General features: G+C 40.1%; 65 protein-coding genes (1 of these 65 only partly in view). 26 read left to right on the top strand and 39 right to left on the bottom strand.

Translation table 11 applies throughout. The features are described from left to right. Together metW and AC1M9I_RS06300 are read left to right on the top strand one after the other, a co-directional pair. On the top strand, nt 1-346 hold the 3' portion of the coding sequence (metW, locus tag AC1M9I_RS06305; RefSeq protein WP_092766759.1) for a methionine biosynthesis protein MetW. Its footprint begins 248 nt before the window's first position; the window shows 346 of its 594 coding nt (coding positions 249-594); its start codon lies beyond the left edge, outside the window; the stop codon is at nt 344-346. Further along, nucleotides 343-933 (top strand): tetratricopeptide repeat protein, encoded by a 591-nt coding sequence (locus tag AC1M9I_RS06300; RefSeq protein WP_180028340.1) that lies wholly within the window; start codon nt 343-345, stop codon nt 931-933. Before metW ends, AC1M9I_RS06300 begins: the two co-directional genes overlap by 4 nt. A gap of 42 nt (nt 934-975) precedes the next feature. Here the strand turns inward: AC1M9I_RS06300 and AC1M9I_RS06295 are convergent, their stop codons facing one another. Next, nucleotides 976-1,284 (bottom strand): GNAT family N-acetyltransferase, encoded by a 309-nt coding sequence (locus AC1M9I_RS06295; protein WP_180028369.1) that lies wholly within the window; start codon nt 1,282-1,284, stop codon nt 976-978. Nucleotides 1,285-1,525: 241 nt separating this feature from the next. Here AC1M9I_RS06295 and rdgB point away from each other — a divergent pair, with 241 nt between their 5' ends. Continuing rightward, nucleotides 1,526-2,155, top strand: coding sequence for an RdgB/HAM1 family non-canonical purine NTP pyrophosphatase (rdgB, locus tag AC1M9I_RS06290; protein ID WP_481593303.1), 630 nt, complete (start codon nt 1,526-1,528; stop codon nt 2,153-2,155). Here the strand turns inward: rdgB and AC1M9I_RS06285 are convergent. Further along, nucleotides 2,152-3,027: an AEC family transporter gene (locus AC1M9I_RS06285; protein ID WP_180028341.1), complete on the bottom strand. Its 876-nt coding sequence runs from the start codon at nt 3,025-3,027 to the stop codon at nt 2,152-2,154. The two genes, rdgB and AC1M9I_RS06285, sit on opposite strands and share 4 nt — an antisense overlap. 172 nt (nt 3,028-3,199) lie before the next feature. Here AC1M9I_RS06285 and tatA point away from each other — a divergent pair, with 172 nt between their 5' ends. From tatA to AC1M9I_RS06265, 4 genes are all read left to right on the top strand, one after another. Then, nucleotides 3,200-3,427, top strand: coding sequence for a Sec-independent protein translocase subunit TatA (gene tatA, locus AC1M9I_RS06280; protein ID WP_035266725.1), 228 nt, complete (start codon nt 3,200-3,202; stop codon nt 3,425-3,427). A 15-nt stretch (nt 3,428-3,442) separates the two neighbouring features. Then, a complete protein-coding gene (gene tatB, locus AC1M9I_RS06275) occupies nt 3,443-3,907 on the top strand; it encodes a Sec-independent protein translocase protein TatB (RefSeq protein ID WP_051586559.1) in 465 nt (154 codons plus the stop codon). Beyond that, on the top strand, nt 3,904-4,686 hold the full coding sequence (gene tatC, locus AC1M9I_RS06270) for a twin-arginine translocase subunit TatC (protein ID WP_092766754.1): 783 nt from the start codon (nt 3,904-3,906) through the stop codon (nt 4,684-4,686). The genes tatB and tatC overlap by 4 nt, the downstream gene beginning before the upstream one ends. A 165-nt stretch (nt 4,687-4,851) precedes the next feature. Further along, nucleotides 4,852-7,059: a PhoX family protein gene (locus AC1M9I_RS06265; RefSeq protein WP_481594947.1), complete on the top strand. Its 2,208-nt coding sequence runs from the start codon at nt 4,852-4,854 to the stop codon at nt 7,057-7,059. Between the two features lie 27 nt (nt 7,060-7,086). Here AC1M9I_RS06265 and AC1M9I_RS06260 read toward each other — a convergent pair whose 3' ends face one another. Next, a complete protein-coding gene (locus AC1M9I_RS06260) occupies nt 7,087-7,890 on the bottom strand; it encodes an NRDE family protein (protein ID WP_481594946.1) in 804 nt (267 codons plus the stop codon). Nucleotides 7,891-7,983: 93 nt separating this feature from the next. On the opposite strand from AC1M9I_RS06260, the gene lgt reads away from it, so the two are divergent. The 9 genes from lgt (at nt 7,984) to msrA (ending at nt 14,151) form a co-directional block, all read left to right on the top strand. Next, complete coding sequence (lgt, locus tag AC1M9I_RS06255) at nt 7,984-8,799, top strand: prolipoprotein diacylglyceryl transferase (RefSeq protein ID WP_481593299.1); 816 nt, start codon at nt 7,984-7,986, stop codon at nt 8,797-8,799. An 84-nt stretch (nt 8,800-8,883) separates the two neighbouring features. Beyond that, entirely contained in the window at nt 8,884-9,255 is a 372-nt protein-coding gene (locus tag AC1M9I_RS06250) for a hypothetical protein (protein ID WP_481594965.1), read from the top strand. An 81-nt stretch (nt 9,256-9,336) separates the two neighbouring features. After that, the gene (locus AC1M9I_RS06245) at nt 9,337-9,639 is read left to right on the top strand and encodes a hypothetical protein (RefSeq protein WP_481594945.1); all 303 of its coding nucleotides are present in this window, start codon (nt 9,337-9,339) and stop codon (nt 9,637-9,639) included. A 147-nt stretch (nt 9,640-9,786) separates the two neighbouring features. Beyond that, nucleotides 9,787-10,278, top strand: a complete 492-nt coding sequence (locus AC1M9I_RS06240) for a lipocalin family protein (protein WP_481610833.1) — start codon at nt 9,787-9,789, stop codon at nt 10,276-10,278. 192 nt (nt 10,279-10,470) lie between these two features. After that, nucleotides 10,471-11,313, top strand: coding sequence for a thymidylate synthase (thyA, locus tag AC1M9I_RS06235; RefSeq protein WP_481594943.1), 843 nt, complete (start codon nt 10,471-10,473; stop codon nt 11,311-11,313). 93 nt (nt 11,314-11,406) lie between these two features. Beyond that, a complete protein-coding gene (locus AC1M9I_RS06230) occupies nt 11,407-11,919 on the top strand; it encodes a dihydrofolate reductase (RefSeq protein WP_035266739.1) in 513 nt (170 codons plus the stop codon). A gap of 26 nt (nt 11,920-11,945) precedes the next feature. Next, nucleotides 11,946-13,016 carry an Lnb N-terminal periplasmic domain-containing protein gene (locus AC1M9I_RS06225; protein WP_481594942.1) on the top strand — a complete coding sequence of 357 codons (1,071 nt, stop codon included), beginning with the start codon at nt 11,946-11,948 and terminating at the stop codon, nt 13,014-13,016. A gap of 74 nt (nt 13,017-13,090) precedes the next feature. Next, entirely contained in the window at nt 13,091-13,546 is a 456-nt protein-coding gene (locus AC1M9I_RS06220; protein ID WP_035266743.1) for an META domain-containing protein, read from the top strand. An 83-nt stretch (nt 13,547-13,629) separates the two neighbouring features. After that, nucleotides 13,630-14,151, top strand: coding sequence for a peptide-methionine (S)-S-oxide reductase MsrA (gene msrA / locus AC1M9I_RS06215; RefSeq protein ID WP_481594941.1), 522 nt, complete (start codon nt 13,630-13,632; stop codon nt 14,149-14,151). Between the two features lie 50 nt (nt 14,152-14,201). Here the strand turns inward: msrA and AC1M9I_RS06210 are convergent, their stop codons facing one another. The 5 genes from AC1M9I_RS06210 to AC1M9I_RS06190 all read right to left on the bottom strand — a co-directional run bounded on the left by AC1M9I_RS06210 (nt 14,202) and on the right by AC1M9I_RS06190 (nt 17,929). Then, nucleotides 14,202-14,606 (bottom strand): ExbD/TolR family protein, encoded by a 405-nt coding sequence (locus tag AC1M9I_RS06210; RefSeq protein WP_035266746.1) that lies wholly within the window; start codon nt 14,604-14,606, stop codon nt 14,202-14,204. Further along, nucleotides 14,606-15,229 carry a MotA/TolQ/ExbB proton channel family protein gene (locus tag AC1M9I_RS06205; RefSeq protein WP_180028347.1) on the bottom strand — a complete coding sequence of 208 codons (624 nt, stop codon included), beginning with the start codon at nt 15,227-15,229 and terminating at the stop codon, nt 14,606-14,608. Before AC1M9I_RS06205 ends, AC1M9I_RS06210 begins: the two co-directional genes overlap by 1 nt. A 20-nt stretch (nt 15,230-15,249) precedes the next feature. After that, a complete protein-coding gene (locus AC1M9I_RS06200; RefSeq protein WP_035266750.1) occupies nt 15,250-16,068 on the bottom strand; it encodes an energy transducer TonB in 819 nt (272 codons plus the stop codon). Nucleotides 16,069-16,281: 213 nt separating this feature from the next. Next, nucleotides 16,282-17,148, bottom strand: a complete 867-nt coding sequence (gene purU / locus AC1M9I_RS06195; protein ID WP_092766746.1) for a formyltetrahydrofolate deformylase — start codon at nt 17,146-17,148, stop codon at nt 16,282-16,284. An 88-nt stretch (nt 17,149-17,236) separates the two neighbouring features. Beyond that, nucleotides 17,237-17,929, bottom strand: coding sequence for a TetR/AcrR family transcriptional regulator (locus AC1M9I_RS06190; protein ID WP_035266753.1), 693 nt, complete (start codon nt 17,927-17,929; stop codon nt 17,237-17,239). A gap of 124 nt (nt 17,930-18,053) precedes the next feature. On the opposite strand from AC1M9I_RS06190, the gene AC1M9I_RS06185 reads away from it, so the two are divergent. The 4 genes from AC1M9I_RS06185 to AC1M9I_RS06170 all read left to right on the top strand — a co-directional run bounded on the left by AC1M9I_RS06185 (nt 18,054) and on the right by AC1M9I_RS06170 (nt 21,942). Then, nucleotides 18,054-19,502, top strand: coding sequence for a coniferyl aldehyde dehydrogenase (locus AC1M9I_RS06185; protein ID WP_481593296.1), 1,449 nt, complete (start codon nt 18,054-18,056; stop codon nt 19,500-19,502). 165 nt (nt 19,503-19,667) lie between these two features. Continuing rightward, the gene (gene rpmB, locus AC1M9I_RS06180) at nt 19,668-19,904 is read left to right on the top strand and encodes a 50S ribosomal protein L28 (protein WP_000048256.1); all 237 of its coding nucleotides are present in this window, start codon (nt 19,668-19,670) and stop codon (nt 19,902-19,904) included. Nucleotides 19,905-19,916: 12 nt separating this feature from the next. Beyond that, complete coding sequence (rpmG, locus tag AC1M9I_RS06175) at nt 19,917-20,072, top strand: 50S ribosomal protein L33 (RefSeq protein ID WP_001205031.1); 156 nt, start codon at nt 19,917-19,919, stop codon at nt 20,070-20,072. Between the two features lie 151 nt (nt 20,073-20,223). After that, the gene (locus AC1M9I_RS06170; protein ID WP_481594940.1) at nt 20,224-21,942 is read left to right on the top strand and encodes a cation:proton antiporter; all 1,719 of its coding nucleotides are present in this window, start codon (nt 20,224-20,226) and stop codon (nt 21,940-21,942) included. Nucleotides 21,943-21,978: 36 nt separating this feature from the next. Here AC1M9I_RS06170 and AC1M9I_RS06165 read toward each other — a convergent pair whose 3' ends face one another. The 6 genes from AC1M9I_RS06165 to AC1M9I_RS06140 form a co-directional block, all read right to left on the bottom strand. Beyond that, entirely contained in the window at nt 21,979-22,257 is a 279-nt protein-coding gene (locus tag AC1M9I_RS06165; protein WP_035266758.1) for a hypothetical protein, read from the bottom strand. Nucleotides 22,258-22,379: 122 nt separating this feature from the next. Continuing rightward, on the bottom strand, nt 22,380-22,883 hold the full coding sequence (locus AC1M9I_RS06160) for a DUF6586 family protein (RefSeq protein ID WP_481594938.1): 504 nt from the start codon (nt 22,881-22,883) through the stop codon (nt 22,380-22,382). Nucleotides 22,884-23,077: 194 nt separating this feature from the next. Next, complete coding sequence (locus tag AC1M9I_RS06155) at nt 23,078-23,404, bottom strand: hypothetical protein (protein ID WP_481591569.1); 327 nt, start codon at nt 23,402-23,404, stop codon at nt 23,078-23,080. A gap of 297 nt (nt 23,405-23,701) precedes the next feature. Next, nucleotides 23,702-23,953, bottom strand: a complete 252-nt coding sequence (locus AC1M9I_RS06150) for an RNA recognition motif domain-containing protein (RefSeq protein WP_035266766.1) — start codon at nt 23,951-23,953, stop codon at nt 23,702-23,704. Between the two features lie 80 nt (nt 23,954-24,033). Next, a complete protein-coding gene (locus AC1M9I_RS06145; RefSeq protein WP_481594937.1) occupies nt 24,034-26,022 on the bottom strand; it encodes an ATP-dependent helicase in 1,989 nt (662 codons plus the stop codon). Nucleotides 26,023-26,124: 102 nt separating this feature from the next. Continuing rightward, complete coding sequence (locus AC1M9I_RS06140; protein ID WP_481594936.1) at nt 26,125-27,267, bottom strand: glycerate kinase family protein; 1,143 nt, start codon at nt 27,265-27,267, stop codon at nt 26,125-26,127. 134 nt (nt 27,268-27,401) lie between these two features. On the opposite strand from AC1M9I_RS06140, the gene AC1M9I_RS06135 reads away from it, so the two are divergent. Beyond that, nucleotides 27,402-27,917 carry a hypothetical protein gene (locus AC1M9I_RS06135; RefSeq protein ID WP_481588666.1) on the top strand — a complete coding sequence of 172 codons (516 nt, stop codon included), beginning with the start codon at nt 27,402-27,404 and terminating at the stop codon, nt 27,915-27,917. Between the two features lie 55 nt (nt 27,918-27,972). Here AC1M9I_RS06135 and topA read toward each other — a convergent pair whose 3' ends face one another. The 4 genes from topA to AC1M9I_RS06115 all read right to left on the bottom strand — a co-directional run bounded on the left by topA (nt 27,973) and on the right by AC1M9I_RS06115 (nt 32,665). After that, entirely contained in the window at nt 27,973-30,612 is a 2,640-nt protein-coding gene (topA, locus tag AC1M9I_RS06130; protein ID WP_481591572.1) for a type I DNA topoisomerase, read from the bottom strand. A gap of 31 nt (nt 30,613-30,643) precedes the next feature. Continuing rightward, nucleotides 30,644-31,093, bottom strand: a complete 450-nt coding sequence (locus AC1M9I_RS06125) for a hypothetical protein (protein WP_035266779.1) — start codon at nt 31,091-31,093, stop codon at nt 30,644-30,646. Nucleotides 31,094-31,296: 203 nt separating this feature from the next. After that, nucleotides 31,297-32,307, bottom strand: a complete 1,011-nt coding sequence (locus tag AC1M9I_RS06120; protein ID WP_035266782.1) for a hypothetical protein — start codon at nt 32,305-32,307, stop codon at nt 31,297-31,299. 112 nt (nt 32,308-32,419) lie between these two features. Then, on the bottom strand, nt 32,420-32,665 hold the full coding sequence (locus tag AC1M9I_RS06115) for a SlyX family protein (RefSeq protein ID WP_035266784.1): 246 nt from the start codon (nt 32,663-32,665) through the stop codon (nt 32,420-32,422). Between the two features lie 34 nt (nt 32,666-32,699). Here AC1M9I_RS06115 and AC1M9I_RS06110 point away from each other — a divergent pair, with 34 nt between their 5' ends. Further along, the gene (locus AC1M9I_RS06110; protein WP_481594935.1) at nt 32,700-34,610 is read left to right on the top strand and encodes an ATP-binding cassette domain-containing protein; all 1,911 of its coding nucleotides are present in this window, start codon (nt 32,700-32,702) and stop codon (nt 34,608-34,610) included. A 59-nt stretch (nt 34,611-34,669) separates the two neighbouring features. Here the strand turns inward: AC1M9I_RS06110 and AC1M9I_RS06105 are convergent, their stop codons facing one another. The 5 genes from AC1M9I_RS06105 to AC1M9I_RS06085 form a co-directional block, all read right to left on the bottom strand. Next, nucleotides 34,670-35,239, bottom strand: a complete 570-nt coding sequence (locus AC1M9I_RS06105; protein WP_481610832.1) for a HupE/UreJ family protein — start codon at nt 35,237-35,239, stop codon at nt 34,670-34,672. Between the two features lie 17 nt (nt 35,240-35,256). Next, nucleotides 35,257-35,871, bottom strand: coding sequence for an urease accessory protein UreG (gene ureG, locus AC1M9I_RS06100; protein WP_035266791.1), 615 nt, complete (start codon nt 35,869-35,871; stop codon nt 35,257-35,259). A gap of 21 nt (nt 35,872-35,892) precedes the next feature. Beyond that, nucleotides 35,893-36,558 carry an urease accessory protein UreF gene (locus AC1M9I_RS06095; RefSeq protein ID WP_481590387.1) on the bottom strand — a complete coding sequence of 222 codons (666 nt, stop codon included), beginning with the start codon at nt 36,556-36,558 and terminating at the stop codon, nt 35,893-35,895. Further along, nucleotides 36,545-37,030, bottom strand: a complete 486-nt coding sequence (ureE, locus tag AC1M9I_RS06090) for an urease accessory protein UreE (protein ID WP_180028353.1) — start codon at nt 37,028-37,030, stop codon at nt 36,545-36,547. The genes AC1M9I_RS06095 and ureE overlap by 14 nt, the downstream gene beginning before the upstream one ends. Before the next feature lie 170 nt (nt 37,031-37,200). Next, nucleotides 37,201-38,088 carry a DMT family transporter gene (locus AC1M9I_RS06085; protein WP_481594933.1) on the bottom strand — a complete coding sequence of 296 codons (888 nt, stop codon included), beginning with the start codon at nt 38,086-38,088 and terminating at the stop codon, nt 37,201-37,203. 392 nt (nt 38,089-38,480) lie between these two features. On the opposite strand from AC1M9I_RS06085, the gene AC1M9I_RS06080 reads away from it, so the two are divergent. Further along, a complete protein-coding gene (locus tag AC1M9I_RS06080; protein ID WP_481610831.1) occupies nt 38,481-39,968 on the top strand; it encodes a PAS domain S-box protein in 1,488 nt (495 codons plus the stop codon). Then, nucleotides 39,959-40,606, top strand: coding sequence for a response regulator transcription factor (locus AC1M9I_RS06075; protein ID WP_481587611.1), 648 nt, complete (start codon nt 39,959-39,961; stop codon nt 40,604-40,606). The genes AC1M9I_RS06080 and AC1M9I_RS06075 overlap by 10 nt, the downstream gene beginning before the upstream one ends. Before the next feature lie 35 nt (nt 40,607-40,641). Here AC1M9I_RS06075 and AC1M9I_RS06070 read toward each other — a convergent pair whose 3' ends face one another. The 10 genes from AC1M9I_RS06070 to AC1M9I_RS06025 form a co-directional block, all read right to left on the bottom strand. Continuing rightward, the gene (locus AC1M9I_RS06070) at nt 40,642-41,640 is read right to left on the bottom strand and encodes a 2Fe-2S iron-sulfur cluster-binding protein (protein WP_481610830.1); all 999 of its coding nucleotides are present in this window, start codon (nt 41,638-41,640) and stop codon (nt 40,642-40,644) included. Beyond that, nucleotides 41,640-41,972 carry a non-heme iron oxygenase ferredoxin subunit gene (locus AC1M9I_RS06065; RefSeq protein ID WP_481594930.1) on the bottom strand — a complete coding sequence of 111 codons (333 nt, stop codon included), beginning with the start codon at nt 41,970-41,972 and terminating at the stop codon, nt 41,640-41,642. The genes AC1M9I_RS06070 and AC1M9I_RS06065 overlap by 1 nt, the downstream gene beginning before the upstream one ends. Further along, nucleotides 41,969-42,739 carry an SDR family oxidoreductase gene (locus tag AC1M9I_RS06060; protein ID WP_481594929.1) on the bottom strand — a complete coding sequence of 257 codons (771 nt, stop codon included), beginning with the start codon at nt 42,737-42,739 and terminating at the stop codon, nt 41,969-41,971. Before AC1M9I_RS06060 ends, AC1M9I_RS06065 begins: the two co-directional genes overlap by 4 nt. Next, nucleotides 42,736-43,260, bottom strand: coding sequence for a flavin reductase family protein (locus AC1M9I_RS06055; RefSeq protein ID WP_481610829.1), 525 nt, complete (start codon nt 43,258-43,260; stop codon nt 42,736-42,738). Before AC1M9I_RS06055 ends, AC1M9I_RS06060 begins: the two co-directional genes overlap by 4 nt. Beyond that, complete coding sequence (locus AC1M9I_RS06050) at nt 43,247-44,518, bottom strand: styrene monooxygenase/indole monooxygenase family protein (RefSeq protein ID WP_481610828.1); 1,272 nt, start codon at nt 44,516-44,518, stop codon at nt 43,247-43,249. The genes AC1M9I_RS06055 and AC1M9I_RS06050 overlap by 14 nt, the downstream gene beginning before the upstream one ends. Nucleotides 44,519-44,552: 34 nt before the next feature. Further along, the gene (locus tag AC1M9I_RS06045; RefSeq protein WP_092766726.1) at nt 44,553-45,044 is read right to left on the bottom strand and encodes a nuclear transport factor 2 family protein; all 492 of its coding nucleotides are present in this window, start codon (nt 45,042-45,044) and stop codon (nt 44,553-44,555) included. Between the two features lie 12 nt (nt 45,045-45,056). Further along, nucleotides 45,057-45,410 (bottom strand): hypothetical protein, encoded by a 354-nt coding sequence (locus tag AC1M9I_RS06040; RefSeq protein ID WP_481610827.1) that lies wholly within the window; start codon nt 45,408-45,410, stop codon nt 45,057-45,059. Between the two features lie 11 nt (nt 45,411-45,421). Beyond that, nucleotides 45,422-46,624, bottom strand: coding sequence for an aromatic ring-hydroxylating oxygenase subunit alpha (locus AC1M9I_RS06035; RefSeq protein WP_481610826.1), 1,203 nt, complete (start codon nt 46,622-46,624; stop codon nt 45,422-45,424). Between the two features lie 110 nt (nt 46,625-46,734). After that, the gene (locus AC1M9I_RS06030) at nt 46,735-48,069 is read right to left on the bottom strand and encodes an acetamidase/formamidase family protein (protein ID WP_481610825.1); all 1,335 of its coding nucleotides are present in this window, start codon (nt 48,067-48,069) and stop codon (nt 46,735-46,737) included. Nucleotides 48,070-48,114: 45 nt separating this feature from the next. After that, entirely contained in the window at nt 48,115-48,999 is an 885-nt protein-coding gene (locus AC1M9I_RS06025) for a SphA family protein (RefSeq protein WP_481610824.1), read from the bottom strand. A 333-nt stretch (nt 49,000-49,332) separates the two neighbouring features. Here AC1M9I_RS06025 and AC1M9I_RS06020 point away from each other — a divergent pair, with 333 nt between their 5' ends. Continuing rightward, entirely contained in the window at nt 49,333-49,815 is a 483-nt protein-coding gene (locus AC1M9I_RS06020) for a nucleotide triphosphate diphosphatase NUDT15 (protein WP_481610823.1), read from the top strand. Here AC1M9I_RS06020 and AC1M9I_RS06015 read toward each other — a convergent pair. The 5 genes from AC1M9I_RS06015 to AC1M9I_RS05995 all read right to left on the bottom strand — a co-directional run bounded on the left by AC1M9I_RS06015 (nt 49,802) and on the right by AC1M9I_RS05995 (nt 54,315). Continuing rightward, nucleotides 49,802-50,926, bottom strand: coding sequence for a hypothetical protein (locus AC1M9I_RS06015; protein ID WP_481610822.1), 1,125 nt, complete (start codon nt 50,924-50,926; stop codon nt 49,802-49,804). The genes AC1M9I_RS06020 and AC1M9I_RS06015 overlap by 14 nt on opposite strands. Before the next feature lie 70 nt (nt 50,927-50,996). Beyond that, nucleotides 50,997-52,697, bottom strand: a complete 1,701-nt coding sequence (ureC, locus tag AC1M9I_RS06010) for an urease subunit alpha (RefSeq protein ID WP_481610821.1) — start codon at nt 52,695-52,697, stop codon at nt 50,997-50,999. 12 nt (nt 52,698-52,709) lie between these two features. Continuing rightward, the gene (locus AC1M9I_RS06005; protein ID WP_481607781.1) at nt 52,710-53,018 is read right to left on the bottom strand and encodes an urease subunit beta; all 309 of its coding nucleotides are present in this window, start codon (nt 53,016-53,018) and stop codon (nt 52,710-52,712) included. A 22-nt stretch (nt 53,019-53,040) separates the two neighbouring features. After that, nucleotides 53,041-53,343, bottom strand: a complete 303-nt coding sequence (gene ureA / locus AC1M9I_RS06000) for an urease subunit gamma (protein ID WP_481610820.1) — start codon at nt 53,341-53,343, stop codon at nt 53,041-53,043. Between the two features lie 96 nt (nt 53,344-53,439). Continuing rightward, the gene (locus tag AC1M9I_RS05995) at nt 53,440-54,315 is read right to left on the bottom strand and encodes an urease accessory protein UreD (RefSeq protein WP_481597566.1); all 876 of its coding nucleotides are present in this window, start codon (nt 54,313-54,315) and stop codon (nt 53,440-53,442) included. A 242-nt stretch (nt 54,316-54,557) separates the two neighbouring features. Here AC1M9I_RS05995 and AC1M9I_RS05990 point away from each other — a divergent pair, with 242 nt between their 5' ends. Continuing rightward, nucleotides 54,558-55,493 carry an LpxL/LpxP family acyltransferase gene (locus AC1M9I_RS05990; protein ID WP_481609975.1) on the top strand — a complete coding sequence of 312 codons (936 nt, stop codon included), beginning with the start codon at nt 54,558-54,560 and terminating at the stop codon, nt 55,491-55,493. Nucleotides 55,494-55,515: 22 nt separating this feature from the next. Here AC1M9I_RS05990 and AC1M9I_RS05985 read toward each other — a convergent pair. Beyond that, the coding region (locus tag AC1M9I_RS05985; RefSeq protein WP_481610819.1) for a hypothetical protein at nt 55,516-55,968 on the bottom strand (453 nt) is incomplete at its 5' end.

The raw sequence follows: 55,968 nt of genomic DNA, 5'->3' as shown, positions 1-55,968 counted from the left end.
ACAAGCTTTGCAAGCTGTAGATGCACCTGATGTGCTTTTGCGCGATATGGTGCGTGTTGGGAAACAAGCAATTATTACTTTTCCTAACTTTGCACACTGGAAAACACGCTCTTTCCTTGCTTTAAAAGGGAAAATGCCTGTTTCGGATGCCTTACCCTATATGTGGTATAACACTCCAAATATCCATCTGTGCACGTTTAAGGATTTCGAAGCACTTTGTGCTGAGAATCAAATTAAAATTATTGACCGTTTAGCCGTGAATGGGAATCAACAAGGGAGTTTGCTCAGCAAGCATATCCCGAACTTGTTTGGCGAGGTCGCGATTTATCGAGTGAGCGCTCTATGAAAAAGTTATTCTTAGGTACTTCATTATTTCTAGGGTTGTTGAGTTTCCAAGTTCATGCAGATTATGTACCTCAACAACCATCAACTTCTGCACTAGCTGCACAGTATTCACGTATGCCTGTATCTGAGCTCCAAAAAGCTGCTCGAGCAGGTCAACCGGCTGCCCAGTTTTATCTGGCAACACATTATCAACATGGTAAAGATGTTGCTAAAGACCTAAAGCAAGCTTTCGTTTGGTATAAGGCAGCAGCCGATCAAGGTATTTCATCTGCTCAGCTGAATGTGGGTCGTATGTATGCTGACGGTATTGGTGTTGCTAAAAATGAAACCTTAGCTCGCCAATACTTCGAAAAAGCAGCAAGTCATGGTGACAATCGTGCAAGCTTCAATTTAGCCGTTATGGAAGAGCAAAAGAAAAACTATATGAGTGCTTACCAATGGTATGAGCTTTCTACACGTGATGGCATGTTAGATAATAAAGTGATCAATATGTCTGAGACAAAAAAGACGGCTTTGGCTGCCAACCTGACACCAGAACAAATTCGTACTGCACGTGATCGTGCTGATCAATGGATTCAAAGCCGTTAGTAACGCTTATAAGTTTGAAGAAAGCACCTATCGGTGCTTTTTTTATTCGATCATCTTCTTCATTCTTATGAATTTCAGATCTTCGAATATGTCCACTTCACTCTGTGAAGTAAAACCTAATTTTTTATAAAAATGAACAGCCCCTATATGCGCATTGACTGTTATCTGCTGGATATCCGTTTGATTTAATTGATCTAACACATAATTAAATAAAAGAGTTCCAACGCCTTGAAATTGCAGATTTGGATGAACAAAAAAATGAAAAATATGAGTGGGTTGTTTGTAAGCAATCATCCCAACAAGCGACTGCTTTAATTCTGCAACAAAGTATTTTATCTCTTGATGATTGATGTGCGATACAAGAGCTTATTTTGAAAATAGGGACTTACTTTTTGGTATTTCATCAAAGTGGTTCAAAGCTAAAGCAATACAGGACGCAATATTTTCAACATCTGCGATCTCTGCTTGACGAATATGAATGCTATTTAAATTTCTCATGTTTAATGATTGGTTATTTTAAAGATGAGTTCATCTGTATCATCGCAAATATCCGTTAGAATAGCTTCAAATTTGAAACAGAAAGTGATTCAACATGGCGTCTAAAGATTGGTTAGATCAAGGTACTTTGGTTTTAGCGAGCAACAATAAAGGGAAAATAGCTGAGTTCGAAAAGTTATTTGAAGAATTAAAACTCCCTGTTAACGTTGTGCCTCAAGGACAACTGAACATTGAGGATGCGGTGGAAGATGGGTTAAGTTTTGTAGAAAATGCCATTATCAAAGCACGACATGCTTCTAAGATTTCGGGTAAACCAGCTATAGCAGATGACTCAGGTATTTGCATCCCTGCACTTGGTGGTGCTCCTGGTATTTACTCTGCACGTTATGCTGGTGAGCATGGCGATGATGCTGCCAATAATGCTAAATTACTGGCAGATTTAGCACCATTACGTAACAATGGTGACGTGATTGAAGGGATGTTTGTGTGTGTACTCGCCTTAGTTCAACACGCTGAAGATCCTTTACCTCAGATTTTCCAAGGAATCTGGAAAGGTGAAATTTTGGAAGTAGCACGTGGCAAAAATGGTTTTGGCTACGACCCACTGTTTTGGCTACCTGAACTCAATATTAGTAGCGCTGAAATGACCAAAGAAGACAAAAATAAGATCAGTCATCGTGGTCAAGCCATGCAGTTATTCAAAGCAAGCCTCGAAACGAACTAAACGATCAGTCCATGATAAACCATGGCAAATAAACCAATTGTCATGCAACTTACGATGGTACCCGCTGCGATATATTGGGCTGAAACACCTGTTCCTGAATAATGTGTTTCTAAAGCAACAATATTCGCTGCGGGTGGTAATAAAAAAAACATAGACATCAGTGCAATAACAACCAGTTCGTGAGGAATCGGTAGAAGAAAATAGGCTACCGCACAGCACACTAAACCAAATAGAAATTTAATCAAAGCAAGTTTTAAACTTTCAATTAAATCGGACAAGTGAATTTTTACTTGAGATAACCACATCCCAAGGACACACATCCCTGTAAAGGTCATTAACCACTTATCCAATATATACAATGATTGAATCATTGCATTCTGCTGAAAATGACTAACATTCCATAACGAAAGAAAACCAGCAACTAATAAAGCTAAAATCGGTGGAGAGAAAGTCAATTTTCTCAAAATCTCCATCGCAGACTGCTTTTCAGCACTTAATACGGTCACTGCACAAATATTACCAAAAATAGAGCCCCCGACATAAAGTGCAACCATAGGACTAGATGCTTGCGCACCAAAAATAGCGAATGCAAATGGAAAGCCAAGCCAAGCCATGTTCAGGTAACTGGAACATAAGGAGACTAATTTGTCTTTTGTACGGTAATAAACAAATAAATACAGCAAAAATGAAGCGATAAAACTAAATAACATCAACCATATACTGCCCTCTTGGTAAAACACCATATTGTAAATAATGATGAGAGGAATCAGCACTTTCGCCAACAACATCGCCATAAAGGGACGAATTTTTTGTAAATATTCTACGCCAAAATAGCCGATGAGAAAGGAGACTAGTGGGAGTAGAAGAACCATATTAAATATGAAATAGATTTTTTCTCATCTTAGCACAACATCTATTTCACTTCAGAATAAGTCTCTTGCACACATAAAAAATCCATGACTTCAAACTGAAATAATTCCGTCAACTTGCTGTCATAAAGAACTGTTGAAATCATTCAAGATCATTTTCAATAAGGAATATATCATGGCTGGATTATCAATTTGGCACGTACTTATTTTCGCAATTGTCGTTTTACTTTTGTTCGGTACGTCTAAGCTAAAAAATTTGGGTAAAGATGTTGGTGGTGCGGTTAAAGATTTTAAAAAATCAATTAAGGATGACGAAGACCAGAGCACATCTGCTCAATTAAAAGAACCACGCACGATTGAACATCAAACATCTCATGATTTGAACTCAACAGCGAAACATTAAAGGTAGGTAACAGTAATGCTGAATATTGGTATGGCTGAACTATTAATGTTTGGCATCATTGCATTGCTTGTTCTTGGACCTGAAAAGCTTCCTGAGGGTGCGCGATTTGCTGGTAAATGGTATGGCAAAATTAAGCGTATGGTCAGCAATGTACAAAATGATATTGATCGTGAACTAAGAATGTCTGAACTTAAAGAACAAATGCAGACTGAAATGAAGCGCATTCAAGAATTAGAAGAAAAAATGAAAGCGCAAATGCAGGAAATTGAAAAACACACAGTATTAAGCGATGAATATTTAAATCCACCTATCGATCAACAGGTTCTCTCTGAAACAAGATCTATTTATGTGTATTTAAGCGTTCAGCAAAGTACAGCAGTTCCTTTTAGAGGACACGCTACACCTAAGCAAAGTTTTATTCATATTCAAAATTCGGCGCAACACAATAAACCGTATGTAGTCTTAGCGGAGGCAGTATGAGTCACAATACTCTCCCAAATATCATCTCTTCAAATGAAGATAATCCTCAGCTTGAAGAAATGCCAATAACCAAGCATCTTATTATTTTAAGAAAATATTTATTTAGAATAGTTGGGGTCATTCTCGTTTTATTCTTTTGTTTATTACCATTTGCAAATCAAAGCTATCAAATGATGTCTGAGCCTCTTAGAGCTCAACTCCCAATAAATTCATCAATGATTGCAACTGATGTCACCGCGACATTTATGGCACCATTTAAGTTAAACTTCTTCGTTGCTCTAATGATCGCCATGCCATTTATCATTTATCAAATATGGGCTTTTGTCAGACCGGCGCTATATAAAAATGAGAAAGCTTTAGCTCTACCATTACTCATCGGAAGTATTACATTATTTTATGCGGGTGTTGCTTTTGCTTACTTTGTAGCCCTCCCTTCGATTTTACATTTTTTCATTAGCGTTGCACCTGAAACGGTAGCACCCATGACTGACATTAATAGCTATCTGAGTTTCTGTTTAAAGTTATTCTTGGTTTTTGGTTTAACTTTTGAAATTCCAATTGTGACTTTATTACTCATTATGATTGGGGTAGTTACCACAGAACAATTGGTTGAAAAAAGACGTTTTATTATTGTAGGTTGTTTCTTCGTTTCTATGTTTGTGACGCCACCTGATGCACTATCGATGATTATGTTGGCGATACCAATGTGGATGTTATTTGAATTGGGACTTTTCTTTGGAAAATTACTCGAAAATAGAAGAGCAAAGTCAATACTTTGATATTTTGACCCTTTTAAACATAGGCGAGTCTTAAGACTCGCCTTTTTCATACTCTTTAAATAAAAGCTTAATTCAACTGACATAAATCTATCATTTGATTGTCATGATTGCGCATTAAGTTGTTTGTGACGCTAAAAACTACCAAGCAAGATGCTAGGAACGAACATGACTGATTTAATACCTTTTAACGATGATTACGATAGCAATGATTCGGGGAATCCAGAATTTCACCATTTACTTGAAAAGCAAATTACGCGTAGAGATCTCATTAAGAAGACTGCTGGTGGTGCAGTAGCATTGACAGTAGCGGCTTCAGTCGCAGGCTGTAACAGTGACGACAATGACAATAACAACTCAAATCCTTCACTACCTGAATTCGACAAATCAAAAACGCCAACTGAACTAACATTTAAAGCGGTTGATAAAAATATTAAAAATGAATTCACAGTGCCTGAAGGATATGAAGCACGTGTTATTTATGCACTAGGAGACCCGCTTTTTGAAGGTATGCCTGAATGGGATGCAGATAATATTCCGAGTGGTGCTTCATTTACCATGCGTTCAGGTGAATGTCATGACGGTATGACATATTTCGGCATGAAAAATAGCCGTTATGATCAAAATGAGTCAAATGTAGGTTTACTGGTACTCAACCATGAATATGTAGATAACAAAGCAATTTTACATCCAGCGAATAATACCATTTCAGCGGATATTCGTTCTGAAGATGAAGCATTACGTGAAATCAACTGTCACGGCGTTTCAGTGATTGAAGTACAAAAAAATCCAACAACTCAACAAGTCACTCTAAATAAACGCTCTGTATTCAACCGTCGAATTACAGCTGCAACACCAATCGATTTCGCTGGTCCTGTAAAAGGGCATGAATTGGTGCAGACCAAGATCAGTCCAGAAGGCACATTTACATTAGGTACGATCAATAACTGTGGTAACGGTTATACGCCTTGGGGCACGTACTTAACCACCGAAGAAAACTTTAATCAATACTTTACTCGCGATGACAAAGATCGTTCTGAAAAGGATTTGGAGTCATTAAAACGTTATAAAATTGCTTCAAATAGTTCTTATAAGTGGCACACTGTTCAAGCACAACTATTCCCTCAAGATGTCTATGAGCGCTGGTTAACCAAAGTCTCTGCATCTTCTGCAACTCAAGATTTTAGAAACTCACCAAATACATTTGGTTGGATTGTTGAAATTGACCCATTTGATGGTCGTCAGCGCCCAGTAAAACGTACAGCTCTTGGACGTTTCGCTCATGAAGATTGCCGTGTGAGTCGTGCCATTCCTGGGCAACCACTAGCCTTCTATATGGGGGATGACTCTCAAGGCGAATATATCTATAAATTTGTTTCAGATGCGGTTTGGGACCCTAAAGATATCAACGGCGGTTATGCTGCTGGTGATAAATATATGAATAACGGTAAATTCTATGTTGCTAAATTTAACTTTAATGAAGCAACTCAAAAGACGTCTGGTGAGTGGATTGAACTCAATATCTCCAATCCATTAATTGCTAATTATTCAAAATACAAATTTACAGATCAAGCTGATGTATTGGTAAATGCCCGTTTAGCAGGTGATGCAGTTGGTGCAACCAAAATGGATCGTCCAGAATGGGTTGCAGTAAACCCAGAGAATGGTGAGGTTTATGTCACCTTAACCAATAACTCATTACGTGGAAGTGAGCATACAATTGATGCTGCTAACCCTCGTAACTATGCTGATAATGATAAAGGTGGTACTCCTCGCGGGAATATCAACGGACATATTATTCGTTTCCGTGAAACTGGTGATACTGTTACAGCAAAAACATTTGTATGGGATATCTTCTTATTTGGCGCAGAAGAAGATTCACTTCCAGGTGTAAACCTATCTGGACTCACATCAGCAAATGATTTCTCAAGTCCAGATGGCCTATGGTTTGATCCACGTGGTGTCTTGTGGATACAAACTGATGATGGCGCTTATACAGATGAAACGAATTGCATGATGCTCGCTGCACTTCCAGGTCAAGTAAGTGATGGTAAAGTGACTTCTGCAAATGCTGGTTCAAATAATGCCACTCAACTTACTCCTGCTGGCGCACAGCTTGATGATTCAAAGTTACGTCGTTTTTTAACAGGTCCTTCAGGCTGTGAAATTACAGGTGTAACGATGACACCAGACTATAAAGCTATTTTTGTGAATGTTCAGCATCCTGGTGGTACTTGGCCTGCAAATCACAGCAATAGTATCAGCGGTGGTAAAGGTACACGTCCTCGCTCTGCGACGGTCGTGATTACTCGTAAAGATGGTGGCGAGATTGTTGGGGAAAGTCTAGAAAAGAAAGAAAACACTCCTGCTGCTTAATTCAAACATTGAAATAGAAAATGCCGACTACGATGTCGGCATTTTTTTTGAGAGATGCAAATCAATTTTGACTATGTGATTCTGATACGTACCTTGCTGCGTTTTTTCAAGCCAAGTCCATTGATTTCTTTTCATCAATAAATAGTTTGAGCATCGTGTTCCATATATCGGGCTTCGTATAAAAGTAGAAGATAACAGCTGCTCCATTTCCACTGATATTCCTGTTTGAGGTAATAAATCTAAATCAATTTTTCTTTCATCTTGTAAGATACCCCAAACGGCGTACTCTAAATCATACGCTTTTTGAGCATTGGGATTTAATTGCAATAATGGTAAGAACTCTTGTGTAAAGCGTTTACGCAAATGTTTGGTTTTTTCCCATGGATCACTTAATACACCATTGGAAACCACATATACACCTTTGGCAAGAACTTGTGGAGATTCACCACGATTACTCATATAAACCGCTTGATCAGAGGTTCCGATAAAAAGGTTAAATCCAGCGTAATCACATTGCTTTTTTTCTAATTCTTGGGCAAATCGGATCGGTGCTAATTCAGACTCCAGATATTGCTGAATGATATGTCCTCTTGAAGTTGGATATTCCTTCTTATCATTTGCATCACGGTAATTTGTCACAAGTGCCCAACGCCCTGCAGCAGTAATCCCCATCCATGTCCCACCAGATTGTAAATCTTGACCTGCAATAATTGGGCTATTTTCCCACTTATGAATTTGTGAAGCAGGTCGGTGATAAAACTCATCCCGATTTGAAATTAAGCATAATGGTGTTTCATCCAACACTTGCCATGCGATTGCTACAATACACATCGTTGCATCCTTAGAACTTTACACATTGAATGTACAACATTTTTTCAGTCTTTCCGTTAGAATCGACACAAAACATAATATAAAGGAAAAGCAATGCTGACCTATCCTTCTATTGACCCAGTGGCAATATCTGTGGGTCCATTACAAGTTCACTGGTATGGACTCATGTATCTACTCGCATTTTTATTTGCGTGGGGCTTGGCAACATTCCGTGCTAAGCAACGAGGATGGACACCAGACATGGTCTCTGATCTCATCTTTTACGGTGCATTAGGTGTCGTGATTGGTGGTCGAGTAGGCTATGTGTTCTTTTATGGTTTTGATCAATTCCTTGCAAATCCGATATGGTTATTCCAAGTTTGGACAGGTGGCATGAGCTTCCATGGCGGCTTCTTAGGTGTCATGTTTGCCATGTTATTGTGGTGTAAAAAATACAAAATGACTTGGTTCCAAACACTGGATTTTATTGCCCCATGTGTTCCAACAGGTCTGATGTTTGGTCGTATTGGCAACTTTATTGGCGGCGAACTTTATGGCCGACAAGTCACAGATCCAAATTTCGCATTGGGTATGGTTTTCCCTACAGATCCTTTACAACTCGTACGACATCCATCCCAACTTTACCAAGCACTCTGTGAGGGTTTGATTCTTTTTATTGTTCTGTGGTGGTTTAGTTCTAAACCTCGTCCACGCATGGCTGTTTCTGCTCTATTCTTAATTGGATATGGTATCGCTCGCTTCACAGTTGAATTCTTCCGTGAGCCAGATAATGGTCAATTATTTATCGGATGGATGAGCAAAGGACAATTCCTTACAGTTCCAATGATTCTCATCGGCCTATGGATGCTTTGGTATGCCTACCAAAAGAAAGTATATGACTGGGGTCCTTTACAAAATAATGGCAAATAAGTAAATCATGCCCTCAAAGGTGAACATCTTGTTCACCTTTTTTTGTGCTAGAGTTTTGACTTATTTACTTTGATTCAGATTACTATGCTCGAGTTTTGGTTTGATCCTAAAGTTTCAATACAACACAAAGCTTTATTTTTTATTTTGATTGCGAGTGCTACCGCTACGTTATATTGGATGCAACCGCTTAACTTCGATGCCATCTTAATGTTTGTGGGCACAGGTATCGTTTTTCTTATTTGCCGTTACTGTAAAATTCATTTCGCTTCACACCATCCAACAGGGTTGATCTACCGATTATTTACTTGGATTCCTATCGCTCTGCTACTTGCCTTAATTTTCATGCATGCAAAGGATGGAGAAATTCTTTTACCTGGTGCTCAAGGATTAGGATTTATGGCTTTATCTATTTGCTTATTTTCTCCACTGTCTCTACTTCATCAACATCAGCATTAAGACGTCATTATGTTAAATTTCTGGTATTCGGAACGATGCACACGCACGCTTAAATTGATCATTTGTATATCAACGTGTGTAATGATTCTGTTGACAGCTGAAATTAAAAAACTTGATTTTCTATCGACACTCATGAGCTTATGTTTAGGCTTAAGCGTACACATTATTCATCATGTTTTGATCCAATCTAAGCGTCTAAAGCATCAGCTGAAAGCATATTATGCTTTTAGTCCTTTCGTCTCGATTGTATTTTTTATCGTCATGCTTTCAGCGCTGAACTTTCAAAATAGCAGAGAGTTTTTTGCACTTTTTGTACAACTCATAGGTTATAGCGCAGTGGGATTGTTCGTAGTGAGTTTATATGCATCTCGTACACCCCGCTGAATTTCAAAACAACTAAGCAAATGAAAATAAATATAAAATTAATCACACTCACTTAACGCTTTGCTACAGAACAGTATTATTTCTACTCCAAAACTGTGCCTATACTCAAAGAACGTATCTAATTTAGATTAAATGGAGTACATCATAATGAGTCAAAATTTAACGACCGTATCTAACTTCCAACTTGAACGCTATTTAGGTACTTGGTATGAGATTGCACGCTTACCAATGAAGCATCAACCTGAAGACAGTACGGATATTTCAGCAGTCTATACCTTAAACAGCGATGGAACCGTACGTGTTCAAAATCGTTGTCTTGATGGCAACAAAGAACTGGATGAGTCTATTGGCGAAGCCACAGTTGCAGATGCTGAACATGGCAAATTAGAAGTCAGCTTTTTGCCTGAAGGATTTCGTTGGATTCCATTCACTAAGGGTGACTATTGGGTACTTAAGATCGATGAAAATTATCAAACTGCTTTAGTCGGTGAACCTAATCAAGAATATCTTTGGATTCTGCACCGTGAACCTGTGTTAAATGAATCTATCAAACAAGCGTATCTTGCATATGCTCAATCCATTGGTTATGACCTAAGCGATCTAATTCATACTGTACATACAGGACACAAAACTGCTTAAGCCCTAAAATTTTGTGTTAAATGAGAGCACCCTAAAGGGTGCTTTCTTATTTCTTTAATTACTCGCTTTCAAAGAGTCTATTCCGTAAGGAAGATATTAAAATGCATGCTGCTTTAGTATAAACTGATGCCAATGAAATTTTTGGCATTGGTTTATTCTTCAAATGCCACATTCAAATCGATCAGGACATTTATGAAAGCGTATTTAGACCTACTACAACATATCCTCGACAATGGCGGTGATAAAGGTGACCGTACTGGTACAGGTACTCGTTCTGTATTTGGTCATCAAATGCGCTTTGATCTTTCTAAAGGTTTTCCTCTACTGACCACAAAGAAAGTTCACTTCCGTTCAATCGTGGTTGAATTACTTTGGTTCCTTAAAGGTGATACCAATGTTAAATATCTCCAAGATCATAAAGTTACAATTTGGGATGAATGGTCGACAGCTGAGCAGACTGCTCGTTTTGGACGTCCTGAAGGAGAGCTAGGTCCAGTATATGGACACCAATGGCGTAACTTTGGTGCAACTAAAAAAGACGATGGTTTATACGAGCAAGATGGTTTTGATCAAATCAAATGGTTAATTAATGAAATTAAAACCAATCCAAACTCCCGTCGTTTAATCGTATCAGGTTGGAACCCAAAAGAAGCTGGACAAGTGGCACTCCCTCCTTGTCACACGCTTTTCCAGTTTTTTGTTCAGGATGGAAAATTATCATGTCAGCTTTATCAACGTAGTGCTGATGTTTTTCTTGGCGTTCCATTTAATATTGCAAGTTATGCACTTCTCACCCATATGATTGCGCAAGTCTGTGATCTAGAAGTCGGTGATTTTGTGTGGACAGGTGGTGATACTCATCTTTACGCCAATCATTTCGAGCAAGCACAACTTCAATTAACACGTGAACCACTTCCATTGTGCCAACTCAAACTGAATCCTGAAATTAAAGATATTTTTAATTTCAAATTTGAAGATATTGAAATCGTAAATTACGAATCGCATCCCGCAATTAAAGCACCTGTTGCAGTTTGATTTTAACTAAGGTCTTTTGGGATCACCGTTGGTACCAATCGTGATCCAACTTTACATTTCCCTCTTTAACTCATATTCGCTGGAAGAATAATCATGGCATTTCAAGGTTTAGAAGTCGTACACGTCGTTGCAATGGATCAACAACGTTGTATTGGCAAAGGAAATGATTTGCCATGGCATATTTCAGCTGATCTCAAACATTTTAAAGAAATTACTCAAGGTGGTGTTGTGGTCATGGGACGTAAAACACTTGAGTCTATGGGTAGAACACTTCCTAAACGTGTAAATTGGGTCATTACACGAGATACGTCATGGCAGTTTGAAGGAACAAAAATCGCGCATACAATCGAGAGTGCACTTGAGCAGGCAGTCCATGATGTAAAAGCTTCTGAAAAGCCTGGATCTATTTTTATCATAGGTGGTGGAGAAATTTTTAGCCAAACGATCTCTATTGCGGATCGCTTAGAACTCACGCATGTTGAATTAGACGTTCAAGGTGATGCTCATTATCCCGAGATTCCACCTGAATTTAAAAAAGTGGCATCAGAGCAACACATTGATGACAAAACAAATATTGCATTTGAGTTCGCAACCTACCAAAAATAAAGCTTTCTTACATATAGCCAATAACAATGCATAACATCGGTAAAAGAGAGTTTATTCTTGCACTTGCAAAGGGAGCTTTTCACTCCCTATTTAGTTTATTTGTCATCTTCTCTTCGATTTGGTTATGTATGGCCTTATGGGTTCAAGAGCCATTTGGCTGGTTAGTCAGTCGTATTATCATTGGCTTTTGGGTCGCTTTTGCCTTAAGTGTTTTAGGCATATATGCAACACAACATTTTTTTAGCCGTAGTAAAGATGTTGTCTTATACATTATCTTTTTTGCGTTCAGTTTAGTTTGGTATTTTAGCATCCCTGCCAAACAAGACCGTGAGTGGAATCCTGAAGTCGCAAGAATTCTCAATTATGAACGTCAAGGTGATTGGGTCACTTTACACAATGTGCGTAATTTTGCATGGAATGAAGACGGAACCTATCAAGAACGCTGGGATACACGTCAGATTGATTTGAATCAAATCAGTGGCATTAACATCATTACTTCATATTGGATGGGACCACAAATCGCCCACACTTTAGTCAGCTTTGATTTCAAAAACTCTAAACCACTGACCTTTTCGATTGAAATTCGCAAAGAAAAAGATGAAGAGTTTTCTGCTATTGGTGGTTTTTTTAGAAAGTACGAAGTCAGTTTAGTTGCTGCTGACGAGAAAGACATTATTTATACACGTAGCAATGTACGTAATGAACAGGTTTATTTTTTCCCAATCAACATGAAAGCTGCTGAAATGAAAGCTTTATTTGAGGAATATTTAGAGCAAGCAGATCAACTTAATCAAGAACCAAAATGGTATAACACCTTGACCAGTAACTGCACCACTTTGGTTTTTGATATGGTTCAAGCGATTTCCAAACATGAACTGCCAGTGGACTACCGATTATTAGCCTCAGGTTATTTACCTAATTATCTGTATGACTTGGGGGCATTACAACATCATTGGGATATCAAAACATGGTACAACAAGGCACATGTCAACCCAAGAACAGACCAATTTAATCAATTTAAATATCAAAGTAGTGAAAATTATTCAAAAATGATTCGTCTGGGTCTCCCTCAGAGTCAGCCAGAGCTTGCACCTTAGCGTATCAGTTGATATACATAAAATTGACTTGAATTTAATTTACATTAGAAAGAAATAACACAGGGGCATTTCATATGTTAAAACAACTTTTAGCCGTATCCGTTATAGGTTCAGCATTACTTTTTACAGCATGTACCACAACACCATCTGCTGAAAAGCAGCAACAAGCACTTAATCAATTGCAAAATAAAACTTGGATTTTGACACATATCGGCGCAACAGAATTTAAAACCGACCCTACTGCACACAATGTTCCAAGTATTCAATTTGATGCAGCATCTAGTCGTTTGAGTGGTGCAGATGGTTGTAACCGTTTTATGGGTGCATATAGCATTAAAGCTGACAAAATTAGCTTGAGTGAAGTTGCGACTACACAAATGATGTGTGTGAATACTCAAGAACTTGCAAATCGCTATAATGCTGCCTTGGCAAAAGTCGCGGCATTCCAAGTCTACGACAAAACGCTTCGCCTACTCGATGAGAATGGTAATCCAGTATTGCAATATGAGTCTGCAATTCAACCGCGTTAACAGTTAAGCAACCATTCCATTGGTTGCTTTTTTTGTTCTACACCCCATTATTTCAGTCATTGCAACTCAATAAGGTGAATCTCATGCAACAAGCTTTGCTCGGTGGCGGATGCTTTTGGTGTGTTGAAGCAGTTTTCCTTCAACTCAAAGGTATCACTAAAGTCGTGAGTGGTTATGCGGGTGGGTATACGGTCAATCCAAGCTATGAAGATATTTGCAAAGGAGATACCCATCATGCTGAAGTGGTTTTAGTGGATTTTGATGAAAGTCAAATTAGCTTTGCTCAATTGCTTGATGTATTTTTTGCAACACATGATCCAACCACACTCAATCGCCAAGGTAATGATATAGGCACTCAATATCGCTCTGTCATTTATTATTTTGATGAAGAACAGCGCCAGATTGCAGAGAAAGCGATTCAACAGTTAAAAGCAGAAGGTTTAGATATTGTTACAGAACTAAGCTCAGTACCGACCTTCTACCCTGCTGAAGAATATCATCAAAATTTCTTTGCTCGTAACCCGACTCAGGGTTATTGCAATTTTAGTATCCCACCAAAACTTTTAAAGCTTCGCTCTAAATTTGAAGGTTTACTCAAAGACTAATACAGGTATAAAAAAAGCGACCTTATGGTCGCTTTTCTCATGTTAATCAGTTAATTATCTGTGGCAAAGGCAATGTCAGCAAGCCCGGCTTCGCTTGCACGTGACATCACTTGAGCAACAGTATCATAACGTGATTCTTTATCTGCTTTAAGAATAATCGTCGGTTGTTGTGCTGAACCACCGGCATCGTTAAATCTTTTTTGCAATTCATCTAAGCTGATAATTTCTGAATCCCATGCAATCTCACCCTGTGAGTTAATGCTTACTTGAATCGATTCAGGTGGTGGATCAATGATATCCGCTGTCGTTTTTGGTAAAGTTAATGGAATTGATGGGTTAGCAACGGTCGCTGTCACCAAGAAGATGATCATCAAAACCAACATAATGTCAATTAACGGGATGAGGTTCATCTCCGTCATGCCTGTATCGTTGTCTTCACCCAATTGAAAAGCCATTAAGCTTGACCTCCAACGTAACTTTCTTGAGTCGCTTTCACTTCAACTTTCTGCGCAGAAGAATCTTGTTGCAACATCGTGTCGATTAACAGACTGTGAGCATGATCTTGTAGTTCATTACTTAATGTACGATTAAAGCGAATACAAATGTTGTATGCGATCACTGCTGGAATAGCAACTGCTAGACCAATACCAGTCATAATCAGGGCTTCACCCACAGGGGTTGCAACTTGTGCAAGTCCTGCTTGACCGCTTTTACCTACTGCAACCAATGCATGGAAGATTCCCCATACTGTACCAAATAGCCCTACAAATGGTGCAAGTGAGGCAATTGTTCCGAGTACAGCAACACCTTTTTCAGCAGATGCTTTTTCCAAAGCAATCTGACGCAATAAAGCTTGCTCAGCCACAGCTTTACGTTGTTCAAATCCCAAAGGAGCGAGTTTCGCTTTTAATCCTGCTAATGCTTTAGAGAGTTGAGCATAAGCAACTTCTTTCAGTTGACGTGTTCCCATCACACGTAAAACGACAATTGTCCATGTCGCAATAGACATTGCGAGTAAAACGAAATAAAGCGTCTTACTGACTGCATCAGCATGTTGCCAATAAACTGAAAAGTTCATACTCGAACTCCTAATAAAAGTTAGCCGTTAGAATTCAACTTAAGTTCAAATGGTTGTTCCGCTCTAAACGGATAAGCCACGCCATTTTCCTTATAAGGTCTGAATTTTGCATTACGCACTGAGCGTAAAATCTTTTGATCAAGCGAATCAATTCCACTTGATTTTGTGATTCTGGCATTCACTACATTACCGTTAGTGTCCGCTTCAATCGATACTACAACAGTACGATCAGAACCTTGTAAATCTCGGTTGGTATATGATGGCTTCGGTGTACGAGACCATGATATTTGCCCAATACTTAAATTCTTTGGTGTATTACGTGCTTGCTGCTCACGACGTTCTTGTTCGCGTCTTTCATTTTCCAAGCGCTCACGTTCTTGTTGCTCACGTAGCTGTTGGTCACGCAATGCTTGCTCACGTCGCTGCTGTTCAAGCAACTCACGATTTTTACGTTCTTGCTCTAAACGCTGTTGTTCCTGCTTTTGCTTTTCTAATTTATCTTCTTGAACAATTGCTTTTTGTTCGACAGGTTTAGGCTTTTCAGCAATGACTTTGGGTTTAACCACAGGAGGTGGTTCAACGACTTTAGGTTCTGGTTTTGGTTGAACTTGAGGTTTCACAGGTTCAACAGGAGGTGGCGGCGGTGGCGCATCCTCTTTAATCTGAACAAAACGAACCTTAATTGGATCTTTATCAATAGGTTTTAATTCAGGTGTTTTCATCTGACTCACGGCAAATAAAACACCAATATGCCCGATCACCACTGCAATGAGCGAAGTAAGCACTTTCTTTTTCATTGAGATTGGATTTTGCATCATAGGAATGGAAGATGGGCTCATTAAAATTTATGACCTGATATACATTGACGCTGTCTTCAGAAGGAAGATTTCAATCAAACTTATCGGTTAGTACAATTAAAGTACGCCAATAATAAATGAGAAGTGTTTTCATTTGCAACTATTAATTCTGCAGTTTTGATGAGTTTTTTTGATCATCAATAAAAAAGGCATGCTCACGCATGCCTTAATAAATCAGTGATATTTAATTAAAAATCACTGGAATACCACAGTTTTATTACCATCAACAATGATACGGTCTTCTAAATGCCACTTAACAGCACGCGCCAAGACATTACGCTCAACGTCTTGACCTAATTCACGTAATTGATCAACTGTAAAATCATGGCTGACACGCTCGACATCTTGTTCAATAATCGGACCTTGATCCAAATCAGCTGTCACATAATGCGCTGTTGCACCAATCAGTTTTACGCCTTTTTCATACGCTTGCTTATAAGGGTTAGCACCCACAAAAGCTGGAAGGAAAGAATGATGAATGTTGATCACTTTCATTTCCCACTTAGAGACGAACTCTTCATCAAGAATCTGCATATAACGTGCGAGTACAAGTAAATCATTACCTTGCATTAACTCATCAATTTTTGCATATGCTTCGCGCTTGTTCTCTTTATTGACAGGCACAACTTCAAAAGGAATACCGAAGTTTTCCACAGACTCACGTAGATCTTCATGATTCGATACAACCTTAGTGATTTCACAAGGTAATCCACCACGTGCATGACGCCACAAAAGCTCAAGCAAGGCATGGTCGACTTTCGATACCAAAATACCGACTTTCTTTACATCTGACACTAAAGCTAAACGCCAATGCATGTTGTAACGTTCAGCTACGTTTGTGGCGAAAGTTTGTAGAATATTTTCCTTACGGCTTTGCAAATTGTCGAGTTCAAACTCAACACGCATGAAATAACGCCCGCCCTGAGCTTCTGTTGCATATTGATCAAGCGCAGTGATGTTTGCCCCTTGATGATACAAAAAGCTCGATACAGCCTGCACGATTCCTGGTTTATCTTCGCAAGTAATCAGTAAACGTGCTGTGTTAGCAGTTGTCATATTCATGATGATTTATATCACTTAACAGTTAAATTGAAAAACAGCCGCGTATTCTAACTCTTTTTTTAATGCTTTCAAATTATCTTTGCTGAAATCAATCTTCTCGATCAGCAGAAAGACTGGCAAATAATTCAGATGTTCCCAGCGTTTCAAGCAAGCGCTCATAAGTCTGACGACTTTCACCACGTAAATAAGGACCTTCAAGAAACACCATTTGACGCAGTGCCTGCCAAACCCACTTTTCATCTAAATGGTTGGAATCTTTTAAATGACCAGACATATAGAGAAAATTCGTCCAGTTCGTTAGGACGATCCATAGGTTGATGATCAACGCTTCAATTTCAGACTCTGTCATTTGCATGAGACCTGCATTGACGAAGGCTCTGTAAATCTTTTGACCTTGTTGCATCACTTTACCTGCGAAACGCGGGTAAATTTTTCTAAAGTCATCATTATTTTCTGTTAAATGATATACATCACGATGCAGAAAACGATAGGCCCATAACTGACTACTGAGTACTTGAAAGTATCGGATTTTATCATTGGCATTTACATCACGGTCTTCTGGCAATGCTAGCAGCTCTAAAGTTGCATGCTGATATTGCTCCATCAGCTCTTTAATGATCTCTTGCTTGTTACGAAAGTGATAATAGAGATTACCAGGACTAATACCTAACTCTGCTGCGATATGGTTAGTTGTGACAGATCGCTCTCCACGTTCGTTAAAGAGTTGCAAACTAATTTGCAAGATTCGGTCTTTGGTTTTTAACGTTTTGGAATGCGACATCCTAATACCATCTATAACAAGAATAATGACGTTTAGCCCAAGCTAACATAAAAGTGACTTGACTTTTAGAGTATTTACTCTAAAAATAAAAATCACATCAACCCTTACATTAGTGGTACTGGTCATGAACAGTCAAACAAAAACAAATTTAATGACGACTGAAGCATCGGAAGTTCAGCATTTACATGATCTTCTAGCGCTTCAGAAAGCAGCCTATCGACGTTATCCGAACCCGACAGCAAAACAGCGTATTGAACGTTTGGCTCGTCTTAAAGCAGTTTTGATTAAATATCAGGACCAAATTGCAGAAGCAATTAGCCAAGATTATGGTAATCGTTCGGTTTCTGAAACTAAAATTGGTGAACTGCTCACTTCACTCGAGCAAATCAAATATTACAGCAAACATTTAACAGAGTGGATGAAGCCTTCTAAACGCCATATCGGTATTTTACATCAACCTGCAAAAGGTTGGGTTCAGTATCAACCTTTGGGTGTTGTCGGTATCATTTCCCCTTGGAACTACCCTTTATTATTGGCGATTAGCCCATTAGTATGTGCCTTGGCAGCGGGCAACCACGCCATGATTAAAGTTTCAAGCACCTCACGTAATTTTGGTTATGTATTACAAAATGCTCTATCTGAAGCATTCCCACAAGAGTTAGTTGCCGTTGTTACAGGTGGTGGCGTAATCTCTGACACATTCAGTCATCTTGCATTTGATAAATTAGTCTTCACAGGCTCTACCAATGTTGGTAAGACTGTGATGAAAGCAGCATCTGAAAACTTAGTTCCAGTTATTCTAGAACTTGGTGGTAAATCACCAGTTATCGTGCACCCTTCAATTGACTTAAAGGATGTCGCGGAGCGTGTTGCATTCGGTAAATTATGGAATGCGGGTCAAACTTGTGTCGCACCAGATTATATTTTCTTACCACGCGGCAAAACTTCGGAGTTTATTCACCAGTTTGAATCTGTTGCGAAAACGATGTATCCAACATTACGTGACAACCAAGACTACACCTCTATAGTGAGCGATAAGCAAAATAAACGCTTACAAGGTTACTTAGAAGATGCGATTCAAAATGGTGCTCAAGTCACTGAAATTAATCCATTAAAAGAAGAGCTTGCTTCTGTACGTAAAATTGCGCCAACCCTTCTGACCAATATCACCCCTGATATGGAAATTATGAAGAACGAAATCTTTGGTCCAATTTTACCAATCTTAGAATATGATCAAATAGACGAAGTTATCGAGTTTATTAATGACCGACCACGTCCACTTGCATTATACTATTTCGACTTTAACGATGCTCGAGCAGAATACGTTTCGCAACGTACTCACTCTGGACACTTTGGTCAAAACGCTGTTGTTACTCATGTTGCACAAGATGATCTACCATTCGGTGGCGTTGGTGCATCTGGTATGGGCAGATACCATGGTCCCGAAGGCTTCTTCAGTTTATCAAATGAACGCTCAGTTATGTCTATTCCAAAGCTATTCAGCTTGAAATACGTACTGCCTCCGTTTAATAGACCGATCCCTAGTCTTATCCGTAAAGCCTTTCTTCGTTAAATGATCAAGGCATGATCTATCAAAACAGGTCATGCCCTGTTTTTATCAATTTCGCTTGTCTTTTAAGCGTATTTTTGATATAAAACGCCCCTTGAATGAATTCAATCCGTTTTATTTTGACTGGCCATACAGATTTGCTGTTGGCTAAATCAATGGAGTTACACCATGTCTAAGGTTTGCCAAGTTACCGGCAAGCGTCCAGTCGTTGGTAACAACGTCTCACACGCCAACAACAAAACTAAGCGCCGGTTCGAGCCGAACCTGCACCACCACCGTTTTTGGTTAGAAAGCGAAAAACGTTTCGTACGTCTTCGTCTAACTACTAAAGGTATGCGTATTATCGACAAATTGGGCATCGAAAAGGTTGTTGCTGACCTACGTGCTCAAGGTCAAAAGATCTAAGGAGCAACGAAAATGCGTGATAAGATTCGCCTAGTTTCTTCTGCTGGTACAGGTTATTTCTATACCACTACTAAGAACAAACGTACTATGCCGGAAAAAATGGAAATCAAAAAATTTGATCCAAAAATCCGTCAACACGTAATCTTCAAAGAAGCTAAAATCAAATAATTTTAGTTCTTTAAAAAAATACGACCCATTGGGTCGTTTTTTTTGCCTTTTTTTTCTTCAGGTTGTTAAAATTTAATCTCAGTTTGGCATTTTTTATGCTTATACAGCTCAAAAGCCAATTCATAATTTATAAATATTTAAGGGGTGATTAGTGCCACATGATGTAGATTTAATTATATTGCTTGCGGTTGGTTTTGGCTTAGCCCTTATTTTTGGCTTTATCGCCGCACGTTTACGTCTACCCCCTCTTGTTGGCTATCTCATTGCCGGCATTATTATTAGCCCCAAAACCCCCGGTATCGTCGCCGATATCACACTAGCCAATCAACTCGCAGAACTGGGTGTCATGTTTTTGATGTTCGGTGTCGGGATGCACTTTTCACTGAAAGATTTAATGCAAGTTCGGCGTATTGCTGTCCCTGGTGCAATTTTACAAATCACAGTGGCTACCATCCTCGGGATTGGCGTCTCCATGCTATGGGGATGGAGTTTTGGGTCAGCATTGGTGTTTGGCTTAAGCTTATCTTGTGCGAGTACTGTGGTACTCCTGAAAGCTTTGGGTGACCGAGGCTTACTGGATTCAGTCAATGGAAAAATTGCTGTGGGATGGCTACTCGTCGAAGACCTAGTCATGGTGCTCGCTTTAGTTTTATTACCCGCTACAGCTGTACTCCTTGGCGGAACAGCACTGGAAGGCGCTGATCCAGATCAAAATGTCTTTGTGACTTTAGGAATAACCTTACTTAAAGTTGCGGGCTTTATTGCCTTTATGCTGATTATTGGTAAGCGCCTCATCCCTAAAATTATTCAGTTTGTCGTACGCTTAGGTTCTCGCGAGCTATTTACATTGACTGTGGTTGCAGCAGCCGTATCCATTGCCTATGGTTCGTATGCAGTTTTTGGCGTTTCAATGGCATTAGGTGCATTCTTTGCTGGGATGGTGGTTAAAGAGTCTGACTTCAGTCATCGTGCTGAAGAAGAAACGTTACCACTGCGTGAGATATTCTCCATCCTATTCTTCGTCTCTGTCGGAATGTTGTTTGACCCAACAATTATCGTTGAAGAACCACTTCATATTCTGGCTGTGATTGGCATTATTATGATCGGAAAAACATTGGCAGCAATGGCGCTGGTTTTATTCTTCCGCTATCCATTAAATACCGCACTTACAGTAGGTGCCTCACTCGCTCAAATCGGTGAGTTCTCCTTTATCTTGGCAACACTCGGTCTATCTATAGGATTATTAACCCCTGAAGCTCAAAACTTGATTTTAGCCGGGGCATTATTTTCTATTTCGCTCAATTCTGTTTTATTTTCAGCCATTGAACCCGTACAGAAATGGATTCGTGAGCGCTCGCATTTGGCTCGTTTGCTTGAGCGTAGTGGTGATCCATTGGCGATGTTACCTGACGAGGTCTCACAGGACTACCTGCGCGATCAAGTGGTCATGGTCGGTCATGGAGAAGTTGGACGTCGCTTAACAAAAACACTGATGGAAAATAACATCAAAGTGGTGATTGCTGAAGAAAATCGAGAAATTGTTGAAAAACTACGTGCAAAAGATATTGCTGCAGTATCAGGTTCAGCAACAGAACCGGGCGTATTAATTCAAGCGCATATACAACATGCGAGGCTTTTAATTATCTCGCCGATGGATATTTTAGATATTCATAAGATTGTAGATACTGCCAAACTTCTGAATCCACAGATTCAAGTTTTGATCTGTGCGGAAAGTAAAGAAGAAGCTGAAGCAATACGTGCAGATGAAATTGGTGAAGTGTATTACGCGAAGGAAGAAATGGCGAAGAACATGAGCAATCATATTCTAAATCAAATTGAAATCGCACATCATCATGCACCATCTCACTAAGTAAAATAAAAACCGCGCTATTTGCGCGGTTTTTTCTTAGCTATAAAACTGTGGTTTTTCATCTACGACTTCCGCATGCCATTCATTCGATTGTTTTTCGAGAAGTGCAAATAACGCAGCCTGAATCATGTGTTGGGCAATCAAAGGCATATGATCACCTAATAAAGCTTTCACTTCATCATTAAATTGAATTTTCACAAGTGGCTCATCTTCAGATGCAGCGTGACGAAGCGCTAACTCGCCATTCTCAAGTTGCACCAATTCTAAAATTGCTTCTTGTGTTCCGAATAATTCTTTCAATTGCTCTATAGACATATACCCTCCATGATTCACATGGTGGCAAAATGCTGAATGCACTTTGCATTGCTTAGACTATTTTATATAAGTTCTAAAATTTATATTTCAAGTCTAATCGTTTAAAACTGTCATGATTACAATTAAAACTCAACCATTTCGTTACGAAAACCGTCAATAAGATGGGTTAAGTCACGATGCCACTCTCGAAGAATTTGAATGTCTGGCAACCACGCTTGAGGTGTCTGCGTGACTTTAATAATAAGATTTGAAGAAGTCTCATCCTCAGGTTCTGGTGCACTTGGTTCAGGTGCATACTGGCACATACGATAAGCGCGCTTTAGTTCTGCAATAAAACCATCCTTTGCAAGATGCTGTAACACGGTGATTTCTGGAGAAATTTGCCCTTTAGCGGCCATATGCTCTTCAATAGATTTTAATGTCGGTGAAAAATCATTTAAACGGTAATAACGCACCAACTCTTGCAAAAATGCCAAGACCGCTCCATGCAAATGAAAGACTGCCGCTTCACGATGGGCTTGAGCTTGTTGAATATGATCTGTCTGTTCTGCTTGCTGACATGACAGACGAGCAAAATAGAGTTTTTGATTAGTGCGATCTGCATGAAAACGAGCAACACGAGACATGAAAACTTCCTAACAACATTTATGTCATACAACTTAAATGTTGACGCCATATCACGCAATGCTTTTAAGAAAAAAATCAAGATTAATTTTAGATCAACAAGATTGATTGAAAGCCTGATTATTAATGCATACTGCTTAAATAAAAAAGCCAGCCAAATGCATGGCTGACCCTTTCGAATGAATCTAAGGTTATATTAGCGAACAATACCCTTAAAAATTCCTAATGGATTATAAGTCCCATCGCCTTTTTCATTGTCATAATGAAATTTGACCTGATCTTGATCGCCACCTAACAGTGTTCCAGCCCTGTAAAGACCTTCTGAAATCGCAAGGAAGCCAACATCAATTGCTTGATGAACTGTACCAACACCAGGAATTAGGCTCAATGGCTTCCAAATTGGAGCTTGAACATTCAATGTGCTCGAAAATAGGTTTGATGCGTTTTGAAGCGTGTCACCGATTAACGTACCTGCACCTGATACGATTTCTGTTTCTAGATGATTTAATTCTTGAATAGACATTTTTATAACCTTTTGGGGTTTTATAATGGAGCTTTTATACTACACACTTCACTCAAACTTATTCAATCTATTATTAAGATATACTTCACAATAATTTGTATATAAATGTGATTTTAAGTGTATATTTTTAATAAAAATATTAATATATAACAGAAATGCATTTCAAAAATATGTCAACTCTTCAAAGTACAAAAGTTGGTCAAAAAAGCTAAAAAAGATTCATATTTATTAGTAAAATTAAATAAAATATCAAATAAAAAGGAGCAATAACTGCTCCTACTTTATTTAGACATCAAGTTATGCTTCTGGCTTTTCGTCTGCAGCTTTTACTCGAATACCTGCACCTTTAACTTTACGGGTGTTCAGCCCCTTAATTGCTTTCACAGCTTCACGGCCATGTGGCATTTCAACAAAGGCAAATCCTTTCGATTTGCCTGTTGCAGCATCTAATACCAATGTACATGAGTCTACTGTTCCAAACTGCTGAAATAACTCCAGAATCTCAGCTTCAGTAATGCTGCGCTCTAAGTTACGAACTAAAATTTTCATGAAAAAACCTTAAGAAGATAGGCAAAAAAACCAAAAAGTACGCGCCTACTCTACTTTTTGTATGAAACAATCTAGATAGTTTAATCGAGATCAATCCCAAAATCTAAATTAATCGACTGTCGCTCAATCAAAGCACTCTTAACCGTTTGCTGTCTGGTTTTATAATGTGTTTCACTTGTACACAAATGTCTTGAAAGATCATTGAGAAAATAGCTTTCGATTTTTCGCCCCTGTTCATCGACTTGTTCCCTCGCCCACGTCACCAAATTTTGCTTGGTTAGAATCAATTCATTTTGTGCACGGGTAAGTGCTACATAAAGCACACGACGTTCTTCTTCAACTTCATCAAAATCCCCTTGAGCTCTTGCGTGTGGATACTGACCAGGTGTCACATTCGCCACGTAACAAACTTTTTGTTCAGTTCCTTTCGCAGAATGTATCGTGATCAAAGTCACAACATCAGTCTCTGATTGACGCTCGATTTCACTGATTGAAACTGGATCAAGCACGTAGGCTTCTAAAAACTCACTTAACTGAGTATGTTTTGAAGCTAACTGTTTCACCAACTCAAAGTCTCCTTGACGACGCCCCCAATCCTTTTTGTAATTTTCACTCAACTGAATTTCTATTGCCTGAATTGCCAAGCTTACGCAAGCTTTAACTTCGGTCTTTAACACATTCAACTGCTTCATAATGAGTAGAGCCTCAGCAGGAATACGTCCAAATTTTTCTAGTTTTTCCGCAATGACGTCATCTTGAGGGTCCTGTAACAACTGTTGCGCTAAACGGCTTGCGCCAACATCACCGACCCCATCCCAAAGCGTCAAAAAACGCATCCATGCAATATCGTCTGAAGGATTGGCAATGACGCGTAGTAAGCTCAGTAAATCCTTAACATGCGCAGTTTCAAGAAGTTTCATACCACCAATAAATCGATATGGAACATTGGCTGCAATGAAAGCTGCTTCAATATGACGAGCTGCAAAACTTGAACGCACCAAAACCATATGATCGCGCCATGGACTGCCTTCTAAAAAATGTCGTTCTTTAATATCTATGGCAATCCATTTAGCTTCATCAAACTCATTCGGGAAAATATGAATTTTAGGCTTTATGCCTGTACCTCGATACGCATTTAAGCGCTTGTCATATTTAATCTCACTTTGATCAAGCAACCAATTTGATAAATCTAAAATTTCTTGAGTAGATCGGTAGTTTTTTTCTAATTTAAAGATCTGTGCTGCTGGCACACGCTCTTTAAAATGATGAATGTTTTCGAAATCTGCTCCACGAAAACCATAAATCGATTGAGCATCATCCCCGACACAAAACAAACTTACTCGATCCTTTAAAGGCTCTAATAGCGCCCATTGCAATGGATTGGTGTCTTGCATTTCATCCACAAGCATATGTCTGCAAATCGAGGCCACATAATCGACTAGTCCCTCAGACTGTGCTAAAGCTGATGCCACGATCGCAAGAATATCGTCATAATCAAGAAAGCTACGTGCCTGCTTTCGAGTTTCATATTCTTTCATGATTTCTGCAATCAGGTCTTTCATTGCTAAGAATTCAGGCATTTGCTTTTCTATGACAACACTTAGCTTTTGACGCGTATTTCTAGCATATGAATACAGATCACATAATTCAGCAGGCTTCGGGAGCTGATTGGGATTCTTCTTATCATCTTTACCACGTATCAAACGAAACATCATGAGTTGATCATCACGATCAATAATTGAGAATTGCGCTAAGCCGAAAGCTTTTGGTATACGACGCAGCAAGTACATACAAAAAGTATGGAATGTTGATGCTCGTAATCCTTTTGCTTGTTCACCGAGTGCCAATTCGACACGCGCCACGATTTCACTGGCAGCACGACGCGTAAACGTCAAAATTTGAATTTGATTGGCGGGTACACCTTGATCAATGAGATAAGCAGCACGTGCCACAATCGTTTTGGTTTTACCACAGCCCGCACCCGCCAACACCAAACTATGTAAGGCTTCTGTGGTTGCAGCTTGTTTTTGTTGAGGATTTAATTCATCAATCAGGCTGTCTAAACTCATCGCTACTCATCAATTTTACAATAACAATAGTTTAACAGAGCTAGATTTAGAAAATACAAACACGCTTCAGTTTTAAACCTCAAAGCCCACTTACATAGAGAATTAGATATACTGCCTTACGATATTTTGTACCGTTAAATCTAAATTCTGAACTGCATTTTTCAAGGATTCTGACAAACTTTGATCCAGTGGATTAATACTACAAATGTGATGAAACCCTTGTTCGTACAATGGTTCTACCCCTTCACCAACTCTACCAGCGAATGCAAATACAGGCTTGTTGTGCCGATATGCGACTTGAGCAACGGCAAATGGGGTTTTACCAAATTGAGTCTGAGTATCAATTTTCCCTTCACCCGTAAATACATAATCAGCTTGCGCAATTTTTTCAGCCAATTGAGTTTCCTCAATGATTAATTCAGCACCGGATCGAATATCTGCGCCTGTAAATGCCATCAAACCAAATCCCAAACCACCTGCTGCACCAGCACCAGATCGATGACGTAAATCGACTAAAAGCTGCTGCTCTACCACCCCTGCAAAGTGTGATAAATTATGATCCAATACTTGCACCATTTCAGGTGTAGCCCCTTTTTGCGGACCAAAAATATACGATGCGCCAAGTGGACCACATAATGGATTGTTTACATCTGAAGCGATAACAATTTCTGTTTTAGTCAATCTTGGGTCGAGTTGTGACACATCAATGGAATCGATTTGGTTTAAGTTTCCACCTGTTGGCTCAAATGCTTCATGATATTGATTAATAAATTTCACGCCCAAAGCATGTGCCATACCCGCACCACCATCATTGGTCACACTCCCACCTAATCCGATGATGATCTTTTTCACACCGAATTCAAGAGCTGCGACAATCAGTTGCCCTGTCCCTACAGTATTAGTGAACAAAGGATTTCTTAAATGAGGTGGTATTAAATGAATGCCATTGGCTTTCGCCATTTCAATGACTGCTGTTTGTCCCTGATCAATTAATCCAAAATGAGTCATGACACGCTCATCAGCGAATGGGCCTTGTACTTCGCACGCGATTTTTAATCCTGATTTTGCCATGACCAATGCATCAATGGTTCCTTCACCACCATCTGCCATTGGATTCAAAATACATTGTGCATCGGGTAAGACTTTATGGATTGCATTTTTCATAATCATGCATACCTGCTCAGCAGGCATGCTTTCTTTGAAAGAGTCGGGAGCCAAAATAAAAGTTTCTATCCTTTGCTGCATACTTTATTGCTATTCTCATATTTAAATTAATTCAGATACTTATTTATTACATTGAGATTTTCAATTTTTCAAATAGAACCCTTATATATATTGTAATAAACTTACAATTCCCCAAAAAAAATAACGGTATAACAATGCAAAAATATCAAATATTTAAAAAAACTTTAGTGCTGTGTACATTCATTTTTGTATGTAATCAAGCTACCAGCTCGTCTGCAACCAATTCACACAGTAGTGAAAATATTCAATTATCAGCACTTTCAGCCAAATGGAAATGTACTGAAGAAATGGATTACATGGGTTATGCTGCGAAAAGCGAAATAGTGTCTGAGTTCAAACCAAATGGTCAATATTTTGAAAAAAATCAAATGACCTTTATTAAAGATAACGAGAAAGCAATTGCTTATACCCAATCTGAAGCTCAATGGAGTTTACAAGAACATATACTCACAATTGATCAAAATAAATTACTGAAATTTGAAATAGACAATGCTCAAGTTGAAGAGCAATTAAACCTTAAATCAGCTTTAGCTGATCCTGATGCTGTGAAATTACTAATTAAAAAACTCGATAACAAAGAAATGATTGCGAATTTCATTCTATTTGATACAGAAATAGAAAATCTCTCAAGAGTATGTGTAAGACAATAAATTTAATGTCATAAAAAAATGCTGACCTAAGTCAGCATTTTCTGTTATTTAAACGTTAAGCTTCAATCCATTTACCATCTTGGTAAATCAAAGACCATTTCGTTTGTTTACCTTCAGGCGTTTCAGAACCAATATATTGCGCTTGATTTTTACGACTAAACTTCACTAAAGTTGGGTTTCCATCAGGGTCAGTATCTGGCGCTTGCAGAATAAACTGATACTTTGGATCTAGCTGTTCAGCAACCGTACGCAATTCCGCAACCTTAGGAGCACGAGTTTCACGCACTTTAGGGAATTTACTTGCTGCTAAGAATAAGCCTGCTGCTCCATCACGTAATACGAAAAAGTCGTCATGTTTCGTTGAGCGCAAATGTTCCATTTTAATCGGGTCGACACGAGGAGGTGCTGGTTGACCATTCTTCAATACTTTACGTGTATTTTCACAGCTTGTGCAGGCAAAATAAGGACCAAAACGCCCTGTCTTTAACTGCATCTCACCATCACATTTGTCACATGGAATTGTTGGACCATCGTACCCTTTAATTTTGAACTCACCTTCTTCAAGCTCAAAACCTTCGCAGTCTGGATTGTTCCCACAAATATGAAGTTTACGACCACCATCAATAACGTAACTATCCATTGCTGTTTCGCAAATTGGGCAACGTTTTTTCGACATTAAATCTGCGGTTTCTGCAGACTCATCATCAGATAATGCGGCCAAGGACTCTACTGGCGTTAAGTTGAGTGTACCTTTACAACGTTCTTTCGGTGGTAAGTTATAGCCAGAACAACCTAAGAATACACCTGTGGTACCGGTACGAATCTGCATCGGACGATCACATTCTTTACAATGCACAGCATCAACTTCAACAGGCTGATTACGGCGCATGCCATTTTCACCCTGTGCAGTAGTCAGACGTTTCTTAAAATCACCATAGAAACTATCTAATAATTCTTTCCAATTACGCTCACCATCTGCAACTTTATCCAGTTGACCTTCTAAATCTGCAGTAAATGCATAATTCATTAAGTTGTTAAAACTTTCGTCCAAACGATCTGTTACGATTTCACCCATCTTCTCTGCATAGAGACGACGGTTATCCAATTTCACGTAACCACGATCTTGAATCGTTGAAATAATCGCTGCATAAGTCGAAGGACGACCAATACCTTTTTTCTCAAGCTCTTTCACCAAAGATGCTTCTGTAAAACGTGCAGGCGGTTTAGTGAAATGTTGCGAAGGATCTAACTTTTGAAGTTGTAGAACTTCACCCACTTTCACAGCAGGCAGTAAAACATCATCATCCGACTTGTTCTGGCCACGTACTTTCGTAAAGCCATCAAATACCAAAGTACGACCTTTAGCTTTAAGCTCTACACCGTTTGCATCGACCAAGATCGTCGAAGACAAATATTCAGCAGGTGTCATTTGACATGCAACAAACTGACGCCAAATCAGATCATATAGACGCTGAGCATCGCGATCTACGCCTGCAAGCTGATCACCCTTCAACGCAACGTTTGACGGACGAATCGCTTCATGGGCTTCTTGCGCACCTGCTTTATTTCCAAAACGGTTTGGCTTTGCAGGAAGATATTTTTCACCATACTCGGTTTCGATATGTCCACGTACCATATTGACCGCATCATCACTCAAGAATGTAGAGTCGGTACGCATATAGGTGATATAACCCGCCTCATACAAGCGCTGTGCCATCGTCATCGTTTTCTTTACAGAGAAACCAAGTCGAGTACTTGCTGCTTGTTGTAAGGTCGATGTGATATAGGGTGCGCTCGGATTAACTTTGGTCGGTTTATCTTCACGGGCAGCAACTTTAAATTCAGCTTCTTTTAAGACATCCAATAAAGCATCTGTTTGTGCTTTGTTTTGAAGTTTTAATGTCTTACCTGACTGTTTGACTGCTTCTAAACGAATATCATCTTTTTTAGATTTGGTATCTGCAAAAACTTGCCAATATTCTTCAGGAATAAAAGCACGAATTTCTCGCTCACGCTCAACCACAAGTTTCGCAGCAACTGACTGTACACGACCCGCAGATAAACCACGTGCGATCTTCTCCCACAATAGTGGTGAAATCATAAAGCCAACAATACGATCAAGGAAACGGCGTGCTTGTTGTGCATTGACTTTATCAATATCTAAACGAGCAGGCTGTTTAAATGCTTCTTGAATGGCATTTTTAGTAATTTCGTTGAAAACCACACGTCTATAACGAGAGTCATCACCACCAATAACTTCTTTTAAATGCCAAGCAATCGCTTCTCCTTCGCGGTCCAAATCGGTTGCGAGATAGACCTCGTCAACCTGCGAAGCAAGCTTTTTCAGTTCTGAAACAACATTTTCTTTACCAGGAAGCACTTCATAGTGTGCTTTCCAACCGTGCTCAGGGTCTACCCCCATACGATTGATCAGTGCCTGTTGAGCTTTTTCAGCTTTCTCTTCAGCAGTCTGTTTGGTACGTGTTACTGGTTTCTTTTCCGTACTTTTTGAAGCACCTGTTGGTAAGTCACGGACATGACCCACAGATGATTTCACAATGTAGTTTGAACCTAAGTATTTATTAATGGTCTTCGCTTTAGCAGGCGACTCGACGATCACTAAAGCACGTTTTTTTCCAGCTTCTGACGATTGAGCTGTAGCGCTTTTGGATGTGGACTTAGGAGCATTCGCCATAGTGAACCGTTATTCCTATAAGATTAAAAAATTAAATTTCAGCCAATTTGTGTAAAAGTGCTTTCATTTCATCAAGTTGTGTAGCATGAAGATCTTCTTCTTCCTTCCAGTACAAACCGACGCAATTAGACTGCATATCAATAGCATAAATCCCTTTTAATGCAATGGGGAAATCATTAAATTTCTCATTCCCGTGAACAACCTTAAGTTTTTCATTTTCAACCAATGCGCGCATTAAAGGTAGGCGACCATCAGGAATGATAACGCTGTAATACGCTACCATACTGGCACGATTTTCTGATGCCATTGGAATATTGGTCCATGAAGGTGCAGCAATCAAACGCGGGTGTAATCCCATTTTTCGCGCTTTCTCACGCATGATCCCCAAAGCTTTTTCTCTTGGATTTACACGTAATCCGAAGATCGAGCCCAGCACAAAAACAACGATAAGAATCGTTATCCAAAGTCCAGCATTTTCCATAGTTCACCTTTTGCTTCTTATATTAGAGTTGCATAAGCCGAATATAAAAGGCAAGTTGAAAATTAAAAATACGATTTATAGCGGCATGAAACCAGTATTGAGACCTGAACCAAATAAGGCATGATGTGGTATAACTCACCTAAGCACAGTGCAACTGAAATAAAAAAAAAGCGATAAAATCATCGCTTTTTTCCTAGGCATTTTTAGTTCAAAAACATCTCATGGCTATAAAGTACTTCATGACCATTCCAATAAATATATCCTTTATCAATCATTTCCTTAAGCAATAACCGCACATCTGATTTTGGAAATAGCTGTTCTAATAAATCACGGAGTTCATAAATATCTTTAGGCTTTCCGGATTTTAAAGCATTCAATTTTTGGATGACTTCCAGCTGGACAGGATCTATTTTTTCAAAATTTTTAAACAAATCACTCTGAATATGTTGAATGTCTTGTGACTCTTCAATTTCAGCTAAAATGTCTTTTGCTTCGATATGTAGCTTCGCCAATAACGCATCTACCTGACCAAGCTTGTGGTCTGCTACTACATCTTCATCAACATTCATATCCAATTGAGCCCACTGCTTTAATACCTTTTTACGAAAGGAAATTTGCTCACCTTCTTTTTTAACTACCTTTAAATTAATCAGCATGCCAATCAATTTAGCGCTGTGCTCGTCATTTATTCTCAACGTATTCTCGATCGAGTTTTTAAGCTTAGCTAAGGTGTTGGGCTTCCCTTCCATACGAACCACAACATCACAATACTGCTTTACTTTAAATAAATCATGATTTTGACGAATAGTTTCAACTGAAGGCACGTTGTATTTGAGTTTTGACACAGGTTGCTCTGGTTGTACCTGTATCAAATTACATTGAATGCCAGAAGCTCGCATCATGTCAGCCAACATGGTGCTACAGTCTCGTGCAGAAATCACATCAATCTCTGCGCCATGCTCAACCAATGCCAAGATTTGCCCCACAATCACAGCGTACTCAAATTCTTTTTCTTTTGCCTCAAGCATTTCTAAAATGACAATTTGACCACTACTAATCCAACTCGCAAATTCAGTCAAATCAGTGAGACTGTAATGAAAACTCCCTTTCGAATGAAATAGATAGGTCGTGGTGTAATGTTGCACAATCTCCCGAAATAACGTCGAAGTCGGCATGTTATTTTCAAGATCTATTAGGACAACTTTAGCGCTCATAGGATAAGATTCAGAATTCGGCAAGTGAAAAGACTATTACAACGACCTTCATATCAAAGGTCAAACTATTTACGCATACTTCTTAATAAATAATCAGTATTTATGTCACGTCTTAATAATGTGGCGGTTTATCCAAAATTGGATCAAATGGAGCAACACCATCGTCAGCATGAGTAGCTTCAACACGTTGATACAAAATTTGCATTTGTTTCTTTAAATCGCTGATTTCACGGCTTTGTAATGCAATTTGAATATTTAACTGATCAACTAATTCATCTAAAAATGCAATTCGGACTTGCAAATCTTCTATGGGTGCGGAAAATGACGCCTGCTCATTTAGATTTTTTTGATTCGACATTATAAGTCCTCATCAGGGGATTTCAGGAAACATTATGGCCTATATTACCTTAAGGGACGTCCAACTCGCATTTGGTGGACCGTACTTACTCGACGGCGCGAATTTTAGTTTAGAGCGCGGCGAACGAGTGTGTTTGATTGGCCGTAATGGTGAGGGTAAGTCTACTTTACTTAAACTCATTGATGGAAGTTTATTGCCTGATGCTGGTGAAGTTTCCCTGCAAAATGGCATCACCATTTCTATGCTGGCTCAAGACGTGCCAATGGACTCGGGACGTGTTGCAGATATTGTGGCAGATGGCGCAGGTGAAGCAGCTTCTGTTCTTAGAGCTTATCACGAAGCAAGCGAAGCTTGCGTACTCGGCGATATGGAAGCTTGCGATCGCATGGGTAACTTGCAACATAAAATGGATCAATTAGATGGTTGGGCACTTGAAACTAAAGTGAATTCAATCCTGAGTAAAATGGGGCTTGATCCTGATGCTGATTTAGCTGATCTTTCAGGTGGTCGTAAACGTCGTGTGCTTCTTGCACGCGCACTACTCACCCAACCTGATGTTTTGTTACTCGACGAACCAACGAACCATTTAGATGTTGAAAGTATCGAGTGGTTAGAAAAATTCTTACTCGATCAAAATAATCTAACATTACTCTTCATTTCGCATGACCGTTCATTTGTAGACAGTATTGCTACACGTATTGTGGAACTGGATCGTGGCATCTTACGCAGTTATGAGGGGAACTATTCACGTTACCTCGAACTCAAAGCTGCGCAAATGGAAGCTGAAGAAAAGCAAAATGCGCTGTTCGATAAAAAACTCGCAGAAGAAGAAGTTTGGATTCGTCAAGGCATTAAAGCACGTCGTACCCGTAACGAAGGTCGTGTTCGTGCCCTAAAAGCATTACGTGAAGAATCTAAAGCCCGCCGTTCACAGCAAGGCAAAGTGAGCATGGCCACCCAAGATGCTCAACGTTCAGGCAAAGTGGTCTTCGAGATTGAAAATCTCAGTGTGCAATTTGGCGACAATGCACCGATTATCAAAGATTTCAATGCACTGGTGCTCCGTGGAGATCGTATTGGTCTCGTGGGCGATAACGGTGTCGGTAAAACCACGCTAATCAAAGCAATTTTGGGTCAACAAGAACACTCAGGTACGGTCAAAACAGGGACACAACTCGAAGTGGCTTATTTTGACCAACTTCGTAATGTACTCGATCTTGAAAAATCGGTAAAAGATAATGTGGCTGAAGGGTCAGACTTTGTCGATATCAATGGCGGGCGTCGACATATCTATAGCTATTTACAAGATTTCTTGTTCTCACCTGAGCGTTCTCGTACGCCTGTAAAAGCCCTTTCTGGTGGTGAACGTAACCGTATCTTATTGGCGAAATTACTGCTTAAACCATCGAACCTCATCGTGATGGATGAGCCAACCAATGACTTGGATATGGTCACGCTTGAACTACTTGAGGAGATGCTCAGCGACTACAAAGGAACATTACTTCTTATTTCACATGACCGTGCCTTCATGGACAATGTTGTGACTTCAACTTGGGTATTTGATGGCAAAGGCAATATCGATGAATATGTGGGTGGTTATCAAGACTACCTCATGCAACGTCCTGATCAAACTGTTGTCGATCAGAAATCTGCGGTGAAGAAAGCGGCTGCAAAAGCTGAAGCGGCAGCAACCCCTGCACCAGCGGTGAAAAAAGTAAAACTAAGCTATAAAGATCAACGTGCTTTAGAACAACTTCCTGCTGAAATGGAAGCTTTGGAAAAGGAACAAGCTGAAATTAATGCGCTTTTAGCAGATGGATCTTTATTTGTGACAGATAGTGATAAAGCAACTCAACTTTCAATTCGCCTTACTGAAATTGATGAATTACTTTTAGAGAAATTAGAGCGCTGGGAAGCGCTTGAAAGTCTTGCGAATGGTAGCTGATTACCCTAGTAAATAAAAAACTCCGCGCTTGCGGAGTTTTTTTATTTTGCCAAGTTTGATCACGCTAAGCCAATTACTGCAACCAATGCTGCTAGCACACCTACAATCTTTTTACCTTGTGGAACAAATTTCACCATCAATGCCCCTAAACCCAGTCCAAGAGCATAAATCATTGCCATGGCAGTAATCATGCCTAAAATCTGAACGCCAACATTTCCATTCATCGCTAATTCAGCTCCGTGTGCTGAACCATGAAAAACTGATAGAAACACTGCTGCAACTGGAAAAATTCTGTTCGATTTGGTCCATAAACTTACAGCTAAGATGAACAATGAACTTACAATTCCAATTTCTGCAATGCCATTCGGAATGATTCCATGCGCACCTAAACTGAATCCAGCAACGAGCGCTGTAAGCAAGCCCCATGCCCCAATCATCTTCCAAATTTTAGACATGCTCCACATCAAAACACCGAAACTGAGTGCCATCATCAAATGATCCAATCCTGTAAACGGATGAGTGAAGCCCGTCCAAAAATTAGCGTTATGGTGATGATGGCCTGGATGTGCCATTACAAGGCTCGGAACACTTGCCAGAATGAATAGACCGAATTTATTGCATTGTTTCATCCTTTAAGCCCTCTTGTTTAAGCTTTGAATAAACCTTGTTTTTCAATAAAACTGATAATCTCGTTTAAACCATCTTCAGTTTTCATGTTTGAAAACAAGAACGGTTTATCTCCTCGCATACGCTTGGCATCTTGATCCATCACCTGCAAATTCGCTCCAACCATTGGCGCCAGATCTGTTTTATTGATAATCAGTAAGTCAGACTTGGTAATGCCTGGACCGCCTTTACGTGGAATTTTTTCACCACCAGCAACATCAATCACATATAGCGTCAGATCAGACAGTTCAGGGCTAAACGTTGCTGCCAAATTATCACCACCACTTTCAATGATAATTAACTCTAGACCATCAAACTTTTCACATAAGTCATCAATCGCTGCCAAATTGATTGAGGCATCTTCACGAATAGCCGTATGAGGGCAACCGCCAGTTTCCACTCCCACAATACGATCGGGTGACATGGCTTCATGACGAGTTAAGAAGTTGGAATCTTCTTTGGTGTAAATATCATTGGTCACCACCGCCATATTGTATTTATTACGCAATGCACGGCATAAATTTAAAGTCAGTGCTGTTTTACCAGAGCCGACTGGTCCACCAATTCCGACACGTAAAGGAGAACGTTCTGACATCATTTATTCCTTATGTTTTTCTTAAGATCTAAATAAGCGTGAATATTGTGTTTCATGCGACATGCTGAGCATGGCATATTGAGGTAAGGCACTGCTGAGTTGATGGTCTTCTATACACATTGCATGCGTTATGGCGTCTGGGACTAAGCCATGTAAATGCCACAAAATTCGTTGACCACTCATCTGACCGAGCGGCACAGTTTTGACTGCGCCAAGTACTTGGTTTTCTAAAACAGTAAACGTATACGCCGTTAAAACATCTTCGATATTCAGATCCAATCGCCCACATAACTGAGCATATACAGGTACAAATCCAAGTTGTTTTTTGACCGTAACGGGCATTTTCAATACATCTTTAATCCATGCGTTCAAGGAAAATGCCAACTGCTGCGATTCAGCCAATAACTCACGACTTTCACGACTGGCTCGATACAACTGCGCCCAATGATTAAACTGCTGTTCATCATCATGGGCCTGCATCAAACGCTTCAATACAGGTAGCTCAAAACGAACCAAAAGCATTTCCAGAACTTCTTCGAAGTACGCAATACTGGATTGCTCATCATGGATCAAACCTTGATCGATCGCACTTTCAACACCTTGCGAATAGCAATAAGCGCCTACAGGCAAAGCTGTAGAGGACAAAGTTAACAGTTTGAGTAAGTGAGCTGCATTAGTGATGCGCATGAGCATGAATCGCTTTGATTGGGCTTAGACGATGATCATGTGCATGCTGAGCATAAGCACCACTTTCTGGCTCAAATGGATGATCCACTTCCGTGACCATTAAACCCAATCCTTCGACCATTTCGGCTAAGACATGATCAGGTTCAAAATATAGTGCACTAGGCGTGAGCATAAGAGGGACATGACGATTCCCTAAATGATAGGCTGCTTTCAAAAGCTCAAATTCAGAAGAAGCTTGAACACACATCAGGCGTTCGGGCAATGCGTCCACCCGCAGTAAGTCACCTGATTCAGTTGCAATAAATGATCCGCCGCGAAGAATACCTGTGCGCGGTAAATCTGCACCAATATCGCACCCTGAAACTAAAGTTGCACGAAAACGGCTCTTTTGTCGTGTATCAAAGTTGAGTTGCACAGTTTCGAAAGCTTGATCTTCTGTCACTGCTTCTATTCTTTGAGTATAGATTTTCATGCCTTTCCTATTGTCGCTTGAATACTTTGCTTTAATTTCAACTCGCGAAATGTCTTGTTCAACATCAATCCATTTACGCATCAAAATTAAGCATTATTCATGCCAACATGAAATCTATTGGTGCATCCCCTTCTTCTTATTAAAGAATATTCAATGATCTATAAAAATGTTTAAGCCCAAATCACCAAGATTGCTGCAATCACAACTAAAGCTAATCCCCAATGTTCGGCTTTCGCTAACTTTTCTTTAAAGAAATAAGCGGAGATCAATAAGCTAAACAAAATCTCAATCTGACCGAGCGTTTTGACCACTGGGACACTCATCATACTCATGGCAGTAAACCATCCGAGAGATGCCATAAAACTACATACACTGACTTTAAAGATCAGTCCTAGACGTTGCCACATCGCCAGCAAGGTTTGACGACGGAATAAGCTGAGATACAAAAGCATGCTCAGACATTGAAAGCCAATCACCGACAGTAATACCCATGCAGCACGATGAATTGTTGGCAACATTGTCAGTTCAAGACTGGCCTCTCTAACCAATAGTGAAGTGATAGCAAAACACAAACCACTCACGATGCCAATCATCAGTGTTTTGGGTGAAAATCCAGTAAAACCATGTCCCCGACTCAACAGAAACACAGCAAAACCACCCAGTAACACCCCAAACCATGCCAACCATGACAAATGATCAGAGAGAAAAGCAACGCCAATGATTGCAGCTAAGATCGCTTCACTTTTAGCCAGTCCCACGCCAATGGCATAGTTTTTTTGTTTAAATAACTGCACCATCAATGCAGTGGCTAAAATTTGGCTAATGCCTGCGATAAAAATATAAACCCAATATTTTGTCGTAAATTGAACAGTCGCTGTTACAGGTGAGAAGTGATAAAGGCTACTCAAATAAATCAATGCAAAAGGCAAGGCGAAGATAAAGCGTGCAAGGGTGACGCCCCATACATCGACAGTGGTACTCAATTGTTTTTGAAAGGCATTGCGCCAAGCCTGCATAAAAGCAGCCATGAGGGTAAAGAGAATCCAACTGAACGCCATAAAAATATCACTTTAATGAGTAGGACTGACGGGTTTTATTCTATGCCTCATCCAGTGTAATGACTAATCAAAAAAGGATTGTATGTAGATAGCATAAAGTTTGATTTTATTCGTTAGATAAAAAGATGATATTTTTTGAGCTAACATTCCTCGTGTAACTGTCACCTAAATCAGTTGAAGTAACATGGTATCTAAATTGCATAACATTGAGATCACTGATAAATTTATCACATGAATATTTTTATATGTTAAAAGTATGTAATTAGACCCTAAGTCTAATTGCAAGATGCTGCCCCTTAATGCAGTATTTACTTATAAAAAAAATGATTTATCAGTGACGATATTTCACCCTATACCCGATAGCCGGAAGCCATCTCAGGTAAGGACCTACAATGACCAGCTTACAATATTATCAAACTATTTTTGATAAAGCGGGCGATGCAATTTTTGTACATGATATTGGCAGTGTCCAATTTATGGATGCCAATGAAGCCGCTGTAGAACTTACTGGATATAGTAAATCTGAATTGACACAAATGAACGTTGAAAAGATCAGTGCTTTTCAACATGGTTTTGATTTGCATCATGCACTCCGAAAAGTTCAACAGGCCGCCAATACAACAGACGAAGCAATCACATTTGAATGGTTAATAGAGTCTCAAGACCAACGTCATATCCCAGTTGAAGTATGTCTTAAAAAAGTTGAGATTGAAAATGAACCAAAGCTTCTCGCTCTAGTACGTAACATCAGCGAAATCAAAAAGTATCAATATGCTCTACAGTCTAAAGATCAATATTTCAAAATGCTGCTTGAGCATTCGGGAGATGGAATTGCTATTCTCGACTTACAAGGCAAACTACTTTATGCCAGCCCATCATTACAAGGTATTCTTGGTTATCGGGATCGCTTTGTACTCAATAAGAATGTGTTAACTGCAATTCATCCTGATGATCGTATTAAAGTCAGACAGCTTCTATTTAAGAAAACAGAACAACGTGCAGTTGGTGTGATTCATTACAAAATCTTGCACCACAATGGAAAATGGCGACACCACGAGGCAACCTATCGTAACTTATTAGATCACCCTGATATTCAGGGAATATTGGTGAATTATCGTGATATCACTGAGCGTATTGAAGCTGAAGAAAAAGCACGTGCTCGTGAAAAGCAACTTGGTCATATGTCACGTTGCAAAACGATGGGCGAACTGGCTACAGCGCTCGCCCACGAATTAAATCAACCACTGGCTGCACTCAACAATTACGTTGGAGGTAGTATTATTCGCATTCAAAACGGTTTAGCCAACACACAAGAGACTCTTGATGCCCTCAATGCTGCTTTAAATCAAACACATCGCGTCAATGGCATTATTCACAGCATGAGAAGCTTTTTACGTAAAGGCGAAGCGAATTTCCAGATTCATTCTGTGAGTCATCTTATTCAAGAGTTACATCCTTTGATTAAGCTTAAAGCAGATCAAGGTGGATGTACCATCCATTATGAATTAAGTGTTTCGCCTATTTTTATATCAGCAGATGAAACGCTCTTTAGCCAAGTCATTATCAATCTCGTCTTCAATGCGGTCGATGCTCTACAAACTAACCCTGAGGGTGAAAGGGACATTTATATCCGCACTTGGCAACATAACCAACATGCTCGAATTGCAATTGCAGATAATGGGCCTGGACTCGAAGGGCAAAATCCAGAACAAATTTTTGAATCTTTCTATTCAAGTAAAAACAACAGCATGGGTATTGGCTTAACTCTGTCTCGAAGCATCATTGAAAACCATCATGGTTATTTATGGGTCTGTGAAGGTGAGTCCGGCGCTATTTTTAATATCTCTCTGGCAGCACAGGAGCGTACAAAATGTATTTAACCAATTCTCATGTTCCCGAGCCCATTGTGTATGTGATAGATGATGATCAAGACATTTGTAATTCACTCACATGGTTGCTCGATTCCGTGCAACTCGAAACCAAAACATTCAATAGTGCTACTGAATTCCTGAATTATCAGCGCCCGCAAACGCCTGCATGTTTGATTCTTGACATTCGTATGCGAGGAATGAGTGGCTTGCAATTACAACAACAATTGAACCAACAAAAAACCCGTATGCCGATCATTTTCATGACTGGCCACGGCGACATTCCAATGTCGGTCAACGCGATGAAAGCTGGAGCATTTGATTTTTTAGAAAAACCTTTTAATCCACAACATATGCTTAATCAAATCCAAGCCTGTCTACAACTTGCTGAACAAGATTTTATCGAAGAAGAAAAACGTCAAGAACAGATGATTAAATTGAAATCTTTATCACCAAGAGAAAGTGAGATTATCAATTTATTGGTCGATGGACTTTCGAGTAAACATATTGCACAAATGTTGAATATCAGCCATAAAACAGTAGAAATTCACCGCACTCATATTCGTCAGAAGTTAGGAACTGAATCTATCGCACAGATCGTCAATATGGTCTTGATGTGTCGTGATCGCTCAGTACCGGCGATGGGTTAACCATCGCCTGAGCGGGAGAAAGATGATATGTTCGATTAAAAAAAACGATCAAAATGAATTTGTTGTTGTGGAATACCAGCTTGGTGAGCCATTTGTTCAATTGATTTCACCATCGGTGGTGGACCTGCACAATAGATTTCATGCTCAATCAATTGTTCACCTAATACATCTTGAATGACATCATGAATAAAGCCTGAACGGATACCTTCAATGAATTCAGAGGAGGTTGCAGGTACATAATTGAGGCGTTCCCCTAATTCTGTCCAGTCACGTAATTGATTTTCAGTGAACAAATCACGCTGTTCACGTCCACCATGGAAAAACCAGACTTTGTGATTTTTCAAATGTGGATTGACTGCAACACCACGTGCAATCGCTAACATGGGGGCAAGACCTGAACCGCCTGCCACACAGACAATCGGACGAGCTTGTTCTTGTAAATGTGCTAAACCGTATGGACCATCAATTTGTATTTCTGCTTGTTCACGCAACTGTTCATCAAACAGTACATTGGTCATCTTACCATCAGGAACACGGCGGATTTGGAAGACCCATAAACCGTCGTCATTCGGCAGATTGGACATCGAATAGGCACGAAGTAACTCTTGATTCACCCAAACTAAGGCATATTGTCCTGGGATAAATTGTGCAGGTTCATCGGATTGCAAATGCACTTCCAAAATATCATGAGTCACCAATTGCACATGTTTAAGCTTCACTTTTTGTACTTTTGGAATCACTTTGGGTACGCATTTTTCATCTAAACGAAGCTTAATCACGCAATCCGATTTAGGACGACATTGACACGCCAGTAACCGACCTTTACGTTTATCACGATCGCTTAATCCAGGTGCATCTGCCCATAAATTTTCCACTTCACCTGACAGGACTTCGATTTTACACGTCCCGCAACCACCAGCATTACATTCGTAAGGAATGCCTAACCCTTCACGTAAGCCACCGCGGAGCAATACATCATCCGCTGCGCAGTTGAATGTGCCTTGACCTTCAATTTGAATTTTATACATCGGCATCACTCTACCAAATAGACTTTATCTTCACGCACGATGGATTGATAGGTTTTCAGTGGAATCGTACATGGCGCCCCACAAGGTTCACCTGTTTTGATATCGAATGCACCTGCATGAAATGGGCACTCCACTTCACAGCCATCAATTTCACCATCTGCCAATGATGCATCACCATGTGTACAGGTATCATCGGTGACATAGAACTCGCCATCTTCTAAGTGAAATACTGCCAATGGCGGATAACCGTCAATGATGACTTGTAGTCCCTCACCCTGTTCCAAATCAGAGGTTGAACACAAAAATTTCTCAGCAACATTGGTCATTTTAATGTTCATTGGCTTAACTCCTCTATGGGTGAATCTGTGGCTTCAGGACCTAGAATGTGATAACCACCATCGGCATGAATCACACTGCCTGTCAGTAATTTTGCTTTCGGGCTACACAACAAACTTAATGCTTGTGCGACTTCCTCTGCATCCGCAATACGCCCTAACACATGGAAACGTCCTGCCACGCGGTCCGTCTTGGTACGGTCTCCGCCAGAGATCATTTGCATTGGTACTGACCAAGTCCAACCTAATGAGAGTGCATGTACACGAATACCATCTTGCGCTAGATCAAGCGCCATGCTTTGTGTGAGTTGTTCTAAAGTTGCTTTAGACGCTGGATAGACCCAGCGTTCTTTTTGTGCAATGCGTGCACTGACACTGCTAATATTGATCACTGCACCATCAACGCTGGCCTGCAGCAAAGGTCGACATGCCTGGACCAGTGCTGCATGACCAAACACGGTCACATTAAAAGTATTTTGCCAATCTTGACGTGTTGAGGCAGATCCATGATCTTCATACAAACACGCCAAATTCACCAAAATATCTAACTGTGTTAATTTGGCACTTAATGTGCGAATACTGTCATCATTAGCGAGATCTAAAAATTCATATTGCGCTTGGGTTGCGTCTGCCACTTGCTGACCTTGTGTTTGATTAATGTCGGCAACAATGACTTGTGCACCTAAGCTTTTTAATTCTTGCACCACGGCTTGACCAATGTGCGTTGCACCACCTGTCACCAGGACCACTTTGCCATTTAAGTCTGTCATGAAACCTCCTTGTACTCAGGCCATTCATTAAATTGACCTTTGCAGAACAACAGTGGACGTTGGTTACTGTGACGACATTGCTCAATTTTTCCTAAGAAAATTTGATGATCGCCTGCTTCAATTTGTTGTTCACGTTTGCAAACAAACTGCACCACACAACCTTCTAAAATAGGTGCTTTCGAACCTTGAATTTTCCACGTACCATACTGAAATTTGTCCGCAATCGGCTTAGCGAAGTTTAAGCCTACTTCCTGCTGATGTGCACCTAAAATATTAATGGCGAAGTATTCAGCATTTTCAAAAATAGATCGGCTTGGAGAGTGATTGACTAAGCTCCATAACACCAATGCAGGATCTAAAGACACTGAACTAAAGGAATTAATCGTCAACCCTACAGGTTGTTGATCTTGGTCTAGGCAAGTGACGATCGCCACTCCTGTCGCAAAGCCACCAAATGCCTGACGGAGCGATTTCGCTTCCGCCAGATCAACATCCTGCCAAAGTAATTCAGGCAGCTGCATGTTGAAACTCCTTTCGTGACAAGTATTCTTTTGCCCCAGCTTCACCATCTACCGCTGGCCAGAAACCACATGGATTGTTGAAATGCCCCATAAAGTCATCTGCAATCGCTTGGTTTTGTGATGCTGCACCTAACACTTGCAATAAGCTCTCGCTTGGTGGATTTAATAGCAAGTTAGTGAATTCTGTAGTATATCGACCTGATTTCTCCCAGAATTGTTCAAAGACTTCCGACATCCAATCTGCGCTAAACGCTTGATCACCACGCGCTAAAATTGCCTCAAGATAGTGTTCTACCATTCGAGTTGCATTGTTCGCACCTTGACCAGCGATTGGATCATTGACAATCACAGTATCCCCAATGCCCCAGATTTTCGCGCCGTTGTCTAAGGTTGCAACAGGGTCACGGACTTCTGGACGGAATGCACCTTTCAACCATGCATTTGGATCGCTTAATTCCATATTGTCGACCATACGAAAACTTTGGTCAGGCGTAACTTTGGCAACTGCTTCTTTCATGCGTTGGACCATTTCTTCGCCATTGGTGACATCATCGAAGATATCCATGGGTCCATTCGGCACACACTCAAAAAGGAAGCTACGACATGGGCCATGTGTGTGGCTGTAGAATGGCATACTGAAGTATTCACCTGCACCTGCCACGAAGTTGAAATGTAAGGTTTGTGAGGGTTGACCTTGCCAACTATTTGGACCACACAAATCATCACCGACTACGAGTGCAGCAGCCAATTTACGTGGCGGCGTTTGATGCACTGAACGTGTTTCATTGCGTTTGAATAAACTCGTGATATTGCCCTTACCTGCCGCCAAAATCGTCAAATCATTTTCAGCAGTGATTACTTCCAAATCTTCTGGACTGACATTTTGAATGATGAGCTTGCCACCACGGCGCGGATATTCCTCTAACCAACGGTGATATTTGGTTCGTTGGTCCATGGCAATACCGTCATTATCATGTAAAAAACCAGTCACAGGTAACATGATATCGCCGTTTGGTGCACGAAAATCGACATGCAATGCTTGACCACGATGCGCTTTCCCATCCCAAAAATTTAAGCCCAATCTGCGCTCTAACTCTAAAGTTCCTTCAAAAAACATTGTGGTACTGACCATACGACCATGTAACAACTCATCCGCAGGGCGATCTACATATAAAGTGACATCATATTTGTTTTCGAGTAGCGAGAACGCCAGTAATAAACCTGCTTGTCCACCACCGATAATTGCAATTTTTCTCATCCTAAATTCCCCTTAGGCCGTATTGATTCAGTGCCTATTTAACTGTGTTCGGATAGGGTTGATTGAAGGTCAAATTCAATTCGACGCGTTCAAATTTCCATTCACCCTGCTCATTCCGACTTACTTCTGTTTTATAAAATCCACCTAAGCAACAGGTCGTTGCAGGTTTAACTTGATCTGTTGCGGCTGTTGTTGATTCCTCGGCTAAATTACAGACTTCCCATAACATCCAAGTTGCCTTTGCATGGTCTTGATCTAGGAGCTGTATATCGGGCATGGCCATAATATGTAAGCTCCATAACACTTGAGCCTCTGCAATATTGGACAATGCCTCTAAAATATTTTGACGTCCTTGATACTCCCCAAAACCCTTAGCACACCAAACGGCATTTTGGTGAAATACATGCTGTAAAATGGCTGGATTGTTGCGCTGATCAGCCGCTGTTGCATAGCGACCGATCAGGCCACGAATCGCCTCGCAGGCCTCCAGATAATGCAAACGCTGTTCTAGATTGTGCTGGCTCATCCTGTATTCCTCTTAAACGTTGACCACGTCACCAGTTTCATAAATGAAACGGTTCTCCGCAAATGCATACGGTACGCCAACTGAACCCTTATAAAGCTCGATGTGTGGTGCAACTTCAGCAAAGCTGAGACTTAACCAATACAACTTATGAAGCTCTTCAGGTAAGGTCCCTAGGACATATTGATCGAGTGCGGCAAGTAGCTTGCGCATTTCGGGCAAAATAGCATCGTAAAAAGCTTGCAGTTCGGCTGTAGTCGAATTTAAGCGTGCTGCATGACGTTGTTTCGATGTCCCTAGAGCCCATTTCGCGACAAAAGGTTCTAAGCTTGCAAAGTCAGCAGGCAATTGTGAAATGATGTTTGACATGTGCATTCTCCTTATGCGCGATTCAGGTATTGTTCAAGAACGTGGTAACCGTGACGAATCAAGATTTCTTCGTCTTGTAGATGCATCACTTTTTTCGCTCGAGACTCAAGTGCTTCTTGGGTATCTTCCATGGTGGCGGTATCTTCTAACCACGCATTACGTTGTAATACTTGTGCAAACTCTTGCGCCCAACGCTCTGAATAGGTTTTCGCTTTAGGCAGGTAATAGCGACCCTCCCAACGGGTTTGGTTATGACCGACCGGCCAGAACTGATGGGTGAACCATACACCTTCAGTCACATGCACCAAGATATTTGGGAAAATGACAGATAATTCAAACGAGAAGTCATCACGATCATTTGGATTGACTGATTTAGGTAGCTGAACACGTTCATAGTGATTCACCAATGATGCGCCAGTGATCTCACCTGACAATGCAGCCGCTGGTTTTGGATTGGCGTTTTTGGTTAAGCACACAGCGCAAGTACGATGATCACCAAACAATTGCACTTCTTGTAAACCTGATGCGAATACATTCGGGAAAGAGCCTGCATGAATGGTCGCCACGTGATACGCTTCAGCAAATGCGTCATGAGCGACTTTCCAGTTACAGTTCAGAACTGTGTTATAGGCAAAGCATTCTTCCATTTCATGGAATGGATAACCGCCTAAATGCTGTCCCATACCACCTAAGAATTCTTCTACCGATTGAGTGCCATCATTATCCAAATTGACGAAAATAAAACCTTCCCAGACTTGGGTACGAATAGGTGCAAGACCGTTATGACCTTTATCAAAACAAGAAGTGAATTTTTCTTCTTCAGGTACACTAACCAAATCACCTTTAGCATCGTAAACCCAGCCATGGAAACGGCAAGTCACGACTGCAGCTTTATTTGAACCAAAAGTTTCATTGCCTGTTTCCACCACAACTTTATTGCCACGGTGTGAACAAATATTATGAAATCCACGAATTTCACCATCTTTACCGTGCATTAAAATGACTGAGGTTTTAGCAAAATCTAAGCGTTTAACTTTGTAGTCGCCTTTCTTTGGTATTTCTTCTACACGCCCCACTTTCAACCAAACTTTTGAGAAAACTTTTTCAATTTCCTCTTGATAGATCTCTGGCGAAATACATGGTTCGGTTGGAATAGGCTCAATACCAAGTTCTGGATATAAATCGCCCCAACGGAGTTTTGCATTACTGTTCATATGACATTCCTGTTCAAGTTCTCGTTTCTAAGTTTTAAGTTCAGTAAATTTCATGCTTATTTACGAACAGCGTTTGAAACACGCCAATCAAACGCCGATGACGTGATGAATTAAAGTTGGTAATGTTCGCGAACTAAGTTTGCGATCCCGAGTTTTTCTAAAATTGGCATTGGGCATAAGAAGGTTGCACGTACCATTCCTGGTAAACGACTGATTTCGATAGAGCCTGTGATGGTGCAACGGTTCATGACCTCATCCACACTTAAACCTGTGATTTTTGCCGCTCGATTTAAAGCATTGTCCGTTGCATCATTGAGGTTCTTACCTGTTCCCATAAATGTGATTGGACCACTTTCCTCAATTTCAGTTTGTCCCCAACGCGCACCTAAAGCTCTCACTTTTTCACGCTCTTCCTTGGTAAATGGACGTGCCATTGGTGGTAAGTCATCTGGTGCTTGAAGCAAAATTGGACCATCAATAGTTAAGCCTTTAATCACTTCCACTTGTAATTCTGTTTCGCCTGAAACGTCCGTGGCATGTCCTGCAATTTCGCCATTGCCTTGTTGCGCATGCATATCCCCCATATACACACCCGCACCCGGTACTTTCACAGGACAAATCAAAATACAGCCTGGACGAATCGAATTGGTATCCATGTGACCGTCTGTTTTGGCTACGATAAGTTCTTCTTCAGTCATTCCGAATTTATGCGGTGCATCAATCAAATACTGACCAAAGTCGTGGCAGTTGTGAGAGTCTGGTAAATCACGTGAAGGTGTCGTACCAATATTTCCGAGGAATGGACGCATGTGTGCAGCAACACCCGGCATGTCGGCACGCGCTAGTGATAGAATAGAATGCTGTGCAGCATGTTCAGGTAATGCAGAAAGCTCATTGGCATTACCAGCTAACTTGTTGGCAATCTCTTGATTGACCGTCAAACTCACTTTATTTTCTTCGTCCAACACGATCACATAACCATGTGAAAAGCGAAAAGCACTGACTTCTGCACCACAGTTTTTACAGTGAATCGCGTCGTCGCCAATCCCTTCTACATAACTTGCAGGCTGTTCAGTACCACATGCCTCACAGTATTTCGCAACAAACGGATCGCCTTTATAACGCCCCTCAACAAATTGCATCACACCCGATGAGGTCGCCGTAGAGGTCACATGCATGTGTTTTATCTTTAAAGCGACAGCATCACCTACCTCTGCACCTTCAATAAAGACAGGGAGTGTCACTTCATGACCACCTTGGAATGCAGGTGTAATCATTGGACCCCAACAGCCAGGCGGTGTGCCTGTTTTTAACGTTCCACCATTTTTTAAAGGTCCCAGCATACGTTGGCTTGGTCCCACAATACCGCCTGAAAACTCATTCACCACTAAATAATCGACAGCTCCAGCACTGCCTGCTGCATATTCTTGATTCTCAATTTTCATGGCCTTACCTCTATATGCTTGCTCTAATGTTTAGGTAACAATGTTTTAAAATGGGATGGTGATATCAATTGCGAACTTCTGACCTTCTGGTCGGTTTTCAACATCAAATTCTTTTTGATATTTCGCTGCGATTGCATACCCTTTAGGGAATTGATAGCGAACTTGCGGACCTATGCTGGCTGCTTTAGCTTTAAAATCACCTAAAACAGCACCTTCACCTGAGTCACCTTCAAGCTGACGATGTACGTAACCCCCAACACCAACCGCCAAAGGTCCCATGTGTTTCGCGACTAAGTAATCGACATGCAAAGCATTACCCGACTCGTATTTAGTATCTTTATTCTCGAAATTGATGTCATACATCCACTTGGTACTGACTTCGATACCTTGTTTATTTAAGTATGTGGTCGAGATAATCGGTTGAATGGTGTAATAATTACGCCCAATATTTGCGAGTCTATTTTTGTTGTAAGAGCCAACTGGAATATAAAAGTCGATACCTGTAGCCACATGCCAATCCCCTTTATGCCAACCCAATAAGAATGGATCGATAATGAGATCACCCATTGACATGTGATCATCTTGACGACCACCTAATGTAAGATCTGCATGGGCATATACAAGGAATGCATGCATGCCCCATGTCGCGCCTAAAAATGTTTTGTCACTGACATAGACACCACGAGCAACTGTGGCAAAAGTATCAATTTTAAAATCATCAAATACTGGATGATCATTTTTAAATTTATCTGCGTTGTAGTATTGGTTATAACTGACGAGATACATCCCAGGTGGCGGCATTGCTCCACCAAAAAAACTCTCTGTCCCATCAGGATAAGCACTTCCGCCATTTTCAGCGGCAAGCGCTAAACTTGCACTACTGAAAAGACATATGGTCAATGCCACAGAAGTTAGATATTTCCTTACCATTTACCGCATCCCCCTCGTTGCTAAATTCCTTGCTGGCGATGTTCTAAATCGTCTAGCGCATGTCTTAATCTAGTCTTGAAAGGAGGCAGGGAAATATAAGGATGAATCTATGTTGAATTAAGGGATTATCTTGTAGAAATATTGACTTTTTCTCACTGGTATAGAGGTTTTAGAGAAATAAAATAGGTTTTCTTCACTATAGTGATAGGTAAAATTCCCTATAAATGTGAATGATTTTTTATTTAAATTACATGTTTTGAAACATTTGAAAGTTAGCGTTGTCATATCGCTGTTGTACTTTGTAGAACACAGAGCAGCTAGATGTGCACAATCATGAATATTAAAAGCAACTCCATCATCGGCGTGGGCATCATGTTGATTGATCAACGTCAAAAAGTTCTATTGGGTTATAGAAACAAAATTGATGAACCTGCCTCATGGTGTTTTCCGGGTGGAAAAATGGATGCGCATGAATCAGTTGAAGATGCTGCAGTACGCGAATTGTTAGAGGAAACTGCTTTAGATCTGAGTCAATATATTGAGTCTATTCAACCCTTAAATACGATCATTGATCAAGATTCTGAGGCAGTAAAAGTTACGTTCGGAACGATTTATCAACTTTTAGATGAACGTTTAAAAACTCAAATTTGCGTGACAGAACCTGAGATTTTTGAGCGTTGGGAATGGTTTAGTTTTGATGAGCTTCCACAACTACTTTTTCCTGAAACTGAAGTGATGATTAAATATTTTTTAAATCAGCCTCAGGAAAAAAGATGGGCTGTTTACTCAAACCAATCCAACGCTAAGACTTCCTAAATTCACTTACTAATTTCGCTAATTGCTCCATACCATCAAAAGTGGTTGGAATCTTTTCATCTGAAGAAACGAGCGGTGAGAAGATAATATTTTCGAATTTTTCAAATCCAGCTTTATTTTTTGCATGTAGCTTTTCTGAATCTTCCGCATAATTATGAATAAATTGACAAAGTGCCATACGAAGTTCAAGTTGCATCATTTGGGATTGAACTGAACGCTTATCTTGCAATGAAATTTTGACTAAATATAAGGTTATTAGAATTAAGGTTATAAAAGGAATTGAAATTAGCCACATACTTGAAGGTAAATTACCTTGAAAATATATAAGTGCTCCAATTAAAATTATAAGTTCAAAGAAAGGAACCATGAACATAACTGTTGACACAAAACCGTACATGTCTTTCGTTCTCTTTAACTCAACTTTCTTTTGATCATATAATTGTTGGAAACTTTTATTCAAAAGAACAAAATCATAAGTTGTTTTATAACTTTCTAACTTTTTTTCTAATTCTTTGACTTCATAAATTTTCACATCAAATGTTGAATTCCAACCGCTGATCAAATCAGATGCCTTCTCTGATTCTTTAATCAAAGCCTTATAGTCACTAAAATCTTTTTCTTCTAAAAGTTTTCTAATTTCATTCAATTTAGAGTTACTATAAATTTCGCCACATATAACGAAAGGTAATTCATCTACGAAATCATAATGCGTTTTAAACTCTAAATATCTTTGATTTTTTTCAGTATAAATAAAGTTATAAAAATTTCTTACTATAGGATTCTCTTGTTCATTTTCTTTAATTCCACGTCTAAATTCCCATTCTTTTAAATATACAAATAAAGTCAACGCTCCATATTTTAAAAATGCTAGATCATCTGAGATTATGTTTTCGCTTAGCTGACTTAAATCAAATGCATTCCACTTCTTAGTTTCATTTAGATTCTCTTCAAGGTAAATTAAATTCTCTTCTGAGAAAAAACTCTTTAATGATCTAACACTATGTGCCCATCTCTTCAATTCTTCCTCTTCCCACTTTAGTTTCCCTTGGGATACTTCGAATAACTTATTTAGTGTTTTTTTTGACTCATCAGAAAGAAAAGAAAAGCCCATACCACCCTCTTTTTATATATGTATATAATTTTATTATAAATAAAAAGCCCCTGAAATGGGGCTTCCAGAATTAAAACAAGAAATACCTTTGCGCCATGGGCAATACTTCCGCAGGCTCACAAGTCAGCAACTTCCCATCGGCTCGCACTTCATAAATTTCAGGATCAACCTCCATCACAGGACAATAGGTATTTAGTTTCATATCTTTCTTCTGAATATCGCGTGTACCTTTACATGGACTGATCAACTTTTTCAGACCCAATTTTTCATGTACACCTGCCTCAATGGCGACTTGGGATAAAAAGGTGATACAGGTGTTATGCACACCGCGCGCATTTGCCCCAAACATCGGACGATAATGCACAGGCTGTGGTGTTGGAATCGAAGCGTTAATATCTCCCATCGGCGCAGCTGCAATCATGCCACCTTTAATAATCATCGAAGGCTTCACCCCAAAAAATGCAGGCTTCCACAACACTAAATCTGCAAGTTTCCCCACTTCAACCGAGCCAATTTCATGGCTTAAACCATGCGTAATGGCAGGGTTAATTGTATATTTGGCGATATAACGTTTGACCCGATTATTGTCATGCGTGGCATTGTCACCTTCTAAAGGACCCCGCTGTATTTTCATTTTATGTGCGGTTTGCCATGTGCGAATCACCACTTCACCAACTCTCCCCATCGCTTGCGAGTCTGATGACATCATGGCAATGGCACCTAAGTCCTGCAAAATATCTTCTGCTGCAATGGTTTCACGTCGAATACGACTTTCCGCAAATGCCACATCTTCAGAAATCGCAGGGTCTAAATGGTGACACACCATCAGCATATCCAAATGCTCATCAATGGTGTTGATGGTATACGGACGAGTTGGATTGGTGGAAGATGGCAACACATTCGGCTGACCAATGGCTTTTAAAATATCAGGGGCATGTCCACCGCCTGCGCCTTCGGTATGGTAGGTGTGAATGGTACGATTTTTAAATGCAGCCAAGGTTTCTTCCAAGAAACCGCTTTCATTTAACGTGTCAGTATGAATGGCCACCTGCACATCAAATTCATCGGCAACACTCAGGCAATTATCAATCGCTGCGGGGGTTGAACCCCAATCTTCATGTAGCTTTAAACCCACTACCCCTGCACGAATTTGCTCACGAATTGGGTCGGGCTGACTTAAATTACCTTTACCCAATAAACCAATATTCATCGGTAAATCATCTATGGCTTGAAGCATCGTCCCGATATGCCAAGGCCCCGGTGTCACTGTAGTTGCAGAAGTCCCTGCCGCAGGGCCTGTACCACCACCAATCATGGTGGTCACACCGGACATCAGTGCCGTTTCCACTTGCTGCGGGCAAATCCAATGAATATGCGTATCGACACCGCCTGCGGTGAGAATCTGTCCTTCACCAGCGATCACTTCCGTCGCTGCACCAAGTGGAATGGTGATATCGGGCTGAATATCTGGATTTCCCGCTTTCCCAATTTTCCAAATGCGACCGCTCTTTAAACCGACATCAGCTTTGACAATACCCCACCAATCCACAATCAGCGCATTGGTAATGACCGTATCCGCAACATCTTCAGCCAACAGTTGTGATTGTCCCATGCCATCACGAATCACTTTACCACCGCCAAACTTCACTTCCTCACCATAGGTAGTGAGGTCTTGCTCAACTTCAATAAACAGCTCAGTATCCGCGAGACGAACTCGATCACCTACCGTTGGACCAAACATTTCCGCATAAGCACGGCGTGACATTTTCATTATTATTTTCCCTTAATCCAACTTACCCATAACACGACCCGCAAAGCCATACACCTCACGCTTACCTGCGAGTGCAACAAGTTCAATATCTCGACTCTGTCCTGGCTCAAAACGCACCGCTGTACCTGCCGCAATATTCAGTCGATATCCTCGTGCTAACTCACGATCAAACTGCAACGCATCATTCGCTTCAGCAAAGTGATAATGTGACCCAACCTGAATCGGTCGATCCCCTGCATTTGCTACCGTCATTTTGAGCGTTGCCCGTCCGACATTCATTTCAATGTCTGTATTGGACGTAATGATTTCACCTGGAATCATATTTAATTTTTCCTCTCAGACATCACACAATCGGTTGATGTACAGTGACCAGTTTTGAACCATCAGGAAATGTCGCTTCCACTTGGACCTCTGCGATCATTTCAACCACGCCTTCCATTACTTCATCCCGTTTTAGCAATGTTGTTCCAAAATGCATGAGGTCACTCACACTCATTCCATCACGTGCACCTTCTAATAGTGCGGCAGAAATATAAGCCACTGCTTCTGGATAATTCAGCTTTAATCCACGGGCCTTGCGTCTTTCCGCTACAAGCCCCGCAGTAAAAATCAGCATTTTGTCTTTTTCTGTAGGTGTTAGTTCCATAATGCTTTCCTCACTATCTTTAAATATTGATGCAAGATGTGTGCTCAAATGTTTGTGTTAAAACAACTTAACTATGTTGCTATGACAAGAATAAATTTATGTGCGCCAAATTCTTGGGAACTCTTCATCAAGATCAAACCAATAACGACGAAGCTTTGCACGAATTGCAGCAAATGCATCATGACACTCACGTACATCATCTCCGAGATAACGTGCGGTTACGACGTAATCGAGTAATGTCAATGTGACGTTAATATTCATACGCATGATTAATTCACGAATTTGATCAATATGTTGATCAAGATAGAAATTTGACCGGTATTGTTCTGGAGGCACTGCCCAAAAACTGGCCATCACTGCATGACCGTTCATCCCTAAACAGGACTTTAACCAACGATCATTGCCTTTAAAATTTAAACAGTCTGCAACCAATATTTTCTGATTTTGATAAAGCTGAAATTTATTTTGGTAAGCACCCTGCGAGAAGGTTTCATGTCGTGCTTGCCGTCCAATCACCAACATATCCCAACCGATAAAACTGGCAGCAGCGTCCAAATGTACGATTGTTTCTGAATTTGCATTCGCACCATTAAAGAGCATCGTCTCTTGAGGAAGCCATTCGAAAATCGCCTCATCTTGGACATGAATATGAATATGTTGAAATGCTTGTTTAAGATTGGTTTTGTACCACTTCCCTGCGCCAGGTGTGGTAACCAAAGCATGCGAATCCTGATCTATTTTTATTTCAAAGGTAAGATGATCTCCACCAGCAATTCCAGCAGGTGGATGAACAATAATGGCGTGACATACTCCTGTTTTCTCAGGCCACAGCATCTTTTGCACGCGAACAGGTCCAAAGTGCTTACGATGCGCCAAAATTGTGCGATTTGAATCTTTGGTAAAACCTAACTCTAATTTAGCAAACCAATACTGTGCATTTTTGACTGGCTCATTGAACAATACTTGATTCATTCACGGTCATCTTCGTATTCATATCATTTTCAGTAAATGTTCTGCAAAAATTGCACCAAGTTTGCTCAAGCTAATTTTGGTTAAAGGTTCTTAGGCACTTAGGCACTTAATGTTGATATTGATGAGTAATTCATGTGAAAAATCTAAGAACGTTTTTCTAAAGAATCCGATTGTTGCCTTCGCCGAAAAAAACAGTTCGTGCTAATATAGTGAATTACCTTAAATTGTTATCAAGTTTGAATATGAGTAAACAGAAAAACTACCAACCGGGAGAGTTCCAGTGGTCTTTCTTAATGCCAAAATATTGGGGCATTTGGATTGGTATTATATTTCTGATGCTCCTTGCAATATTACCTTGGGCAATTCAGCATCGTTTAGCGTATCTGATGGGAAATGTAGCTTTCAAATACTTGCGTTCACGTCGTGAAACAACTTTAAGAAATTTAGAAGTCTGCTTTCCTGAATGGATGCCCGAACTTCGTTATGAAAATGCTCGCCAAGTCTTTATTGATCAAATGGTCGGTGTTTTTGAAACACTGAATGCTTGGTATTGTCCCAAATGGTTTAAAGATCGTGTAACGATTGAAGGTTTAGAACATATTCAACAAGCGCAAGCTGAAGGGCGTGGGGCTTTACTACTTGGTACACACTCTACTCTACTCGATGCAGGTGGATATGTCTGTGCCCAGTATTTTGATCCAGATGTCGTGTATCGTCCGCAAAATAATCCATTGCTAGATATGCTGATCTACCGTTGTCGTGCCACGATTTATACCCATCAAATCGACCATGATGATATGCGTGGATTAATCCGTCATTTAAAAGAAGGACGACCTATTTGGTATAGTCCCGACCAAGATTTTGGTCTTAAACAAGGTGTTATGGCACCCTTTTTTGGTGTACCCGCAGCCACTGTAACTGCACATCGCCGTATATTAAAAATGACCAAAGCTGCCGCGATTCCACTTTACTTCTACCGTAAAGGTGATATTACAAATCCGAAATATCATATTTTGATTGAACCTGCTTTAGACAATATGCCAAGTGAAGATGAAATTGCAGACGCGACACGAACAAATTTGATTATTGAAAATCAACTTCGTTTAGCACCAACCCAATATATGTGGTTCCACCGTAGATTTAAAACACGTCCCGAAGGTTTTGAAAAAATTTATTAAAAAAAGCGGCGGAGCCGCTTTTTTATTGTGTTTCTAATACATCTGAATTTTTATCAGTATCAGGCTTTTTCGCCTCTACCATCTTATAGCGGTTGATACGACCTAACTCATCTTTTAAAGTGATATGCTGCATGTCCAAGACATTTAATATCAGCTTTTCTGAAGTTTTATTTTGATTCTGATCTGTCCAATTTACATTGAACTCCGTACCTAAACGAGTCCATTGATTTGCATGAATTTCACCGACAGCAACAGGGGTTACAAATTTTGGTACTTTTCCGTTGAGATCAATTTGAATCTCTTTTAAATCCACCCTTGGACATTGCTCAGCAAAACATTGATAGGCTGCTGGTTCAGGCGTTACTTTTTGAGCAAAAGACTGTGCTTTAGCTTCTTTAGCTTCTTTAGCTTCTTTAGCTTCTTTAGCTTCTTTAGCTTCTTTAGCTTCTTTAGCTTCTTTAGCTTCTTTAGCTTC

This window comes from Acinetobacter sp. ANC_7553 (assembly GCF_056779895.1).
This window is presented reverse-complemented; position numbering and strand designations above follow the sequence as displayed.

Bases quoted from the DNA above. Each gene is read 5' to 3' on its own strand.
- AC1M9I_RS06300 (WP_180028340.1), top strand. From the start codon at position 343: ATGAAAAAGTTATTCTTAGGTACTTCATTATTTCTAGGGTTGTTGAGT.
- rdgB (WP_481593303.1), top strand. From the start codon at position 1,526: ATGGCGTCTAAAGATTGGTTAGATCAAGGTACTTTGGTTTTAGCGAGC.
- AC1M9I_RS06285 (WP_180028341.1), bottom strand. From the start codon at position 3,027: ATGGTTCTTCTACTCCCACTAGTCTCCTTTCTCATCGGCTATTTTGGC.
- tatA (WP_035266725.1), top strand. From the start codon at position 3,200: ATGGCTGGATTATCAATTTGGCACGTACTTATTTTCGCAATTGTCGTT.
- tatB (WP_051586559.1), top strand. From the start codon at position 3,443: ATGCTGAATATTGGTATGGCTGAACTATTAATGTTTGGCATCATTGCA.
- tatC (WP_092766754.1), top strand. From the start codon at position 3,904: ATGAGTCACAATACTCTCCCAAATATCATCTCTTCAAATGAAGATAAT.
- AC1M9I_RS06265 (WP_481594947.1), top strand. From the start codon at position 4,852: ATGACTGATTTAATACCTTTTAACGATGATTACGATAGCAATGATTCG.
- AC1M9I_RS06260 (WP_481594946.1), bottom strand. From the start codon at position 7,890: ATGTGTATTGTAGCAATCGCATGGCAAGTGTTGGATGAAACACCATTA.
- lgt (WP_481593299.1), top strand. From the start codon at position 7,984: ATGCTGACCTATCCTTCTATTGACCCAGTGGCAATATCTGTGGGTCCA.
- AC1M9I_RS06250 (WP_481594965.1), top strand. From the start codon at position 8,884: ATGCTCGAGTTTTGGTTTGATCCTAAAGTTTCAATACAACACAAAGCT.
- AC1M9I_RS06245 (WP_481594945.1), top strand. From the start codon at position 9,337: ATGATTCTGTTGACAGCTGAAATTAAAAAACTTGATTTTCTATCGACA.
- AC1M9I_RS06240 (WP_481610833.1), top strand. From the start codon at position 9,787: ATGAGTCAAAATTTAACGACCGTATCTAACTTCCAACTTGAACGCTAT.
- thyA (WP_481594943.1), top strand. From the start codon at position 10,471: ATGAAAGCGTATTTAGACCTACTACAACATATCCTCGACAATGGCGGT.
- AC1M9I_RS06230 (WP_035266739.1), top strand. From the start codon at position 11,407: ATGGCATTTCAAGGTTTAGAAGTCGTACACGTCGTTGCAATGGATCAA.
- AC1M9I_RS06225 (WP_481594942.1), top strand. From the start codon at position 11,946: ATGCATAACATCGGTAAAAGAGAGTTTATTCTTGCACTTGCAAAGGGA.
- AC1M9I_RS06220 (WP_035266743.1), top strand. From the start codon at position 13,091: ATGTTAAAACAACTTTTAGCCGTATCCGTTATAGGTTCAGCATTACTT.
- msrA (WP_481594941.1), top strand. From the start codon at position 13,630: ATGCAACAAGCTTTGCTCGGTGGCGGATGCTTTTGGTGTGTTGAAGCA.
- AC1M9I_RS06210 (WP_035266746.1), bottom strand. From the start codon at position 14,606: ATGGCTTTTCAATTGGGTGAAGACAACGATACAGGCATGACGGAGATG.
- AC1M9I_RS06205 (WP_180028347.1), bottom strand. From the start codon at position 15,229: ATGAACTTTTCAGTTTATTGGCAACATGCTGATGCAGTCAGTAAGACG.
- AC1M9I_RS06200 (WP_035266750.1), bottom strand. From the start codon at position 16,068: ATGAGCCCATCTTCCATTCCTATGATGCAAAATCCAATCTCAATGAAA.
- purU (WP_092766746.1), bottom strand. From the start codon at position 17,148: ATGAATATGACAACTGCTAACACAGCACGTTTACTGATTACTTGCGAA.
- AC1M9I_RS06190 (WP_035266753.1), bottom strand. From the start codon at position 17,929: ATGTCGCATTCCAAAACGTTAAAAACCAAAGACCGAATCTTGCAAATT.
- AC1M9I_RS06185 (WP_481593296.1), top strand. From the start codon at position 18,054: ATGAACAGTCAAACAAAAACAAATTTAATGACGACTGAAGCATCGGAA.
- rpmB (WP_000048256.1), top strand. From the start codon at position 19,668: ATGTCTAAGGTTTGCCAAGTTACCGGCAAGCGTCCAGTCGTTGGTAAC.
- rpmG (WP_001205031.1), top strand. From the start codon at position 19,917: ATGCGTGATAAGATTCGCCTAGTTTCTTCTGCTGGTACAGGTTATTTC.
- AC1M9I_RS06165 (WP_035266758.1), bottom strand. From the start codon at position 22,257: ATGTCTATAGAGCAATTGAAAGAATTATTCGGAACACAAGAAGCAATT.
- AC1M9I_RS06160 (WP_481594938.1), bottom strand. From the start codon at position 22,883: ATGTCTCGTGTTGCTCGTTTTCATGCAGATCGCACTAATCAAAAACTC.
- AC1M9I_RS06155 (WP_481591569.1), bottom strand. From the start codon at position 23,404: ATGTCTATTCAAGAATTAAATCATCTAGAAACAGAAATCGTATCAGGT.
- AC1M9I_RS06150 (WP_035266766.1), bottom strand. From the start codon at position 23,953: ATGAAAATTTTAGTTCGTAACTTAGAGCGCAGCATTACTGAAGCTGAG.
- AC1M9I_RS06145 (WP_481594937.1), bottom strand. From the start codon at position 26,022: ATGAGTTTAGACAGCCTGATTGATGAATTAAATCCTCAACAAAAACAA.
- AC1M9I_RS06140 (WP_481594936.1), bottom strand. From the start codon at position 27,267: ATGCAGCAAAGGATAGAAACTTTTATTTTGGCTCCCGACTCTTTCAAA.
- AC1M9I_RS06135 (WP_481588666.1), top strand. From the start codon at position 27,402: ATGCAAAAATATCAAATATTTAAAAAAACTTTAGTGCTGTGTACATTC.
- topA (WP_481591572.1), bottom strand. From the start codon at position 30,612: ATGGCGAATGCTCCTAAGTCCACATCCAAAAGCGCTACAGCTCAATCG.
- AC1M9I_RS06125 (WP_035266779.1), bottom strand. From the start codon at position 31,093: ATGGAAAATGCTGGACTTTGGATAACGATTCTTATCGTTGTTTTTGTG.
- AC1M9I_RS06120 (WP_035266782.1), bottom strand. From the start codon at position 32,307: ATGAGCGCTAAAGTTGTCCTAATAGATCTTGAAAATAACATGCCGACT.
- AC1M9I_RS06115 (WP_035266784.1), bottom strand. From the start codon at position 32,665: ATGTCGAATCAAAAAAATCTAAATGAGCAGGCGTCATTTTCCGCACCC.
- AC1M9I_RS06110 (WP_481594935.1), top strand. From the start codon at position 32,700: ATGGCCTATATTACCTTAAGGGACGTCCAACTCGCATTTGGTGGACCG.
- AC1M9I_RS06105 (WP_481610832.1), bottom strand. From the start codon at position 35,239: ATGAAACAATGCAATAAATTCGGTCTATTCATTCTGGCAAGTGTTCCG.
- ureG (WP_035266791.1), bottom strand. From the start codon at position 35,871: ATGTCAGAACGTTCTCCTTTACGTGTCGGAATTGGTGGACCAGTCGGC.
- AC1M9I_RS06095 (WP_481590387.1), bottom strand. From the start codon at position 36,558: ATGCGCATCACTAATGCAGCTCACTTACTCAAACTGTTAACTTTGTCC.
- ureE (WP_180028353.1), bottom strand. From the start codon at position 37,030: ATGAAAATCTATACTCAAAGAATAGAAGCAGTGACAGAAGATCAAGCT.
- AC1M9I_RS06085 (WP_481594933.1), bottom strand. From the start codon at position 38,088: ATGGCGTTCAGTTGGATTCTCTTTACCCTCATGGCTGCTTTTATGCAG.
- AC1M9I_RS06080 (WP_481610831.1), top strand. From the start codon at position 38,481: ATGACCAGCTTACAATATTATCAAACTATTTTTGATAAAGCGGGCGAT.
- AC1M9I_RS06075 (WP_481587611.1), top strand. From the start codon at position 39,959: ATGTATTTAACCAATTCTCATGTTCCCGAGCCCATTGTGTATGTGATA.
- AC1M9I_RS06070 (WP_481610830.1), bottom strand. From the start codon at position 41,640: ATGCCGATGTATAAAATTCAAATTGAAGGTCAAGGCACATTCAACTGC.
- AC1M9I_RS06065 (WP_481594930.1), bottom strand. From the start codon at position 41,972: ATGAACATTAAAATGACCAATGTTGCTGAGAAATTTTTGTGTTCAACC.
- AC1M9I_RS06060 (WP_481594929.1), bottom strand. From the start codon at position 42,739: ATGACAGACTTAAATGGCAAAGTGGTCCTGGTGACAGGTGGTGCAACG.
- AC1M9I_RS06055 (WP_481610829.1), bottom strand. From the start codon at position 43,260: ATGCAGCTGCCTGAATTACTTTGGCAGGATGTTGATCTGGCGGAAGCG.
- AC1M9I_RS06050 (WP_481610828.1), bottom strand. From the start codon at position 44,518: ATGAGAAAAATTGCAATTATCGGTGGTGGACAAGCAGGTTTATTACTG.
- AC1M9I_RS06045 (WP_092766726.1), bottom strand. From the start codon at position 45,044: ATGAGCCAGCACAATCTAGAACAGCGTTTGCATTATCTGGAGGCCTGC.
- AC1M9I_RS06040 (WP_481610827.1), bottom strand. From the start codon at position 45,410: ATGTCAAACATCATTTCACAATTGCCTGCTGACTTTGCAAGCTTAGAA.
- AC1M9I_RS06035 (WP_481610826.1), bottom strand. From the start codon at position 46,624: ATGAACAGTAATGCAAAACTCCGTTGGGGCGATTTATATCCAGAACTT.
- AC1M9I_RS06030 (WP_481610825.1), bottom strand. From the start codon at position 48,069: ATGAAAATTGAGAATCAAGAATATGCAGCAGGCAGTGCTGGAGCTGTC.
- AC1M9I_RS06025 (WP_481610824.1), bottom strand. From the start codon at position 48,999: ATGGTAAGGAAATATCTAACTTCTGTGGCATTGACCATATGTCTTTTC.
- AC1M9I_RS06020 (WP_481610823.1), top strand. From the start codon at position 49,333: ATGAATATTAAAAGCAACTCCATCATCGGCGTGGGCATCATGTTGATT.
- AC1M9I_RS06015 (WP_481610822.1), bottom strand. From the start codon at position 50,926: ATGGGCTTTTCTTTTCTTTCTGATGAGTCAAAAAAAACACTAAATAAG.
- ureC (WP_481610821.1), bottom strand. From the start codon at position 52,697: ATGAAAATGTCACGCCGTGCTTATGCGGAAATGTTTGGTCCAACGGTA.
- AC1M9I_RS06005 (WP_481607781.1), bottom strand. From the start codon at position 53,018: ATGATTCCAGGTGAAATCATTACGTCCAATACAGACATTGAAATGAAT.
- ureA (WP_481610820.1), bottom strand. From the start codon at position 53,343: ATGGAACTAACACCTACAGAAAAAGACAAAATGCTGATTTTTACTGCG.
- AC1M9I_RS05995 (WP_481597566.1), bottom strand. From the start codon at position 54,315: ATGAATCAAGTATTGTTCAATGAGCCAGTCAAAAATGCACAGTATTGG.
- AC1M9I_RS05990 (WP_481609975.1), top strand. From the start codon at position 54,558: ATGAGTAAACAGAAAAACTACCAACCGGGAGAGTTCCAGTGGTCTTTC.